51 protein-coding genes and 1 pseudogene (1 of these 52 running past the window's edge) are annotated in these 57671 nt (G+C 69.9%); 21 read left to right on the plus strand and 31 right to left on the minus strand.

All coding sequences use genetic code 11. The features are described 5' to 3' along the window. On the minus strand, positions 1–639 hold a 639-nt coding region (locus tag DN771_RS29775), incomplete at its 3' end, for an ABC transporter substrate-binding protein (protein WP_227462454.1). Between the two features lie 76 nt (positions 640–715). Between DN771_RS29775 and DN771_RS22955 the strand changes: the two genes are divergently transcribed. Then, positions 716–1492, plus strand: a complete 777-nt coding sequence (locus DN771_RS22955) for an alpha/beta fold hydrolase (RefSeq protein ID WP_162942299.1) — start codon at positions 716–718, stop codon at positions 1490–1492. Positions 1493–1511: 19 nt separating this feature from the next. Here the strand turns inward: DN771_RS22955 and DN771_RS22960 are convergent, their stop codons facing one another. Next, the gene (locus DN771_RS22960) at positions 1512–1940 is read right to left on the minus strand and encodes a lipocalin-like domain-containing protein (RefSeq protein ID WP_162942300.1); all 429 of its coding nucleotides are present in this window, start codon (positions 1938–1940) and stop codon (positions 1512–1514) included. A gap of 40 nt (positions 1941–1980) precedes the next feature. Then, a complete protein-coding gene (locus DN771_RS22965) occupies positions 1981–3579 on the minus strand; it encodes an ABC transporter substrate-binding protein (protein WP_162942301.1) in 1599 nt (532 codons plus the stop codon). Positions 3580–3749: 170 nt separating this feature from the next. On the opposite strand from DN771_RS22965, the gene DN771_RS22970 reads away from it, so the two are divergent. Then, a complete protein-coding gene (locus tag DN771_RS22970; RefSeq protein ID WP_162942302.1) occupies positions 3750–4232 on the plus strand; it encodes a nuclear transport factor 2 family protein in 483 nt (160 codons plus the stop codon). After that, entirely contained in the window at positions 4229–5137 is a 909-nt protein-coding gene (locus DN771_RS22975; protein WP_116999912.1) for an amidohydrolase family protein, read from the plus strand. The genes DN771_RS22970 and DN771_RS22975 overlap by 4 nt, the downstream gene beginning before the upstream one ends. 61 nt (positions 5138–5198) lie before the next feature. On the opposite strand, the gene DN771_RS22980 is transcribed toward DN771_RS22975, so the two are convergent. The 4 genes from DN771_RS22980 to DN771_RS22995 all read right to left on the minus strand — a co-directional run bounded on the left by DN771_RS22980 (position 5199) and on the right by DN771_RS22995 (position 9905). Continuing rightward, positions 5199–6005 carry an SDR family NAD(P)-dependent oxidoreductase gene (locus DN771_RS22980; protein ID WP_116999913.1) on the minus strand — a complete coding sequence of 269 codons (807 nt, stop codon included), beginning with the start codon at positions 6003–6005 and terminating at the stop codon, positions 5199–5201. Between the two features lie 389 nt (positions 6006–6394). Further along, complete coding sequence (locus tag DN771_RS22985) at positions 6395–7603, minus strand: cobalamin-independent methionine synthase II family protein (protein ID WP_162942303.1); 1209 nt, start codon at positions 7601–7603, stop codon at positions 6395–6397. 8 nt (positions 7604–7611) lie between these two features. Then, positions 7612–8685 carry a peptidyl-alpha-hydroxyglycine alpha-amidating lyase family protein gene (locus DN771_RS22990; protein WP_116999915.1) on the minus strand — a complete coding sequence of 358 codons (1074 nt, stop codon included), beginning with the start codon at positions 8683–8685 and terminating at the stop codon, positions 7612–7614. Next, a complete protein-coding gene (locus tag DN771_RS22995; protein ID WP_162942304.1) occupies positions 8682–9905 on the minus strand; it encodes an amidohydrolase family protein in 1224 nt (407 codons plus the stop codon). Before DN771_RS22995 ends, DN771_RS22990 begins: the two co-directional genes overlap by 4 nt. A 96-nt stretch (positions 9906–10001) precedes the next feature. Here DN771_RS22995 and DN771_RS23000 point away from each other — a divergent pair, with 96 nt between their 5' ends. Beyond that, on the plus strand, positions 10002–10910 hold the full coding sequence (locus DN771_RS23000; RefSeq protein WP_116999917.1) for a cupin domain-containing protein: 909 nt from the start codon (positions 10002–10004) through the stop codon (positions 10908–10910). Between the two features lie 140 nt (positions 10911–11050). Here the strand turns inward: DN771_RS23000 and DN771_RS23005 are convergent, their stop codons facing one another. Next, a complete protein-coding gene (locus tag DN771_RS23005) occupies positions 11051–12487 on the minus strand; it encodes an ABC transporter substrate-binding protein (RefSeq protein ID WP_116999918.1) in 1437 nt (478 codons plus the stop codon). A gap of 283 nt (positions 12488–12770) precedes the next feature. Here DN771_RS23005 and DN771_RS23010 point away from each other — a divergent pair, with 283 nt between their 5' ends. From DN771_RS23010 to DN771_RS30565, 3 genes and pseudogenes are all read left to right on the plus strand, one after another. Next, on the plus strand, positions 12771–13730 hold the full coding sequence (locus DN771_RS23010; protein ID WP_116999919.1) for an alpha/beta hydrolase: 960 nt from the start codon (positions 12771–12773) through the stop codon (positions 13728–13730). Between the two features lie 27 nt (positions 13731–13757). Beyond that, positions 13758–14630, plus strand: a complete 873-nt coding sequence (locus DN771_RS23015; RefSeq protein WP_116999920.1) for an amidohydrolase family protein — start codon at positions 13758–13760, stop codon at positions 14628–14630. Between the two features lie 77 nt (positions 14631–14707). Next, a pseudogene (locus DN771_RS30565) lies at positions 14708–15859 on the plus strand (MFS transporter); the annotation flags it as partial. Positions 15860–15917: 58 nt separating this feature from the next. Here DN771_RS30565 and DN771_RS23025 read toward each other — a convergent pair. The 9 genes from DN771_RS23025 to DN771_RS23065 all read right to left on the minus strand — a co-directional run bounded on the left by DN771_RS23025 (position 15918) and on the right by DN771_RS23065 (position 26270). Next, the gene (locus DN771_RS23025; RefSeq protein WP_116999922.1) at positions 15918–16874 is read right to left on the minus strand and encodes an aldo/keto reductase; all 957 of its coding nucleotides are present in this window, start codon (positions 16872–16874) and stop codon (positions 15918–15920) included. Next, complete coding sequence (locus tag DN771_RS23030; RefSeq protein WP_227462459.1) at positions 16874–17857, minus strand: aldo/keto reductase; 984 nt, start codon at positions 17855–17857, stop codon at positions 16874–16876. The genes DN771_RS23025 and DN771_RS23030 overlap by 1 nt, the downstream gene beginning before the upstream one ends. A 67-nt stretch (positions 17858–17924) precedes the next feature. After that, positions 17925–18689: an SDR family NAD(P)-dependent oxidoreductase gene (locus tag DN771_RS23035; protein ID WP_116999924.1), complete on the minus strand. Its 765-nt coding sequence runs from the start codon at positions 18687–18689 to the stop codon at positions 17925–17927. A gap of 54 nt (positions 18690–18743) precedes the next feature. After that, entirely contained in the window at positions 18744–20369 is a 1626-nt protein-coding gene (locus DN771_RS23040) for an ABC transporter substrate-binding protein (protein WP_116999925.1), read from the minus strand. A gap of 87 nt (positions 20370–20456) precedes the next feature. Then, entirely contained in the window at positions 20457–20861 is a 405-nt protein-coding gene (locus DN771_RS23045) for a Zn-ribbon domain-containing OB-fold protein (RefSeq protein WP_162942305.1), read from the minus strand. A 10-nt stretch (positions 20862–20871) separates the two neighbouring features. Further along, positions 20872–22059 carry a thiolase family protein gene (locus DN771_RS23050; RefSeq protein ID WP_116999927.1) on the minus strand — a complete coding sequence of 396 codons (1188 nt, stop codon included), beginning with the start codon at positions 22057–22059 and terminating at the stop codon, positions 20872–20874. A gap of 28 nt (positions 22060–22087) precedes the next feature. Continuing rightward, positions 22088–24697 (minus strand): CaiB/BaiF CoA transferase family protein, encoded by a 2610-nt coding sequence (locus tag DN771_RS23055; RefSeq protein ID WP_205528734.1) that lies wholly within the window; start codon positions 24695–24697, stop codon positions 22088–22090. A 98-nt stretch (positions 24698–24795) separates the two neighbouring features. Next, a complete protein-coding gene (locus tag DN771_RS23060) occupies positions 24796–25569 on the minus strand; it encodes an enoyl-CoA hydratase/isomerase family protein (RefSeq protein ID WP_116999966.1) in 774 nt (257 codons plus the stop codon). Between the two features lie 77 nt (positions 25570–25646). Continuing rightward, complete coding sequence (locus tag DN771_RS23065) at positions 25647–26270, minus strand: PH domain-containing protein (protein ID WP_162942306.1); 624 nt, start codon at positions 26268–26270, stop codon at positions 25647–25649. Positions 26271–26395: 125 nt separating this feature from the next. Here DN771_RS23065 and DN771_RS23070 point away from each other — a divergent pair, with 125 nt between their 5' ends. Beyond that, entirely contained in the window at positions 26396–28321 is a 1926-nt protein-coding gene (locus tag DN771_RS23070; protein ID WP_162942307.1) for a UvrD-helicase domain-containing protein, read from the plus strand. Between the two features lie 22 nt (positions 28322–28343). Here DN771_RS23070 and DN771_RS23075 read toward each other — a convergent pair whose 3' ends face one another. Next, positions 28344–29126 (minus strand): exodeoxyribonuclease III, encoded by a 783-nt coding sequence (locus tag DN771_RS23075; RefSeq protein WP_116999929.1) that lies wholly within the window; start codon positions 29124–29126, stop codon positions 28344–28346. Next, entirely contained in the window at positions 29123–30745 is a 1623-nt protein-coding gene (locus tag DN771_RS23080) for a S1 RNA-binding domain-containing protein (RefSeq protein ID WP_162942308.1), read from the minus strand. Before DN771_RS23080 ends, DN771_RS23075 begins: the two co-directional genes overlap by 4 nt. Positions 30746–30866: 121 nt before the next feature. Here DN771_RS23080 and DN771_RS23085 point away from each other — a divergent pair, with 121 nt between their 5' ends. Next, complete coding sequence (locus DN771_RS23085) at positions 30867–31496, plus strand: HAD-IA family hydrolase (RefSeq protein ID WP_227462455.1); 630 nt, start codon at positions 30867–30869, stop codon at positions 31494–31496. Between the two features lie 25 nt (positions 31497–31521). On the opposite strand, the gene DN771_RS23090 is transcribed toward DN771_RS23085, so the two are convergent. The 3 genes from DN771_RS23090 to DN771_RS23100 form a co-directional block, all read right to left on the minus strand. After that, entirely contained in the window at positions 31522–31761 is a 240-nt protein-coding gene (locus tag DN771_RS23090) for a hypothetical protein (protein ID WP_116999931.1), read from the minus strand. Positions 31762–31870: 109 nt separating this feature from the next. Then, on the minus strand, positions 31871–32605 hold the full coding sequence (gene dapB / locus DN771_RS23095) for a 4-hydroxy-tetrahydrodipicolinate reductase (protein WP_116999932.1): 735 nt from the start codon (positions 32603–32605) through the stop codon (positions 31871–31873). Beyond that, positions 32602–33129 (minus strand): DinB family protein, encoded by a 528-nt coding sequence (locus DN771_RS23100; RefSeq protein WP_116999933.1) that lies wholly within the window; start codon positions 33127–33129, stop codon positions 32602–32604. The genes dapB and DN771_RS23100 overlap by 4 nt, the downstream gene beginning before the upstream one ends. Positions 33130–33320: 191 nt before the next feature. Between DN771_RS23100 and DN771_RS23105 the strand changes: the two genes are divergently transcribed. The 5 genes from DN771_RS23105 to DN771_RS23120 are packed head-to-tail and all read left to right on the plus strand — an operon-like array spanning position 33321 to position 41466. Then, positions 33321–34937, plus strand: a complete 1617-nt coding sequence (locus DN771_RS23105; protein WP_162942309.1) for an ABC transporter substrate-binding protein — start codon at positions 33321–33323, stop codon at positions 34935–34937. Between the two features lie 13 nt (positions 34938–34950). Then, positions 34951–35901 carry an ABC transporter permease gene (locus DN771_RS30160; protein ID WP_193615404.1) on the plus strand — a complete coding sequence of 317 codons (951 nt, stop codon included), beginning with the start codon at positions 34951–34953 and terminating at the stop codon, positions 35899–35901. 27 nt (positions 35902–35928) lie between these two features. Beyond that, positions 35929–36780 carry an ABC transporter permease gene (locus DN771_RS30165; RefSeq protein ID WP_193615405.1) on the plus strand — a complete coding sequence of 284 codons (852 nt, stop codon included), beginning with the start codon at positions 35929–35931 and terminating at the stop codon, positions 36778–36780. Continuing rightward, positions 36773–38851: an ABC transporter ATP-binding protein gene (locus DN771_RS23115; protein ID WP_116999935.1), complete on the plus strand. Its 2079-nt coding sequence runs from the start codon at positions 36773–36775 to the stop codon at positions 38849–38851. Before DN771_RS30165 ends, DN771_RS23115 begins: the two co-directional genes overlap by 8 nt. Positions 38852–38874: 23 nt before the next feature. Further along, complete coding sequence (locus DN771_RS23120) at positions 38875–41466, plus strand: winged helix-turn-helix domain-containing protein (RefSeq protein ID WP_162942310.1); 2592 nt, start codon at positions 38875–38877, stop codon at positions 41464–41466. 95 nt (positions 41467–41561) lie between these two features. Here the strand turns inward: DN771_RS23120 and DN771_RS23125 are convergent, their stop codons facing one another. From DN771_RS23125 to DN771_RS29780, 6 genes are all read right to left on the minus strand, one after another. Next, entirely contained in the window at positions 41562–42746 is a 1185-nt protein-coding gene (locus DN771_RS23125; protein WP_116999937.1) for a hypothetical protein, read from the minus strand. After that, complete coding sequence (locus DN771_RS23130) at positions 42743–43576, minus strand: YhjD/YihY/BrkB family envelope integrity protein (protein WP_162942311.1); 834 nt, start codon at positions 43574–43576, stop codon at positions 42743–42745. The genes DN771_RS23125 and DN771_RS23130 overlap by 4 nt, the downstream gene beginning before the upstream one ends. A 77-nt stretch (positions 43577–43653) precedes the next feature. After that, positions 43654–43968 carry an SHOCT domain-containing protein gene (locus DN771_RS23135; protein WP_116999939.1) on the minus strand — a complete coding sequence of 105 codons (315 nt, stop codon included), beginning with the start codon at positions 43966–43968 and terminating at the stop codon, positions 43654–43656. Between the two features lie 59 nt (positions 43969–44027). Further along, positions 44028–44456, minus strand: coding sequence for a DUF6325 family protein (locus DN771_RS23140; protein ID WP_205528735.1), 429 nt, complete (start codon positions 44454–44456; stop codon positions 44028–44030). Between the two features lie 79 nt (positions 44457–44535). Beyond that, on the minus strand, positions 44536–45507 hold the full coding sequence (locus DN771_RS23145) for a DUF1214 domain-containing protein (protein ID WP_116999940.1): 972 nt from the start codon (positions 45505–45507) through the stop codon (positions 44536–44538). Positions 45508–45859: 352 nt separating this feature from the next. Beyond that, positions 45860–46003, minus strand: a complete 144-nt coding sequence (locus DN771_RS29780) for a hypothetical protein (protein WP_162942312.1) — start codon at positions 46001–46003, stop codon at positions 45860–45862. Between DN771_RS29780 and DN771_RS23155 the strand changes: the two genes are divergently transcribed. After that, positions 45990–46664, plus strand: coding sequence for a GAP family protein (locus DN771_RS23155; protein WP_116999942.1), 675 nt, complete (start codon positions 45990–45992; stop codon positions 46662–46664). The genes DN771_RS29780 and DN771_RS23155 overlap by 14 nt on opposite strands. Positions 46665–46674: 10 nt before the next feature. Further along, positions 46675–47766, plus strand: coding sequence for an AI-2E family transporter (locus tag DN771_RS23160; RefSeq protein ID WP_162942313.1), 1092 nt, complete (start codon positions 46675–46677; stop codon positions 47764–47766). Positions 47767–47777: 11 nt separating this feature from the next. Here the strand turns inward: DN771_RS23160 and DN771_RS23165 are convergent, their stop codons facing one another. Continuing rightward, complete coding sequence (locus tag DN771_RS23165; RefSeq protein WP_116999944.1) at positions 47778–47993, minus strand: hypothetical protein; 216 nt, start codon at positions 47991–47993, stop codon at positions 47778–47780. After that, a complete protein-coding gene (locus tag DN771_RS23170) occupies positions 47993–48244 on the minus strand; it encodes a hypothetical protein (protein WP_116999945.1) in 252 nt (83 codons plus the stop codon). The genes DN771_RS23165 and DN771_RS23170 overlap by 1 nt, the downstream gene beginning before the upstream one ends. 165 nt (positions 48245–48409) lie before the next feature. Between DN771_RS23170 and DN771_RS23175 the strand changes: the two genes are divergently transcribed. Continuing rightward, the gene (locus tag DN771_RS23175; RefSeq protein WP_162942314.1) at positions 48410–51157 is read left to right on the plus strand and encodes a helix-turn-helix transcriptional regulator; all 2748 of its coding nucleotides are present in this window, start codon (positions 48410–48412) and stop codon (positions 51155–51157) included. A gap of 1 nt (position 51158) precedes the next feature. Here the strand turns inward: DN771_RS23175 and DN771_RS23180 are convergent, their stop codons facing one another. After that, positions 51159–51920 carry a mechanosensitive ion channel domain-containing protein gene (locus DN771_RS23180; protein ID WP_162942315.1) on the minus strand — a complete coding sequence of 254 codons (762 nt, stop codon included), beginning with the start codon at positions 51918–51920 and terminating at the stop codon, positions 51159–51161. A 204-nt stretch (positions 51921–52124) separates the two neighbouring features. On the opposite strand from DN771_RS23180, the gene DN771_RS23185 reads away from it, so the two are divergent. The 4 genes from DN771_RS23185 to DN771_RS23200 all read left to right on the plus strand — a co-directional run. Then, complete coding sequence (locus tag DN771_RS23185) at positions 52125–53840, plus strand: SulP family inorganic anion transporter (protein ID WP_420810936.1); 1716 nt, start codon at positions 52125–52127, stop codon at positions 53838–53840. After that, positions 53837–56623 carry an ATP-binding protein gene (locus DN771_RS23190; protein WP_116999949.1) on the plus strand — a complete coding sequence of 929 codons (2787 nt, stop codon included), beginning with the start codon at positions 53837–53839 and terminating at the stop codon, positions 56621–56623. The genes DN771_RS23185 and DN771_RS23190 overlap by 4 nt, the downstream gene beginning before the upstream one ends. 78 nt (positions 56624–56701) lie before the next feature. Beyond that, entirely contained in the window at positions 56702–57193 is a 492-nt protein-coding gene (locus DN771_RS23195) for a DUF1269 domain-containing protein (protein WP_116999970.1), read from the plus strand. 42 nt (positions 57194–57235) lie between these two features. After that, positions 57236–57671, plus strand: partial view of a SulP family inorganic anion transporter gene (locus DN771_RS23200; RefSeq protein ID WP_116999950.1) — the 5' end (the start) only. It continues 1265 nt past the right edge of the window; the window shows 436 of its 1701 coding nt (coding positions 1–436); its start codon is at positions 57236–57238; the stop codon falls past the right edge of the window.

The following is a 57671-nucleotide window of genomic DNA, read 5'->3' on the forward strand; positions in this document are numbered from 1 at the left end:
ACCCTCGTCGAGCGCCGCTTGGATCGCCGTCGGCGAACCGACACCGGCGAAGTTCGACACCAACACCGTGTCCCAACCCGGATCAGGCGCCGGCAACGTGACCTGCAAGGACAGCTCGTCGATCACCTCCAACACCAGACCCTCGGTCGCCGGCTGGAACCGCGACCCCGTCTCGGGGTCCGCGGCCCGCTCGATGTTGTACTTGATCGCCTCGGCGTTCAACGGCGTGCCGTCGGAGAAGCTGATGTTCGGATGAAGCGTCAGCGTCCACACCGACGCGTCCTCGTTCGGTTCCAACGACTCGAGGAAGTACAACTCCACCGCACCCGTCTCCGTGTTCATGAACGCCAGATGCCCGAACACGGCAGCCGCGGTCGCCGCCTCGCTGTGGGCGAGCGAGACCCGGTGCAGCTGGGGGTCGAGCGTGACCGGCTGCCCACTGAACACCACCGTGGCGCTCCCGCCACGCGTCGGCACACCACCAGGCGACGCAGCCGACGACGGCTCCGGCTCCGTGTTCGACGCGGAGGCTGCGTCGAACACCGTGGCCGACACCGCGACCGTCAACGCCGCCACGACACCGAGACCGCAACGCGACCGCCGACGCGACCGCGCCGACCAGACAGAACTCTCGACCATGGTCACTCCTGCTCCCCCTCGTCGGGACGGTACACGAACCGCCCAGATCTTTTCGAGGATCGTATATGATCAAGTGATGAGCGTCAAGACAGGCCACCTCCGCGTCGGCGAGGACAGGCTGTGGTACGCCGACACCGGCGGAGACGGTCCGGCGGTCGTCCTCCTCCACGCGTATGCAGGCAGCGGTCACTCCTTCGTCCGCCAGCTGGCGGCCCTGCGGCGCCACGGATACAGGGCCGTGACGTACTCGCGTCGCGGACACCCTGGATCCACCGGACCAGCCGCCGGTGCTTCCCCCGCCGCCGACGATCTCCATTCACTCGTCGACGCCGTCGGGCTCGGCGCGGTCCATCTCGTCGGAACGGCGGCCGGCGGATTCGTCGCCACCGACTACGCCCAGAACTGGCCCGACGACGTTCGTTCCCTGACCCTCGCGTGCACGATGATCGGCATCGAGGACGCCGACTACCACGAGCTCTGCGAGCGACATCGACCGCCGGAGTTCGAACGGCTCACCGCCGAGGATCGCGAGCTCAGCAGGAGCTACCGGGCGACGCGGCCCGTCGGCGTCGCACGGTGGCGGAGGAACACGCCCTCGACCCGCCTCCCGCTCCCGCCCCACCGTCGCCCGATCACCTGGGAATCGATCGACGGCCTGACGATGCCGGTCTCGCTGATCACCGGGGCCGAGGACCCGTACTTCCCGCCCCCGGTGATGAGCGCAGTCGCCGCGCGAGTGCGTGACGGCCGCACCGCGGTGATCCCGGGCACCGGCCACTCTGCGTACTGGGAACAGGCGGTCCACTTCAACCGCATCCTGCTCGGCTTCCTCGACGACGTCGAGCGTCGCTGAGCCAACCGGAAGGCGGTGTTCAGCCCGCGCCCACGCGCTCCCACCTCATGGCGATCGACTTGTTCTCGTTGGTGAGGATCAGCGTCGTGCCCTCCAGCGTGACCAGGCGGACCTGGTCGACGCCGATGATGTTCGGGTAGTTCGACTGCTCGACGAAATGGATCACTCGATCTCCGTCCCAGCGGTAGGTCCCCGCGTAGGAGCGGAAGTCCTCGTACGCCTTGAGCTTCTCCTCCGTGGTGCCCACGTAATACGCCGGGTCGGCGAACGGCTCACGGTCGGCGTTGGACATCAACATCGACATCGTGCCCTCGGGCGTGTACATGATCTGGCCCTTCACCCGTTCCCACTGCGGCGGGGAGGTGGTCGGGTCGTCCTTCACCAGGACCTCCCACCCGCTCAGCTTCCACGTCCCTACCAAGGGGCAGTCCCCTGCTGACTCGGTCACGTCACCGTCCTTTCGATCTGTCGCCATGTCAACGGGCCGCTCACTCGTACCCGACCTCCGCCCACAGCGGCAGCGTGCCGAGGTTGATGCCCCGCGGGATCACGATGCCGTCGCTGTAGCCGAGCGTCAGCACGCCCTGGCCGAGCCACACCGCGGGCATGTCCTCCACCAGCGCTCGCTGGACGACGTCCCAGACAGCCTTCTGCTCCTCGATCGTCGACGCCGTGGCGAGCTGCTCCATCGCCTCGGATGCCTCCGGGTTCTCCCAGCCGGTCGAGTTGAGCGTCCCGCCGGGGGCGAAGTAGTCGAGCAGCGAAGGCACTGGATTGATGAAGTAGACGCCCCAGGCGAGTGACTGGAACTCGCCCGCGAGCGGTGCCGCGATGTACTCGGCGTACGTACGGATGTCCGGTTCGAACGTGACGTTGTCGTACTCGGCCAGCTGGGCGATCAGGCCGTCGACGACGGCCGTCTGCTGGGCGCTGGCGAACGTCGTGTAGCTGAACTCGACGGGCTTGCCCTCGGCGGCGAGCTCGTCGAACAGTTGTTGCGCCGCGTCGTGGTCCTGCTCGGGCCAGGAGTACTCGGGGTTGTGGAATGGCGAGGTCTCCGGGAAGAGCGTCGTCGACGGGGCGGTCCCGGGAGCGAACGCATCGGAGAGGATCTGGCGATCGATCGCCAGGGCGAGCGCCTGCCGGGCGCGGATGTCGTCGAACGGCGGGATCGTCGTGTTGAGGAAGATGCTGGCGCCGCCGGCGGTGTAGGTCGGTACCGCGTTCGCCGTCGCCAGGAGCTCGTCGGTCGGCCCGCCGCCCGACGTGCCGACGATCTGCGCGGCGCCCGTCTGGATCGCCGTGACCTGCTGCGAGAAGTCGTCGACGTTCTGGAACTCGAGCTCGTCGAGGTACGGCTGGCCCGGCATGAAGTCCTCGAAGTACGGGTTCCGCTCCAGCACGATCGAGACGCCGGGGTCCCATTCCTTGACCATGAAGGGACCGGCTCCGACGGGCCGCGTGCCCACCTCCACACCGTCGTCGATCGCGGCCTGCATCGCCGTCGGCGAGCCGACGCCGGCGAAGTTCGCCACCAGATCGGCCGCCCACAGCGGATCGGGCCCGGGGAGCGTGACCTGCACCGTGAGCTCGTCGACCACCTCGACCACGAGCCCTTCCGTCGCGGCTTCGAAGCGCGAGCCGGTCGCCGGATCGGCCGCCCGGTCCATGTTGTACTTGATCGCCTCGGCGTCGAGCGGGGTCCCGTCGGAGAACCTGATGCCGGGGTGCAGCGTCATCGTCCACACCGACGCGTCGTCGTTCGGTTCGAGCGACTCGAGGAAGTACAGCTCCACGGCGCCGGTCTCGGTGTCCATGTAGGCCAGGTGACCGAAGATCGCAGCCATCACGGCGGCCTCGGTGAACGCCAGCGACACGCGCTGCAACTGCGGGTCGAGGATCGGGTTGAGCCCGCTCATGACGGCCACCGCCCGGCCGCCACGAGTCGGCTGCGCCGCAACGGAGCTCACCGGCTCGGTCGTCGCCTCGGCGACTCGGGTGGCCGTCGTGGCGACGGCCATCGAGAGCATCAGTGCTGCTGCGCCGAGGCGGCGACGCACCGATGCCGGAGACGCATTGCTCGTCATCTCGCTTCCCCTCCCCCGCGCAGCGCGCCACGCGGGTGCTGTTGGACAGCCTGATCCTATACGATCTATCCTGGTCGTCAAGCGAACGTGCGTCAGAGCGCAAACCGATGGGCACTGCGTCATATACGACACACGACGCGAGAGACGCCTCGAACCAAGGGAGCTCGAACATGAACATCGACGCCGACCGCCTCGCGCTGACCCAGCAGCTCCACGCATTGCTCGTCGACTACTGGCACGACGTGGACACGAACTGGGGCCGGCTGGCCCCCGACTACTTCACGCCCGACGGGCTGTGGGTCGGCGAGAACTCCACGTTCGAGGGCCGCGAAGGAGTGCGCGCCTTCTACCAATGGCGCGAGAAGCGTGGGAACAGGGTGGTCTTCCACTCTGTGCAGAACCTGCGAGCGATCTTCGACGGCGGGCCCGACAAGGCGCTCTGCCAATGGGTGATGGTGCTGCACGGTGGTGACGGAACGCCTCCCATCGCCACCAACCCCCCGATCCTCATCGACTACATGACCGAGCGGTGGGTCCTCACCGACGAGGGCTGGAAGATCAACCACCGCAGCTCGAACGTGCTGTTCAAGGGCGGCGCCCTCCTGCCGCGGCCCGAGCTCGGCGTCCCTCACGACGCCGCTGCGGCGCAATGACGCCCAGCCCTCTCTTCGACACGCACGCCCACGTCATCTCGGACGACACGACCGCCTACCCTCCCAACCCGAAGGCGCGGAATCTGAACGCCGCGCCGTTCACGATCGACCAACTGCTCGCCGGCATGGACGCCGTCGGCGTGGATCGGGCGTGCGTCGTCCAGCGGTTCCACTACTACGGCACCGACAACTCCTATGTGCTCGACGCCTGCGCCGCGCACCCCGACCGGCTCACGCCGGTCGTGATGTTGGACGGCGACGATCCGAACGCTCCGGACGAGCTCCAGCGACTTGTCGACCGCCAGCCGATCGGCGGGATCCGGTATGGCGGGCCGGCGCTCGACAGCTACGACACGGCGTGGCTCAACTCGCCAGGGGTCATGCAGCTCTGGGAGAAGGCCGCCGAGCTGAGCCTGCCGGTGACGCTGATCATGTTCGAGCCACACATCAGCTACGTGCTGCCCGCCCTCGCGATGATCGCCCAGCGGTTTCCCGACACGCCGATCGTCATCGACCACCTCGGCACGCTCCACGGCGCCGTCCCTGCTGTCGCCGAGCTGCGCAAGAGCCCCGGCTACGAGCCCTACATCACCGCCCCGGACTTCGGCGTCACGGCGGCGCTGCGCGACATCGGAACCCGCCCCAACGTCCACTACAAGTTCTCCGGGATCAACCTCGGGTGCCTGAACGCCGACGGTGTCGATCCGGCGGTGTTCCTGCGCCGCTTCGTCGACGAGTTCGGGGCCGACAGGGTGGTGTGCGGCTCGGACATCGGCCAGACGGTCGGGCCCTACGCCCGTCTCGCCGGCGAGTTGCGCGACGCCACCCGTCTCTTGACCGACGCCGAACGGGCCCTCGTCCTCCACGACACCGCCGCCCGCATCTACGACAACTGGCCCAGCTGACCCGACCGGCCGAGACCGCGAGCGTCCTTGCGGACCAACCGGCCTGGCGTCGAAGGGCCTCCTACGCGAGATCGATGCCGTGCTGCTCGACGAACTCGGCGGCGACGATCACCCGTCCCGTGTGGGCCATCGGGTCGCGGGCCAGCATGGCGACGACCTTGGCGGGCTGGACAGCCGAGACCCCGCGCGAGAGATCCATTCCCTCGCGCGGCCGGGACCGCACCCGTTCGGTGAGGATGAAGCCAGGGTGGAGGGCGATCACCGCGATGTTGTCGTGGTACAGCTCGAGCGCCAAGCCCGTGCTGAGCCGATCGAGCGCCGCCTTGGTGACCCCGTAGACCAACGGGGCGCGATCGCGTTCGTTGGTCATCGGGGTTCCTCCCTCGCTCACCGGTGCCGGGTGCCGGCCCGAACCGGACGAGATGTTGATCACCGCACCGCCGCCCGCGGCCAGCATCGCCGCGCAGACGGCGTGGGTCAGGACGTAGGGGGCCCGGACGTTGGCGGCGAACGAGCGCTCGAGGAAGTCGACGTCGCCGTCCATGAACGGCGTGCCGTGGTCCATCAGCGCGGCGTTGTTCACCAGAAGGTCGATGCGTCCGAACTGCTCGATCGCGGTGTCGACGAGCCGTCGATCGTCGTCGTCGACGTTGACGTCCATCCTCACGGCGATGGCCGTGCCACCAGCGCCGCGGATCTCGTCGACGGTCTCGTGGATGGAACCCGGCCACTCGGGAGTCCCCGACTCGCTCCGGCCGGCAACCACCACCCTGGCGCCATCGCGGGCCAGCTCCAAGGAGATCGCCTTGCCGATGCCGCGAGCACCGCCGGTGACGATCGCGACCTTGCCGCCGAGTGGGTCATTCATGATTGGTTTCCTTTCGCTGACGCTCCTGTCGCCGTTCGTGGGTTCTGAACGGTGGAAGTGCGTACGGGGTGGGCCTCGGGGAGCGCGCTGGGTCGGCACTTCGGCGGGTCCGTCGCGCCTCTCTCGTCGTCTGCTCGCCGGAGGTCGGGCCGCTTCGCCGGCGACGGCTGCTGCTCCGACGGCGAGGTGATCGACATCAGTGGCCGGGTGCACGCTGGACACATCGAGAATCTGGGGCTCGATCGTGCCATTCGGTGACCGGGGGCTGGATCGTGACGAAAACCGTCACGATCCAGCCCCCGAAACATCCCCACGAGCCGCGCCGACCTCGAGACCCTGACCCACATGCCCGACAGGAGCGCCCGCTTTCGGTGACATCGCTGTCCAGGTCATCCGCGTCGCCAGAGCTCGGCGCTCGCCAGCGCCGCGCCCTGCGACAACGCGCGGAGCTTCGCCCACACGACCTCGGCGTGACCGACGCGCGAGCCGATGCCGCAGTCGGTGCCAGCCTCGAGGTGCTCCTTGCCGACGACACTCGCAAACCGCAGCAGCCGTTCGGCCACGAGCTCGGGATGCTCGACCAGGTCGGTGGCGTGCCCGACCACTCCGGGCATCAGTTTGGTCCCTTCGGGAAGCTTGACGTCCTCCCACACCCGCCACTCGTGCGCGTGACGGACGTTGCTCGACTCCACGGCGTACACCTGCGCACGGATCTTGACGAACAGGTCGGCGATGTGCCTGAGCTCGATGTCCTGCGTGTGCGGCCGGTGCCCGCTCCCCCAACACGTGTGGATCCGGATCTGGTCGCGCGGGAGACCGTCGGTGCTGTGGTTGATCACCTCGACGCACCGCTCGAGGTAGAACCGGTACTGGTCGACGTCGAACTCGGGATGGAACTGCCAGCCCGTGGTGAACTCTGGCTCGTCGATCTGCAACACGAGGCCGGCGTCGGTGATCGCCCGGTACTCCTCGCGCATCGCTTCGGCGGCCGCGACGAGGTACGACTCCTCGTCCGGGTAGTGCTCGTTGCGACGCCCTGCGGCCAGGCTCAGTGGTCCGAGCGCGGCGATGAAGCCGATCTGGTCCCGGCCGCGCAGCCCGTCCACGATCGCGGCCACGTCGGCAGCGATCGCGTCGTGCCCGGTGTAGGCCAGCGGCCCCGTGCAGACGTACTCCTTCGTCACCGGCGGCGGAGCGCCCGGCGTCGAGAAGCCGGGCCGGATCGGGCCACCCGACCCCGAGTACCAGAGGCCCGACTCGTAGAAGCCGGGGAACTCGTCGCGGTCGCGGGCACCGGAGATGTCGCGCTTGGGCTCCTGCGTGGGATCGACCGGCTCGAGCGAGTAGCCGGCAAGCCGGCCGAAGATGTAGCTGCCGTAGTTGCCGCCGCCGGCCGCCTTGACGTACTCCCCGTCGTTGACGATGTCGAGGCCACAGTCGACCTGCCGGGCGATCACGTCGTCGACCGCGCCCGGCAGCGCCGCGACGATCGCCTCGCGTCGACGCTCACCCTCCATCAGCAGGGCATCGAACGCCTCTGGTCGTGGGAGGTTGCCGCCGTGGGAGGTCGGGATCCGGTCGACGTTCGGTTGCATCATGGTCTCCTTCATCGTGGTCTCGTGGCGACGTGATGGGTGGAGGGTGACGGGCCGGACCGGGGTCCGAACCGCTGGAGTTGGTGCTGTGCGCACGACGGGCCCACCAGGCCGGGTCCGACGGCGAACGTGTAGGTCACCTCGGCCACGTAGACGCGGCCGCCGGCGTCGACGGCGATGTCGTGCGGGGCGATGAACGTGCCCGGCGCGCCGCGTCGCTCGCTCGACGCCCCCCATCTCGTGAGCACGGCGCCATCGGGGTCGAGCACCGTCACGCGGCCCGGCTGGTCGACGGTCGCGACGCCCGAGGTGAACGACGCCTCGCCCGCCGGCCGCCAGAGCTCGGCGACGTAGATGCGGCCGTCGTCACCGACCGCCACGCCGGCCGGACGGCGCAGATCGGTCCACTCCGCGAGGAATGCGCCATCGGGGGCGAAGACCTGGATGCGGTCGTTCTCGCGATCCCCCACGAGCACTCGCCCGTCGTGGGTCAGCGCGATGCAGTGCGGCAGGTGGAACTCGCCGGGACCGGTGCCGGCGTCCCCCCACGAGTGCAAGAGGGACCCCTCGTCGTCGAAGTGGTGGATCCGGCAGTTGCCGTATCCGTCGGCGACGAACAGGTGACCGTCGCCGGTCACGGCAACGTTCGTGCAGCCGTTGAACGGACCAGCCGGCCGAACGACCGTCTCGACGCTGTGGATCGCCGGCACCGTGGTCGGGTCGAACCCGGTGTCCGACGGCTCGTGGGGCGATCCCAGCGTCATGAGCAACCGGCCGTCGGGTGTGAACCGGCGGACCGTGTGGTCGCCGTTGTCCACGCAGTACACCGTGTCGTCGGGCCCGACCGTGAGTCCGTGCGGTGCGGTGAACACGCCCTCGCCCCACGCGCGCAGCAACGTGCCGTCGGGCTCGAAGACCAGGACCCGGTGGTCGTGGCGAGTGAGCAGGTAGATGTTCCCGGCGGAGTCCACGTCGACGCCGGACACGTCCCGGTGAGGACACTGCGGATGCGGCGCCGGCCACCCCGCGTCGAGCTCGAACTCCTCGTCGAGGGGGCGCGGCGAGGGGGCCGCCGGATCGCTCATGACTCCGCGGGCGCCGGGAGCCAGCCCCAGGGATGGGTTCCCCAACGCGGGGCATGCAGCCGGCCGGCGCGCACCGTGTGCACGGGCACCAGACCGTGGCGCCCGAGGAACGTGTCGCCGCGAGTGTCCTCGAACCGGAAGTCTCCCTCGACCACGTCGATGATCGAGACGTCCGCTTCGCGGCCCACGGCGAGCGCCCCGAGCGTGTCGGCGCGCCCGATGGCGTGGGCGGCGCTCGCCGTGGTCATCCGTACGACGTCGGAGAGGGTGTACCCGATCGCCATGAACTTCGCCATGCATTCGAGCAGGCTGTGGAAGTCGTAGCCGTACGCCGTGAGGTCGCTGCTGATCGTGTCGGGGTGGAACCCGCGCTGGGCGAGTTCGGCGGCGACGGCGTAACCGAAGTTGCCGCGACCGAGGGCGGGGTCGAGGACGACGCCTCGGTCGCGTGCCGCCTGCAACGTCGGGAGGACCTGCCCCGCAGCATCGAGGACGCCACCGGGGTTCGGCGTGCACAGGTGCGTCAGGATGTCGCCGGGCCGCATCTGGTCGAGGAGGTGCATGGTCAGCTGCGCCATGCGAACGCGGTGTTCGGGGTCGTCGCGTCCGAAGTCCCCGATGTGCGTCATCAACGGAACGCCGTGCTCGGCGGCCATCGCCACCGAACGACGGATCAGCTCCTCGCCGTGCTCGGCGGCGGGCGTGCCGACCAGCCGTAGCTTGATCCCCTCCACGAGGCCGGGGTTGTGCTCGACGCAGAGGCGCATGGCGTCGATGTCGAGGTCGTCGACGCTTCGCATGTCGGACATGCCGGGCATGGTGTGGGCGAAGCAGGCGGCGTTGGCGAAGCAGATGGTGCGCGTCGCCGCCCGGGGCACGATGTGAACCGGGAAGACGCCGATGTTCGCCACGCCGACGGAGCCGCAGTCGACCACGGTGGTCACGCCCGACTCGACGCCGATGGAGTCCGGATCGCAACACAGCATGCCGAGCCCCGGCGTGGTCGCTCCGTGGGCGACGTGCGTGTGGATGTCGATGAGGCCGGGGACGACGTACCGTCCGGGCCGGCCGGCGTCGAGCACCGTGCCTGCCCCCTCGATCGGCAGGTCGGCTCCGATCGCCGTGATCGTCGATCCCTCGATGCCGATGTCGACCGTGCCGTCGATCCCCTGCCCCGGGTCGAGGACCGACCCTCCCTTGATCACCAGGTCGTACGGCACCACTTCTCCTACAGCGTTCGCAATGTCGTATATGATTCCCTACCTCGTCAAGACGCGCAAGCCCAGGCCTCGTCACTCATTTGATATGATCGTACAATGCCGTACGATCCGTCCGATCCTCGCTCCCGGCTGTCCACCGCGGTCGCCGCCCCGCCCGGCATCCCCCGCCCGGCGACGTACCGCGAGCTCCATCGCGTCCCGGCCGACGAGGGCCATCCGAAGGGGAGCAAGACCTGGTGGACCCGCACCCAGGCGATGGTGATCGCTCACACGGAGGCGGCGCCGGGCGACGTGCTGAGCGTCGACGCCAGCGGCGAGTACGCCGTGCTCGTCACCGAGGGCGCCGGCGTCACCGTCGAGCACGGGCCGTCGGCCGAGAGCGTCGACGAGTTCGCCGTCGTCATCATGCCGTCGGGGACCACCACCGTGCGCGTCACCGCGCCCGGCGTGGTCATCCGGGTGTTCGGCGCCCCCACCGTGCCCGACCTCGCCGCCCGCTGCGCGAACGCGGCCGACTACGAGTCGCCCGACGAGAACGTCGCCGAGTTCGTCCCCTGGCCGGCGCCGCCCGCGGGCGAACGGATCCGCGTCTACCGGGCTGCCGACTACCCCGACGAACCCGGTCGCCTCGGGCGGCTCTTCCGGTGCACGACCGTGATGGTCAACGCCTTCGACGCCCAGACGCAGCCGCGTGACACGACCATCCTGTCGCCGCACCACCACGACGATTTCGAGCAGGTGTCGTTGCAGATCGACGGCGACTTCACGCACCACATGCGGGTCCCGTGGGCGGCGAACCGGTTGCTCTGGCGTGACGACGAGCACCGCCTGACCGAAGCCCCGGCGACTGTCGTCATCCCGCCGCCGCTGCTCCACACCAGCCAACCGAGCGACACGGGCCGCCGGTTCTTGATCGACGTCTTCGCACCGCCCCGTTTCGACTTCTCCGAACAGCCGGGCTGGGTGCTCAACGCCGACGAGTACCCCATGCCCGAGACGACCTGACGTCGATCGACGCCGGGGAGCCCGACGACGTCGGTCCGGGGCGAGACCGCTCCGGACCGACGTGACCGTCAGGCCGTCACCTCAGGGCTTCGTCAGGCCGTCACGTCAGGCCTTCATCAGGCCGTGACGTCAGGCCTTCATCAGGCCTTGTAGCCGACCTCGCCGAACAGCGGGATCGAGCCGATGTTGATGGCCCGGGGCACCACCATGTCATCGGAGAAGCCGACGGTGATCGGCGGCTGGCCGAGCCAGAGGGCCGGCATCTCGGCGATCAGCTGCTCCTGGATGATGTCCCACTGCACGTTCTGCTCCTCGAGCGTCGACGCCGAAGCGAGATCGTCGAACGCCTCGCCGACCGCCTCGTTCACCCAGTTGGAGTAATTGAGCAGGCCGTCGGGATGGAGGCTGTCGTACATGATCGGCATCGGGTTGACGAAGTAGATCCCCGAGCAGAGCGACTGGAAGTCGCCGCGCTGCATCGATGCGATGTACTCGCCGTACACCCGGACATCGGGCGTGAAGGTCACGTTGTCGAACTCGGCCAGCTGCGAGATCAGCACGTTGATCACAGCCTGTTGCTGTGGTGAGTCGAACGTGGTGTAGCTGAATTCGAGCGGCTTGCCCTCGGCGGCCAGCTCGTCGAGGAGCCGCTGCGCCTCTTCCACATCCTGGTCCGGCCACGTGAGGTCGGGGTTGTGATGCGGCGAGTGCTCCGGGAAGAGCCCTGTCGACGCCGCGGTTCCCGTCTGAAACGCGTCCGACAGGATCGAGCGGTCGACCGCCAACGAGAGCGCCATGCGCGCCCGGATGTCGTCGAAGGGCGGCCGGTCGACGTTGAACGTGATGCTCGCCCCGCCGCTTCCGTTCGTGACGACGGCGTCTCCCGCCTCGAGCAGCGCTTCGGTCGCGGCTCCGCCGAACGACAGCGCCAGCTGTGCGGCCCCCGACGCGATGGCCGACGTCTGCTGCGAGTGATCGTCGACGTTCATCAGCGTGAGCTGGTCGAGGTAGGGCTGACCGGGCAGGAAGTCACCGAAGTACGGATTCGGCTCCAATACCATCCTCGCCCGCGGCTCCCACTCGGTCACCATGAACGGTCCGGCCCCGACCGGGACGGTGCCCACCTCCACGCCCTCATCGAGCGCAGCCTGGATCGCTGTCGGCGATCCGACACCGGCGAAGTTCGTGACGAGGACGGCATCCCAGCCGAGGTTCGGCTCGGGCAGGGTCACCTGCAGCGTCAGCTCGTCGAGGACCTCGAGGACGAGGTCGCGCGCCTCGGGCTCGAACCGCGAGCCGGTCGCCGGATCGGCAGACCGTTCGATGTTGTACTTGATCGCCTCGGCGTCGAGTGGCGTGCCGTCGCTGAACTTGATGTCCGGGTGGAGCCTCATCGTCCACACCGCGCCGGTGTCATCGGGCTCGAGGGACTCGAGGAAGTACAGCTCCACCGCACCGTCGACAGCGTTGAAGTAGGCCAGGTGGCCGAAGATCGGCGCCATCGCCGCCGCTTCACCGAACGCCACGGTGACGCGGTGCAGTGCCGGGTCGAGCCCGACCGGCAGGCCGCTGAACACCGCCGTTGCAGTACCGCCTTGCCGCGGCTCTCCCGCTCCAGGAGACTCCGTCGTGTCGGTCGCCGCATGCCCGACCGCGCTCGAACCGGCAAGCAGGACGGCGAGACCGCCCGCGATCCGTAGCCGTCTCCTCCTGGCCCTCACGTGGTCGCGCCGTATCCCCACAGCTCTCACCATCGTTGTCATTCAGTCCCCCTGTCTTCGTCCGGCCGGGTGCCGGAGTCGCGCGATCGTATATGGTTTGCCCGCTCAAGGGAACATCGATTGTATAGGATGTTCGTCCATGGCTCCGATCACCCGACGCGACTTCCACGTGACGACCGACGACGGGGTGTCGATCGCGATCCGCGAGGTTCGCGATCCGGACCGGTCCGACCGGGTGCCGATGATCCTCCTGCACGGGACGCGGATCCCCGGGCTGTCCGAGTTCGATCTCCCCGTGCCCGGCGGGTCACTGGCCGAGGATCTCGCCCGCAAGGGACACGTCTGCTACATCGTCGATGCGCGCGGATTCGGCCGATCCCAGCGCCCCGCCGAGATGGACGAGCCGCCGGTGCCCGGCCGGCGCTCCCTCGTGCGCACGATCGAGATCACCCACGACGTCGACGCAGCCGTCGGTCACCTGCTCGAGACGACCGGCGCGCCGCGCGCGGGCCTGCTCGGATGGGGTGTCGGTGGGACGTGCACCCTCATGTACGCGGCGATCCACCCCAAGAAGGTGTCGCACGTCGTGCTGTACGACACGATCTACGGCGGCTGGGACAACCCCGACAAGCCAGAGCCGCTCGACCTGGCCACGCACCCCAACTACCTCGTGACCTCGCTGGAGCTCCTCGAGTCCCATTGGGACCGTGAGATCCCCATCGACGACAAGGCGGCGTGGCGCGATCCCGAGATGGTCAAGGCCTTCTCCCAGGCGCTGCTGGACGGCGACCCCAAGTCGATGACGTACGACCCCCCGTCGTACCGCAGCCCGAGCGGGATGCTCGAGGACCTCTACAGGATGATGCGTGGCGAGAAGCTCGTCCACGCCAGCCAGGTGTACGCCAAGGTGATGATCGTCAACCCCGAGTACGACCGGCTCTGCCGCGACGAGGACATGGCTGTTCTCGTCGAGGACCTGACCCACGCCGAGGAGGTCATCCACTATCGACCGCGCAACACCACCCACTACCTGCTGCTCGACCGGCCCGAGCGCGGGCGCGACGACCTCCTCGCCCGGCTCGACGAGTTCCTGCACTGATCCGACCGACGATCGAGGCGATCGACGATGACCGACCATTCCGACGATGAGGGCGACCGGGCCGAGCCTCCCCTCGTCGACTCCCACACGCACATCTTCCCTCGCGACGTACCTTTGACCGCGACGGCCTGGACGAGGCCGGACTACGAGTTCACCGTCGAGGAGTACGTGGCCGCGATGGACGCATCGGGCGTGCAGTTCGGGGTGATCGCCGCGATGAGCCTCACAGGTGACTACAACGACTACGTGATCGACGCGGTCCGCGCGACTCCCCGCTTGCGGGGCACGGTCAACGTGACGCCGGCCGTCCGGCGGAGCGAGCTCCGGGAGATGGCCGATGCCGGCATCGTCGGCCTCCGCCTGTTCCGCTCGGCAAGAAGCTTCGGCGACCCCGTCGACCTCACGACCGACGAGTACCGGGTTCTCTTCCGTCGCGTTCGCGACCTCGGCTGGCACGTGCACGTCGTGTGCGACCCGGCTTTGCTCGGCGAGACCCTCGACGTGCTCAACGCGGCCGGTGTCGACATCGTCGTCGATCACTTCGGCAATCCGGACCTCGACCTCGTCGAGGCCTGCCCGACGCTCGACGCCGCCGTCCGCTCGGTCGACGCCGGGCGCACGTGGATCAAGATCTCGGGGGGCTTCCGCCTGACCACGGCCACCGCACCGCGCCCGCCGGAGGCCTACGCCGAAGCGTGGGAGCGCGAGCGCCGCCTCGACACGTACCTACTCGGCAGAGTGGGCACCGACCGCCTGATCTGGGGCACGGACGCGCCCTTCGTCGGCCACGAGGGCACGGTCACCTATCAGGACGTCGTCGACTCCTACACGCGAGCCGTACCGTCGGCGGCCACACGGCGGGCCATCGACCGCACGGCGTTGCGGCTGTTCTTCTCCTGATCGACGCCGAGGCTCTGATCATATATGATCGCCCCATCAGCGAACGATCAGCCTGCACCGATCCCAGTGCGCTAGCCATCGAGACGGGCGGCACGTTCGCGTCGCTCCGGCTGCGCACCTTCCGCCTCTACCTCACGGGGGCGGCGGTCTCGATGACCGGCAGCTGGCTGACGGTCATCGCCCAGAGCCTGCTCGTCTACGAGCTCACTTCCAGCGGGGTCGCGCTCGGCGTCATCGGGGCGTGCCAGTTCCTCCCCGTCATCTTCTTCTCGTCGTGGGCGGGCCTCGTGGCGGACCGCTACGACAAGCGCTACACGCTGTTGCTGCTCCAGGCGGCCGGGCTCGTCCAGTCCGTCGCCCTCGCTCTCGTGGCCACCATGGATCGCCCGCCGGTGGCCGTCCTGTGCGTCTTCGCCGCGCTGCGGGGCACCACCGCCGCGTTCGACCTGCCGATCCGCCGTTCGATGGTGGTCGAGACGGTGCCGCCCCGGCTGGCCAGCAACGCGATCGGCTTGAACAGCGCCGTGATGGCGTCGTCACTCGTGTGCGGATCGGCGATCGGAGGCGCACTGGTGGCGCTCGTCGGCTTCTCGATGGCCTTCCTGACCAACAGCGCGACCTACGTGGTTGCCCTCGTCACGCTCTGGCGCATCAGATCCGCCGACCTCAGAGCTCCCGAGCCGATGCCGCGCCGGCGAGGTCAGATCGGCGACAGCATCTCGTTCATCCGCAAGACCGGGGATCTGCGCATCGCCCTCACCCTCACCGCCCTGACAGGATTCGCCTACAACTTCCCCGTCGTCCTGCCGATCCTCGTGTCGGACGGGTTCGGCCGGTCGACGACGTCGTTCACGTACATCTACTCGGCGCTCAGCGTCGGCTCGGTGTGCGGTGCCCTGACGATCGCTCGCCGGACGGTCGTCGACCTCCGCCTGCTGGCGCGCCTCGCCGCCGCCTTCGGCGTGGCGACCATCGCGCTCGGGCTCAACTCGGCGTTCCTGCTGGCGTTCCCGATCGCCACATCCATGGGGATCACCGGGTACGCGCTGCTCGCCGGTTCGATCAGTGTGATCCAGACCAACAGCGAGCCGAGCATGCGCGGGCGCATCGTGAGCTTTCATTCCATCGCCTCGATCGGCACCTGGGCCGTGACCGCCCCGTTCGTCGGCTGGCTCTGCGAGGCCGCCGGGCCCCGGATCGGCATCAGCGCCACCGGAGCGACGTGCCTGCTCGCGGCCACGTGGACCAGGGCGCAGCTACCTGGAGGCGCACCCGTCGCCGGGTGGCTCAGACCTCGGTCGATTCCGACGTCACGGCTCCGAAGATGGCGCCGAGCCGATCGAGCACCTGGCGAGGGAGTGGGGGCATGTTCAGCGATGCCACGTTCTCGAGCAGATGCTCGCGACTGCCCGTGCCGGTGATCGTCACGTCCATCCCGGGAGCGTGGCGGCAGAACCGGTAGGCCGCTTCGGTGAACGAGGCGGCGACGCCCGGCGCGGTGAGGAAGGCCAACGGCGCGTCGTCGTCGAACGTGCTGGGATCGATCTCCCGCGTGGCCACGAGCTTGCGCACGAGGGCTTCTGCGGTGTCCTGCCGGGCGAGCGGCCCACGCACCGCGAACATGCACAGCGTCCCGATCCCGTTTGCCGACGTGATGGGGAGCACCGACGTCAGGGCGGTCTGATTGACGAAGTTGAGGCCGATCATCAGCACGTCGAAGTAGCCGTCGGCCGCTGCGCGTGGCGCCATGCGGTGCGCCGTGTCGTCGTTGAATCGCTCGGTGAGCCCGGTGAAGCGGATCTTGCCCTTCTCCTGGAGCCGGGTCAGCCGGGGCAGGAGCTCGGTACAGGCGTGATCGTACTGGGACGGGAGCACGGCGTGCAGGTGGAGGATGTCGATGCAGTCGACGCCGAGCCGAGCGAGACAGCCGTCGACGCCCCGCTCTAGCGCATCGGCGTCGATCACGTTGTCGATGTCGGAGAACGCACCCGCGTAGATCGGCACCTTCGTCGAGATGACCACCTCGTCACGCCGGCCCCGTATGGCCTCGCCGACGATCTCCTCGGTCCCGTAGCCGGCCGCCGTGTCGATGAAGGTCACCCCGCTGTCGAGCGCGGTCCGCACGATGTCGACCGAGTGCGCGATGCTCTTGCCCTGCCCCTGGCCGAGCTTGCTCCAACCTCCACATCCCAGCCCGGCCACCGACACCGTGAGTCCGGTACGGCCGAGTGTCGTCGTCTGCATCACAGTGGCGGCCGGCGGCCGGCGAAGACGTGGAAGTTGTGTGGGTAGCCGACGTGCGGCGTACTCACCTCGTCGAGGCGGGCGACGTGCTCCACGTCGAGCTTCCAGCCGCTCGCGCCGAGGCTGTCACGGAGCTGGTCCACCGTCCTCGCCCCGACGATGGGTGACGTCACACCGGGTCGGTGCAGCACCCAGTTCAGCGCCACGCGTGCCGGGCTCTGACCGACCTCTTGGGCGATCTCGACGATGGTTTCGGCGACCGCCATGCCCCGGCCGTCGAGACGATTCCGGACGTTCCGGTTGTCCTGCCCCCGAGTGCCAGACGGCGGATCCTCACCGCGCCGGTACTTGCCCGTGAGCGCACCACCGCCGAGCGGGCTCCACGGCAGCACGGCGAGGCCTTCGTCGACGCAGCACGGGATCAGCTCGAGCTCGACGTCGCGCGACACCAGCGAGTACTCCGGCTGGAGGCTGACGAACGGCTGCCAGCCGTGGAGCGCGGCGACGCCCAGGGACTTGGCGATCTGCCACGCCGCGTAGTTGCTCGCCCCGACGTAGCGAACGTGTCCGCGCCGGACGAGGTCGTCGAGCGCCGCCATCGTCTCGGCGGCCGGCGTGAGCGGGTCGGACATGTGGATCTGGTAGAGGTCGATCCAGTCGGTCCGGAGCCGGCGGAGCGACTCGACCACGGACTTCTCGATGTGCCGGCGCGACGCGCCGGTGTCGTTGGGATGGCCACCGAACGGCAATCCGCATTTCGTCGCCAACACGATGTCGCCGCGTCGCTCGCCGATGATCCTCCCCAGGATCTCCTCCGAGCCACCATCGGAGTAGACATCCGCGGTGTCGACGAAGTTCCCACCCTGGTCGAGGTAGTGGCCGAGGATCTCGGCGCTCTGGGCCTGATCGATCTCCCGTCCGAAGGTCATCGTGCCGAGGGCCAGCTCGGCGACGGTGACCCCTGTGTTGCCGAGTTGGCGCATCTCCACCCGGGTACCTCCTGTCAACCGCGAGCCGTGTCCGGCCAGTGTCGATCGGCGTGTGATCGCATCACTGCGCCGTGAAGCCACCGTCGATGACGAGCGTCGAGCCCAACACGAACGTCGAGCGCTCACTCGCCAGCCAGAGCACGGCGTCGGCGATCTCGCTCGTGTGGGCATTGCGTCCGATGGGCTGACCCTGGCGAACCAGCGCGTCGGCGAACGGGTCCTCCCCGGCGAACAACTGGGTGTTCAGCTTGGTGTCCACCGTGCCGGGGGCGACGGCATTGACCCTCACCCCGGTGGTCGCCAGCTCGAGGGCGACCGTCCGCGTGATGCCGAGGACGCCGTGCTTGGCGGCCGTGTAGGGGGTCGTCCCGGGCGCGCCCACGAGTGCCGCGGCCGATGCCATGTTGACGATCGCACCTGCCCCGCGCGGGCGCATGTGACGGACCTGCGCCCGCACGCACAGCCACACACCCTTGAGGTTGACCCCGACGACCCGGTCCCAGTCGTCCTCGCTCGTGTCTTCGATCGCCTTGCTCGGCGTGATGATGGCGGCGTTGTTGAACCCGACGTCGATGCCGCCGAGCGACTCGATCACCCGCGCATGGGCGGCGTCGACCGACCGGGCATCGGAGACGTCGACGCGCTCGGTGTGCACCTCGGCACCGGTCGCACCGATCGCCGACGCCGTCTCGGCGAGGGCGTCGGCGTCCCAATCGAAGATGGCGAGCCGGGCCCCCTCCGCCGCGAATGCCTCGGCGCATTCACGGCCGATGCCCGCCGCGCCACCGGCGATGACGACGACCTTGCCCTGCAGTCCCAGGTCCATGCGTTACCTCTCTCAGTCGACCCGACGGCCGATGACCTGCCGAACGGACACCCCCTACTCGTAGCCGATCTCGGCCCACAGCGGGAAGGTGCCGTAGTTGATGGTCCGCGGGACGATCATCCCGTCGGCGTAGCCCACCGACACCACACCGACGCCGAGCCAGACGAACGGCATCTCCTCGACGAGCTCGCGCTGGAGGACGTCCCAGATGGCCTTCTGCTCGTCCAGTGTCGACGCCGTCGGCAGATCGGCGAACGCCGCGCCGACCTCGGCATTCTCCCACCGGCCGTAGTTGAGCACGCCATCGGGTGCGACGTAGTCGTAGAGGATCGGCAGGGGGCCCGTGAAGTAGGTCCCGGACGGCACGGACTGGAACTCGCCGGCAGGCATCGCTGCCACGTACTCGCTGTACGTCTTGATGTCGGCCTCGAACGTCACGTTGTCGAACTCGGCGAGCTGAGCGATCAGCGTGTTGACGACGTTGGTCTGTTCGGCGTTGGCATAGGTGGTGTAGCTGAAGTCGACGGGCTTGCCCTCGGCGGCGAGCTCGTCGAAGAGCCGCTGGGCCTCGGCCACGTCCTGCTCGGGCCAGGTGTACTCCGGGTTGTGGAACGGCGACGTCTCGGGGAAGAGCCCCGCCGAGGGTGGTGTGCCCGGTGCGAACGCCTCGGAGGTCAGATCACGGTCGAGAGCGAGGGCCAGGGCAAGCCGGGCCCGCACGTCATCGAACGGCGGTATCGCCGTGTTCAACGTGATGGCCGCCCCGCCGCCCGTCATCGTGACGACGGCATTCGCCGCCTCCACCAGCTCGTCGGTCGCGCCCCCACCAGACGTCAGGACGATCTGCGCCGCGCCGCTCGTCAACGCCGTCGTCATCTGCGAGCGGTCGGCGACGTTCTCCATCGTGATCTCGTCGAGATAGGGCTGGCCCGGCTTGAAGTCCTCGAAGTACGGGTTTCGCTCGAGCACCAATCGCTGGCCGGGGTCCCAGTCGGCGACCATGAAGGGGCCGGCCCCGACCGGCCTCGATCCCACCTCGACGCCCTCGTCGATCGCGGCCTGGATCGCCGTGGGCGACCCGACACCTGCGAAGTTGGACACCAGGTCGGCGTCCCACGACGGATCCGGCCCCGGGAGGGTCACTTCGAGCGTCAGCTCGTCGATCACCTCGAGCTCGAGACCCTCCGTGGCCGGCTGGAAGCGCGAGCCAGTCTCGGGGTCGGCTGCCCGCTCGATGTTGAACTTGATCGCCTCGGCGTCCAGTGGCGTCCCGTCGCTGAACTTGATGCTCGGGTGCAAGCGCATCGTCCACACCGACGCATCCTCGTTGGGCTCGAGCGACTCGAGGAAGTACAGCTCGACCTCGCCCGAGATCGGGTTCATGTAGGCCAGGCTGGCGAACACGGCCGACGACGCGGAGCACTCGGCAAAGCAGAACGAGACGCGCTGCAGCTGCGGATCGAGCGAGGCCGGCTGCCCGCTGAAGACGACGACCGCTTTGCCACCACGTTGCGGCTCGGCAGTCGCCGCCGGCTCGGAACCCGCGGGAGGTTCCGTCGTGGCGCTGGCAACGCCACCGGCGATGGCGCCGGTGATGCTCGCAGCCGCCAGGACTGCGGCTCCTCGGCGCAGGATGGGCCGACCACGCGTGAGCGATCGGACGACAGTTCGGTGGGTCATGACAGATCCTTTCGACACAGCTCGCTGTCCCCCGACACGAGAGTGGGTCGAATCGTATATGATTTCCCGCCGTCGGTCAATCGTCGTTCAGGCCGGGCCGAATGACGGGATCGTCTCGCCCCCGTCGGTCGGGACGAATCCGACACGAAGCGCAAGCCCGACCCGTAGTTCGAGATCGGACGGCACATCGAGGAGGGCATACATCCAGGGACCTTCCTCGAGTTCCACCAAACCCGCGCGGCGCGTCTCGCCACCACCGTCGCGGGGATGGAGCACGATCCAGCTCACCAACGTGGCCATCCCCGACGCGGGATGCCAGTCCACGCGTCCACTCTGGCACTCGTGACACCGCAGCGAGTTGCCGTGCGATGACCCGCTGCTCGGGGCGAGGAAGTGGCCGTTCTCGCAGCGCCGCACGAGCAGGATCCCCTGGGCGGCCGCGTCGAAGAACGGTGCGGAGAAGTCGTCGCGTTGAACAGCGGGCAAGAGCACGGTGGCACCTTCAGTCACGTGGATGGGCACCCAGGATCAGGGTGGCGTGGTGTTCGAGGATTCCGCCTTGGCCGCTGCACAACGCGAAGTCGTGCCGCGCGACCTGACGATCGCCGCCGTCGCCGCGAACCTGCACGACGGACTCGTACAGCGGCTGCGTCCCGACGAGGTAGAAGGCCGACAGCTGGCCGCCGCCGGTGTTGGTGGGCATCGACCCTCCCGGACCCAGCTCGCCGGTCGCGGCGAACGGCCCCCCGTCACCCTTGGGCACGAAGCCATAGTCCTCGAGCGTGAGCAGGACCGTGAAGGTGTAGCAGTCGTAGAACTCGCGGACGTCGATGTCGTCGAGACCGATCCCTGCCATCGCGAAGGCCTGGCGGCCGGCGAGACCGGCCCCGGAGACCAGACCGAGCTCGCTGCCCCGCGCACGCGGGTGACCGAGATGCCCCTGGCCCCAACCCCAGATGTACACCGGCGGGCGCTGGAGGTCGGGAGCGCGTTCGGCCGCGGTGATCACCACAGCGACGGCACCGTTGGAGACGAGGCAACAGTCGAGCAGGTGCAGCGGCTCGGCGATCCACCTGGAGTTCTGATGGTCCTCGATCGTGATCGGCGTCCGCATCTGCGCCATCGGGTTCATCGTGGCCCACTCGCGCTGCGCGACGGCGATCGCCCCGAGTTGTTCACTCGTCGTGCCGTACTTCTCCATGTGCCGACGCGTGAACAAGGCGTACTGCTCGTTCGCTCCCCGCAACCCGATCGCCGTGTCCAGGGCCGGGAAGCCCGCCGGCGAGCGGTTCATGGCATAGGACCCGTAGGCCGCCCCGCCGGAGGCGCCGGGTTCCTTCAGCGGCGCGTCGGCGTGGACGTACACGACGTTGCGCGCCATCCCGGCCTGGATGGCCATCGCCGCGTACTGCACCGCGGCCGCCGTGGACGCGCCGAACATCTCCAGATTGACCATCTCGAGCGTCAGGTCGCGCAGCCCGAGGGTCGCGGCGACGGAGACGCCGCTGGGCGCGATCCGGCCCTGGGTGGTCAACACCCCGTCGATGTCGTCCATCGACAGGCCGGCGTCGGCAACCGCCGCCGCCACGGCGTCCGCGGCGAACTCCGCCGAGGACTTGCCGTAGACGCGACCGATGGCGGACGTTCCCAATCCGACGATCGCCGCCCTCGCACTGAATTCGTTGGTCATTGCTCGCCCTCCTGCTCGCTGGTCGCCACTAGATGACATCCGCGTCGGCGAGGGCCGCTCGCTCGGCGGCCGACAGCCCGAGCAGCGTCCCGTACACGTAGTCGTTGTCCTCGCCATAGTTGGGCGCGTGTCGGTCCACCGGGCCGCCGATGTAGCTGGGTGTCTCGCTGAAACGGGTGGGAAGCTCGCGGGCGGGCCACGAACCGCACTCGGTCTGCTCGAGGTCCACCATCCACCCCAGGTGCGCCAGCTGCGGATCGGATGTGTAGCGGTCCTGTGCGGTCTGGCAGACGCCGGCGGGAACGCCCTCGGCCTGCAGGGCCTGCATCAGCACGAACGGGTCCCACTCGACGGTGACCGACTCGATCCGCTCGTCGAGGTAGTCCTGGTCGGCGAGACGCAGCTGGAGCGTGGCCAACCTCGGGTCGTCCGCGAGGTGAGGGGCATCGAGCACGCGAACCAGGGCGCGCCACTCGCTGTCGCTGTGGGCGCAGATCGCGATCCAGCGATCCGTTCCTGCGCAGCGGTAGGCGCCGGCGGGCGCCGCCACCTTGTACGGCGACCGGTTGCCGTACCGTCGCCATGACCTCCCGTTCGCCGACCAATCGAGCACCGCGGTCCCCGTGAGGTACAGACCGGACTCGACCTGCGAGGAGTCGATCCAGCAGCCCATCCCGGTCGCACGCTGTCGATAGAGGCCGGCGAGCACGGCGACCGCCATCTGGTAGGCGCCCCACCAGTCGAGGTACGAGTATCCGATGCCCGCAGGCGGATGCGGCTCGGGGAGACCCGTCATGTCGGTGAGCCCGGCGAAGGCCTGGGCGGGCGGGCCGAAGCTGCGGACCCGTCCGTACGTCCCCTGCTGCCCGAGTCCGGATTGGGACACGTAGACCAGTCGGGGATTGATGCGGCGCAGCTCCTCGTACCCGAAGCCCATCCGTTCCATGGTCCCCGAGCTGAAGCCCTCGATGACGATGTCGGCGTTCTCCAGCAGCCGGCGGAGGAGTTCCTTGCCCTGCTCGGTCTTGAGGTTGAGGCTGATCGCCCGCTTGCCGGGGTTGGCCTCCAGGAACCCACCACTCCGGTTGGGACTGCCGTTCGAGGAGAAATCGGGCATCGGCCCGTCTGCGGCCTCGCACGCTTCCCGCCCCAGCGGATGCGGACCCGTGCGGCCGAACCGCATCATGTCGAGCCGGGTGTGGTGTTCCACCTTGATCACCTCGGCACCCTGCGCGGCGAGGTAGCGCCCGGCGCCGGCACTGGCCAGCATCCAGGTGAGGTCGACCACGCGAACCCCGGTGAGCGCGAACTTCCGGCTCGGAGGTCGATGCTCGGGATCGATGCGCACCGGTCGCAGCGGCGGCCGCTCGCGCGGCGGCAGCCTGGCCCACTCCTCGCGGACCGCAGCGGTGTGCTCTCCCATCAGCGGTGCCCGAGGGCCGGAGCGCCAGGGGATGCCCGGTGCGACCCATTTGGCGCGGATCTGGGTGAACGTCTCACCGAGCTCGGGGTACTCGAGATCGATGAACGTCTCCCGTGTGCGCCAATGCGGATCGACTGCGTTCTCCTCGGGCCGGCGCACCGGCGCCCACGCGAACCCGGCGTCGAGACCGTCTCGGAACAGGTCGCGGTCGAACGTGTGGCTCGCCACGAGGTTGGCGAGCAGCCGGTCGATGTGGGCCACGACCTCCGGGCGTTGGATGTAGTCGGAATCGTCGTACCTGGGATCGTCGATGTCTCCGGCGCGGAACGAACGGAGGAGAGCGATGAGGTTCTCGACGGACCCGTGACCGGAGTCGTTGGGGAGATAGGTGCGGTAGGGCAGCACCCAGCGGCCATCTTTCGTCATGACGATCCGTGACGACGCCGATCCCTTCTGGTCGACCCCCTCCCGCGGGAAGGCGTGGCGACCGGTCTGGCGGTACAGGAGGCGGCGCATGTAGATCCACTCGGGCACGTCGACCTCGGTGTTGGCCGCCACCGCCTGGTGGACCGACGTTGTCAGCAGCTGCCCGACTCCGGTCTCGAGCACGTGGTTGAGTGCACCGAGGATCCCGATGGTCGCCAACTCCCCCGCGATGGCGTACGCCTGCCACATCTGCGGCGCGACCGGCGGGAGCTCGTAGTGACCGGACGGATCCGCGTCGTAGCCACAGTTCATCATCAACCCGCCGAGCGCGAGATGGACGAGGTCGCTCGCTTTCCAGTCTGCCCACGGTCCGTCGTCGCCGAACGGGGTGATCCGCGAGTAGACCAGCCCCGGGTTCAGGCGACGCAGATCCTCGAAGCCCAGTCCGCGATCTGACAGGTACGACCGGTGACGCGTGTCCAGCACCACATCGGCCGTGCCGGCCAGATCGAGGAACGCCTCTCGGCCGCCGGGGGTGTCGAGATCGAGCGACACGCTGCGCTTGCCGAAGTTGTAGTGCCAGAAGTACAGGCTCCGGTTGGGATGCGGGTCGTCGCGGTAGAACGGTCCGTAGCCGCGGGTCACCTCCCCACCCGGAGGTTCGACCTTGACGACATCGGCGCCGAGGCCGGCGAGCAGCTTGCCGCAGTACTCGCCCACCTCGTCGGCCAGCTCGAGCACTCGCACCCCCGCGAGGAATCCGGAAGCGACATCGCTGTCGGCGCTCACGTCGACACCCGCCTGCGACACCTTCCGGCCTCGTACTCCAGCCTCATACCCATCGCTGCATCATATACGATATGAGGACGATAGCGAGAGCCGGGGAGTCAGCGTGCCCGGTACACCGGATCGCGCTTGTCCGCGAACGCCGCCCGGCCCTCGGCGGCATCGTCGGTGGCCGCCAGCACCTTGGCCATGGCGTACTCCAGCCGGAGCCCGTCGTCGATGTGGAGGTACTGGGACCGGACCGCCAGCTCCTTCGTCGCGCGCACCGCGAGTGGGCCGTTGGCGCAGATCCGCCGGGCGTACTCGTAGGCCGTCGGCATCAGTTCCTCAGAGGACACCACGCGATTGATCAGCCCCAACCGAAGCGCCTCGGCGGCATCGATCTGGTCTCCCGTGAGCAAGAGCTCCATGGCGATCGGATACGGCAGCTGGCGGACCGCCCGCTGGGTGCCACCGTTGCCCGGGAGCAGACCTCGTTTGACCTCGGAGATGCCGAATCTGGCGTGCGTGGCGGCGATGCGGATGTCGGTGGCGAACAGGAGCGTCATGCCTCCGGCGAGGCAGTAGCCGTTGACCGCGGCGATCACCGGCTTCCACACCTCGAGCCCGCGATTGAGCAACTGCTCACGCTGGGTCTGCCAATGCATCCACGTCTCGACGACCGCCGACTGCGGCTGCTTGAGGTCGGCCCCGGCGGTGAATGCCCGGTCGCCCGCCCCGGTGATCACCGCGGCCCAGATCTCGGGGTCGTCGCGCACGGCCAGCCACGCCTCGGAGAGCTCGGAGTACGTGGCCGGATCCATCGCGTTCATCACCTCGGGGCGATTCAACGTGATCGTCGCGATCCGATCGGACACCTCAAAGAGCAGCGACATGGCAACGACCTCCCATCCGTTCATCATATACGATGAGAGGAGGCGTCTGCTGTTGCCGGACGCCCCCGGCCGCGTCGCTACTCGCCGCTGAGCAGGCGTTGCTTCTGCGCCTCGAACTCGTCGTCGGTCAGCGTGCCGCGATCGCGGAGCGCCTCGAGCCGTTCGAGGCGCTCGGTCACGTCGGGGGCGCCGGCGGCAGCCCGTTGCTGGCTCCCCTGGAACATCCGGTTCTCGTTGAGCTCCATCTGCGAGTGGATGAGGTTCTGGATCTTGTCGGGGTTCTTGACGTCCGTGAAGCGCTGCTGGCCCCCTTCGGCTCCCGACTCGATGAGCAGGTCCCCCGCCCCGATGAAGCGCTCGAAGATCGACTGGTTGAAATGCACGCTGTTGACGCGTTCGAGCGGGATCTCGATGCCGCTCTTGGCGATCACGCCGTGGCGGAAGATCACCCGGTCGCTGGTGATGACGAAGTTCGTGGTCGCCCAGCGTAGGTACCGCAGCAGCAGCCAGAGCGCGCTGACGACGATGAGGGCGAGCACCAGCCACTTCAGCGGGTTGCTGTCGGTCGCCACGATCACGATGATGCCGAGAACGATCGAGCCGACGAGGGCGGCCACCGCTTCGGCGAAGTACCACCAGTGCGGGTGCAGGTCGACGGCGAGCTCTTCGTAGTCGTTGAGCAGCTTCTTCGGATACGGCATGGGCCAACAGTACTGCCGGGATCGCCGCCGACCGGAGGATGTCGGGTCCGCGGCCGGCGCCGTGCCGAGCCTTGGCACGGCCGACGTGCGCACAACTGTTCGTGCCACCCCATTAGCCTGATCCGGTGGACGCCGCCGACCTGCTGGCCGACCTCGACGAGCAGCAACGGATGGCGGTCGCCACGCCATCGACGCTCGTCGCCGTCATCGCCGCGGCCGGCTCGGGCAAGACCCGGGTGCTCACGCGGCGGATTGCCTACCGCATCGCCGACGGATCCGCCGATGCTCGCCACACGCTGGCCCTCACGTTCACCCGGGAGGCGGCCGGCGAGCTGCGCCGGCGCCTGCGCCGATCGGGCCTTCGCGAACCGGTCGAGGCCGGCACGTTCCACTCGGTCGCCCTGTCCGTGCTCCGTCAACGGTGGATGGATTCGAATCGGCCGCCACCCAACATCGTCAACGACCCCGACCGGCTTCTCGGCGAGGTGGCGGAGGGCGTGCCGCTCGAGACCTTGCGGGCCGAGCAGGCATGGAGCGCGGCGCTCGGCGTCGGCGCCGCCGGCTACACGGGCGCCGCTCGGGCGACCGGACGACGCACGGGCACCAGCCACGAGCGGGTGGCGGCGGCGCTCGAGCGCTACGAGTTGCTCAAGCGGCGGCGCGGCGTGATCGATCTCGACGACCTCCTCACGATGCTGACGGCGGACATCGAGAGCGACCCCGAGTTAGCGTCGGTCGTGCGGTGGCGGTTCCGGCATCTCCTCGTCGACGAGGCCCAGGACCTCAACCCCGCTCAGTACCGACTGCTTCGAGCCGTGCTCGGCGACTCGCGTGACCTGTTCCTGGTCGGCGATCCGACCCAGTCGATCTATGGCTTCAACGGCTCCGACTCGAGCCTGCTCGCCGACATCGATCGGCACCTCCCTGGCGTCGAGATCGTCCGCCTTCCGTCCAACCACCGCTGCACCCCCGAGATCGTCACGGCGGGGATGCACGCGCTCCGTGTCGCCGGCCAACCCGCCGACGCCGTGTCGGCACGGGACGGCGGAGGCTCCGTGGAGTTCGTCGTGGCCGCCGACGAGCTCGACGAGGCGGCCCGCGTCGCCGACATCGCCAACCGTTGCGAACGCGGCCTCGTCCGCAACGGCCAGGTCGCCATCCTGGCGAGGACCCACCATCAGCTGGCGGCGTTGCGCACGGCGCTCGAGCGTCTCGGCGTGCCGATGCGGCGCGACGCACTCGCCGCCGGGACACCGCTCGCCGCCGCCGTCCGCACCGCGGCCGTGCTCCGATCGGCATCCCAGCTTCGCGCCTGGGCCCACGACATCGTCGATCTCCCACCGGCGACGCCCGGAGTGCCGGCCGACGCGGCGGCGGTCGCCGAGCGCACGGTCGCCGGGGCAGTCCTCGACTTCCTGCACGACCAACCCCTCGGAGACGGGGCCGCCTTCCGCTCCTGGGTGGCATCGACTCGGCCGTTCGCCCGTCCCGGCGACGCCGACGGGGTGGAGTTGTTGACGTTCCACGCAGCCAAGGGCCGCGAATGGCACACCGTGATCGTCACCGGCGTCGAGACCGGCCTGGTGCCTCACCGGTCGGCGACGACCGTCGATGCCAAGGGCGAAGAGGCGCGTCTGCTGCACGTGGCCTTCACGCGGGCCTCGGACCGCCTGGTCGTCACGAGGGCCCTTCGCCGACGCGGCTATGCACGACACGACAGCCCGTTCGTGGCCGGCCTCGAGGACCTGACCCGATCCGCCCCGGCCGCGGAGGCGCCGCCCGAGATCGTCGCCCTCGGTTCGGGAGCCGCGGCGAGCCCGACCGCCCGACGGATACGCCGGCTCGAACAGTGGCGCGACGACATGGCTCGCGGCATCGCCATGCTGCCGACACAGATCTGCTCGGATGGTGACCTCGCGGCGATCGCTGCGGCTGCGCCGTCGACGATCGACGAGCTCGTGGCGGTCACCGGGTTCGGTCCGGCCACGGCATCCCGGCACTTCGACGGGATCCGCGCCGCGCTCGACGCCGCCGACCTCGTCGATTGCTGAACGCCGGATCGGCGACCGCGGATCAGGCCGCGGCGAAGTCGACGACGACGGGTGCGTGGTCGCTCGGTGACTGCCCCTTGCGGGCGTTGCGGTCGATGACGCACCACTCGACGCGGGACGCCGCCGGCGCCGTGGCGAGCACGAGGTCGATGCGCAGCCCTCGGCCCTGGTGGAAGTCGCCCCGGCGGTAGTCCCACCAGGAGTACACCCGGGGGGTGTCCGGATAGCGCGTCCGGAAGACGTCGACGAAGCCACGATCGATCAGCGCGCCGAGAGCCTGACGCTCGGGCGCACTGACGTGGGTCTGGCCCTCGAAGGCCTTGGGGTCGTAGACGTCGGCGTCGGTGGGCGCGATGTTGAAATCGCCGGCGATCAGCACCGCATCGCCCGGCGCCGTGACCGCGTCGAGATGAGCGTGGAGCCGCTCGAGCCAGCGCAGCTTGTACTGATAGTGGTCGGCGTCGAGCGCCCGGCCGTTGGGGACGTACACGTCGAGCACCGTGAGATCGCCACACCGGGCGGTGATGAGGCGGGCGTCGGAATCGGGATCGCCGCCGTCGGCGAATCCGTGGACGACGTCGGTGAGGCCGACACGCGACAGGATGCCGACCCCGTTCCATCGCCCCTCTCCGTGGTGCGCCGTCTCGTACCCCAACGCGCCGAACGCCAGCGCCGGGAAGGCGTCGTCGCTGAGCTTGGTCTCCTGCATCACCAGGATGTCGGGCGACACGTCGGCCAGCCACTGCTCGACGCGCTCCTGGCGGGCGTTGAGGGAGTTGACGTTCCAGGTGGCGAAGCGCGTCACGACGCCGGCTGCCCCGGCGCCGCAGCCACCGTCTTGGCGGCCGTCGTCTTCCTGGCGGCGGACTTCTTGGCGGCGGGCTTCTTGGCCGCAGTCGTCTTGGCGGCCCCCTGCTTCGCCGAGGTCTTCTTGGCCGCCGCCTTCTTGGCGGCCGGCTCCGTGCTGGCAGCCTTCTTCGTGGCCGCCGCTTTCGTCGCGACCGTCTTGTTGGCTGCCGGCGCCGTGCCGGCCGACTCCTTGGCTGCCGCCTTCTTGGCTGCCGCCTTCTTGGCTGCCGCCTTCTTGGCGGCCGGCCGGTTCGCTGCCGCGGCGGCGCTCGCCGGTTCCGTGGGGACCGCCTTGTTGGCCGACCGCTTTCGCGTCGCCGTCGCGGCCCCAGGGGTGTCAGGCGCCGCCGCAGCGGCCTTCTTCGCCCTCGTCGCCCGCTTCGCCGGCGCCGCACCCTCGGCGACCGGTGCCGGTTCCCGGGGCGTCACGTCGGCAGGAGTCGACACAGACGTCGGTTCCCGATCGGCCGCGCGGCCCTTCTCAGCTGCCGCCGCACTCCGCGTCGACGCCTTCTTGACCGGCGCCGCCGGCTTCTCCCCCGCCGAACGCTTCGCCGCTGAACGTCGGCCGCCCGCCCGCTTCGCCGGTTTGGCTGCTGGCTCCTCGCCCGGCGCTTCGGTGGGCGCCGGATCGCCAGCCGGTGACGCGTCGCCCGAGGCGGCGGCCGCCGGGATGGCGAGATCGACACTGCGGCGGGCCGGGGCGAAGCTCGACACCACGAGCGTCACGTGGTCTCCGAGCTTGAGGACCTCCCGTGCGCTGCGTGGCGGTGGATCGGCCATCAGTCGGAGGGGCACGTAGCCCCGGAGATCGCCGATGGTGACGTAGGCGCCGTGGGACGAGTACGACTCGACCACGCCGCTCACGCTGCTGCCGACGGGATTGAGCTCGACGAACTCGAGAAAGGGCAGCAGATCGTTGACCGGGCCGCCGCTCGGCGCCGGCCGGGACGCGGCCGGCGCAGGCTGCTCGACCTTCGGCGTTGCCGGCTCCGTCCGCTTGGAGCCGGAACCCTCCCCCTGGCGGCTCCGGCGACCGGGAGGCGGCTCTTTCGGCACGGGCATCGGCTGGCTCGCCAACTTGCTCGCCGTACGGCGGCTGGCGTTGGCTCCGGCGCGCGCCTTGCGGCTCACCGGGCCCTTCACCGGCACGCGGTTGACGAACACCCAGCCGATGTTGGGAACGGGCTTGCCGCCGATGAGGCGGCCCTCGTCGAACAGCCAGGGATACTGCCCGTGGAACTCCTGGAACGAGTCGTTGCTCAGGATCGTCGCGCCGACCTTGTGGGCGATGCTGAGGACGAAGGCGTCGCCGCGGCCGATCGCCCCGGCGGGTGGTGCGACGACCTCGTTGTGGGCGACCGCCTCGTCGAAGGCCTTGACCTCCGACTTGTCGATGCGGTGGCCGAAGGTGGCGTCGACCACCACGGTGATCGCCGACTCGGGGTGCTCGTCGCGGAAGCTCAGTACCGCATCGTTCAACTGGGCAAGGCTGGGGCTGGATCGCCCCTCGGTCGCGATGTTCGAACCGTCGACGACCACCAAGGGGTGGCCGTCACGTTGTGCTGTCGTCATACAGATTTCTTCAGTGAGGTTGAGGCGAGCGCTGAATGCGGCGCGCCGGGCGAGCCACGCTCCGGGGATCGTTCCTCTCCGGCAGCGTCGGATCGCGACCGCCATCGTAGAGTGCCCGGTCGTGTACAGCGCGGTTCTCTGGGACTTCGGGGGCGTCATCTTGACGAGCCCGTTCGAAGCATTCGCCCGCTACGAGGGCGACAACGGCCTCCCGGACGGCTTTCTCCGCGGCGTCAACGCCACCAATCCCGACGCCAACGCGTGGGCCCGTCTCGAGCGCAACGAGCTGACCCCCGACGAGTTCGACGTCGCGTTCGCCGACGAGTCCCACGCTCTCGGGCATCGCGTACCGGGTCGCGACGTCCTGGCACGGCTGATGGGCGACGTCCGCCCGGAGATGGTGGAGGCGCTCGACGCCGTGCGCTCGGCCGGATACAAGACCGCGTGCCTCACCAACAACGTCGTCAGCGACGATCCCCGCCCCGACATCGATGTGGTCATGAGCCGCTTCGACGTGGTCGTCGAATCGTCGAAGATCGGCGTCCGCAAGCCCGAGCCCCGCTTCTACCAGACGGCGTGCGAGCTGCTCGGCGTCGAGCCCTCGTCGTGCGTGTTCCTCGACGACCTCGGCATCAACCTCAAGCCCGCCAAAGCGATGGGGATGGCAACCATCAAGGTGGTCGATCCGGCGACCGCGCTCGCCGAGCTCGCCGCCCTCATTGACCTCCCCCTCACGTCGAGCACGAATTGAGGCGTCCCCCGCCGGCCGGACGAGCTCAGGGGGTGAGCAGACGCACCGCCCGCACCGTCTGGATGCGGGAAGCGTCGACGTCGGCACGGAGTTGCGCCCACGCCTCCTCGGGAGTCCCACCGGACGCGGCGACGAACGACAGGTCCCCGTCGAACCGCTCGGCCTCGGCCGTCCAGGTCGGGATCACCTCGAGCAGGCGGCCGTCGCGGGCCCGCACGTGGTTCTCGCGGTAGTCGAGCGTGGTTCGCCACCCGGATCGTTCCATGCTGTGGATCGTCAGTCCCGATTACCTGTGAATTCCTTGGGGACCATTGCCCCGAGGCTGTGCCCAAACCCTCGACCTCAACCTGAGCTGAGGAAGGCACTCGCGTGGGTCAGAGCCCGAGGACCGGGTCGAGACCGCGCGTCAGCCCTGGCAGATCGGCGATGCGCTTGCACGCCAGCACGACGCCGGGCATGAAGCTCTCCCGGCTGTAGCTGTCCTGCCGCAGCGTCAGCGTCTGCCCGGCGGCTCCGAGGATCACCTCTTGGTGGGCGACCATGCCACGCATTCGCACCGAGTGCACATGGATGCCGCCGGGGCCCCGGCCGCCACGCGCGCCCGGCACCGTCTCATGGGTCGTCGGGTCGGCGGGCCACGCATGCTTCGCCGTCGCCATGCGCTCGGCGGTCACCGCCGCCGTCCCCGACGGTGCGTCGAGCTTGGCGTCGTGGTGCAGTTCGATGATCTCGGCGGTGTCGAAGAAGGGCGCAGCCATCTCGGCGAATCGCATCATCAGTACGGCGGAGATGGCGAAGTTGGCGGCGACGAGCACGTTGCCCCCGCCCGCCGCGGAGGCCTCCGTCCAGGCGTCGAAGTCGTCGGCGCCGAGGCCCGTGGTCCCGACGACGCAATGGACCCCGTTGCGTGCCAGCCAGGCGACCGAGGTACGCGCCGCAGCGGCGACCGTGAAGTCGACGACGACGTCGCAGCTGGCGTCGACGAACGTCTCCAGCGAGTCACCGGCGTCGCCACGGGCCACGAGGTTCAGCTCGTCATCGGCCTCGACCGCCTCGCACACTGTCGAGCCCATCCGCCCGGCGGCACCGTTGACGCCGACACGGATCACGGTTGCTCCTCCCCCACGTCCCAGAGATGGTGGATCGGGTCGTGGACGAAGTATTGGGCGAATGTGGCAACGGTGAACTCGGCACCGTCGCTACGGACACCGGATCGACCGTACTGATCCTCGGTGACGGCGGCGAACGACTCGGCCACTGCGGCCGCAGCGGTCGCCAGATCGGCCGAAACCGTCGCCGGATCCTGATCGCCGTACCGCTCACGCTCGGCGGTCTCGTCCTGGTCCCAGTTGGCGAAGCGCGGGCCCTCCTCGTCGAGCATCAGGTGCAGCCGCGTGTCGAACAGGGCGAACACGTCGCGGACGTGGCAGGCGTACTCGAGCGCCGACCAGCGTTGCGGCTGGGGGCGCACGCCGACGTCATCCCGACGGAGCACGGCGGCCCACACCGACGCGTTGTCCCGGACGAGGCGCGGCACGTCGCGAACGGTCACCCCGGCTGCCTCGAACCCGCACTCGGGGCACGGTCGCTGCAGGACCCAGGTCCAATCCTTGGTGTCGGGCTCGATCGCCATGGCCGTGAACCTAGTGCCGCGGCGTCGGCGAGACTCGAGTGAGTTCGTGCGAGCGCATGGCGCCGACCGACTGCGGAGTGACTCCGGCGACAAACATGTCGGCTCGACCACCGTGCGCGTGCGATCATGCGTGCAGGCACCGCTCCACCGCCGACCCTTCGATCCGCCGTTCGTACCTCAGGGGACCGCGCATGCCCTATGAAGATCACCGTCCCGTCAACCAACCGCGTCGCGCCGGCGCGAGCCGACGCGACGCGCTCACCCTGCTCGGGATGGTCGGCATCGGCGCGGCGACCGGCGGCGTCTTCGTCGCCGGTCGCGCCCAGGGAGCACCCCGGTCTCCATCGTGGCTGCCGAGCCCGGCGAGCGCCGAACGGGTCCGGGGAGGCATCCTCCGCCTCGGCGGACTGCCACCGGGCGCCAGGATCGACCCGCCGACGTTCGCCAGCGGCACGGCGCGAGGCGTCCTCGGCCTGGCCACCGAGTACCTGGTACGCACCGCTCCCGACGGCACGGTCGAGCCCCAGTTGGCGATCGACTGGGACGTCAGCGCCGACGGCCTCACGTGGACGTTTGCCCTCCGTCCCGGCGTGGTGTTCACCAACGGCCAGCCCCTGACCGCGCGGGCCGTGGTGGCATCGATCTCGCGGCTGGTTGCCGACGAGTCCACGTCGGCGGCCAAGGGCACGTTCGAAGGGGTTCTGTCGTCCACCGACGCGGTGGACGATGCCACCGTCGAGTTCGTCCTCGCCCGTCCCTTCGCCGACTTCCCGTACCTCGTGTCGTCTGCCAACTTCAACACCATCATCCTCCCCGAGGACTACGACGGCGACTGGCAGTCCAACCCGGTCGGCACCGGACCGCTCCGGGTCACCGAGTTGCAGTTCGATCGGGGTGTGGCCTTCGAACGGTTCGACGCGTCGTGGCGGGCCGACCAGATCTCCATCGACGGTGCGACCTACACCTTCTACTCCGATCCGCAGGCGCTGCTGCTCGCCTTCCAGTCCGGCGAGACCGACACGATCGCGGCGATCGACCACGCGCTCGTCGAACGGCTCGATCCGGAGCGCTTCGGCTACGTGTCAGGTCCGAGCAACGGGTTCTACGCGTTGGCCCTCCGTGTCGACACGCCGCCGTTCGACCGGTTGGAGGTCCGCCAGGCGATCGCTTGGGCTCTCGACCGGCTGGCTCTGCACGACACGTTCGCCGGCGGTCAGGGATCGCTCGGCAACGATCACATCTTCGGTCCCTTGCACCCCGTGCAGCCTGGAGGACTCGCCCAGCGCGAGCGCGATCTCGACAAGGTGGCTGCGCTGCTCGGCGGGGTGCCACTGTCGTTCGAGATCACCACCGTGCAGGGCGGAGCGGAGACGTTCTCCACGCTGCTGCAGCAACAGCTCGCCGAGGCCGGCATGGAGGTCTCGTTGAGGGTCTTGCCCCCCGAGGAGTACTACGCCGACGGGCCGTCACCGCCGTGGCTCGACGCTGCCGCCACCGTCACCTACTGGGCGTCACGTCCCAGCGTGTCGCAGCTCGTCGGCCTCCTCTTGTCCTCCAGCGCGATCTGGAACGCGTCGCACTACGCCAATCCCGAGGTCGACGAGCTGGCGATGGCATACGACGCCGCGTCCGACGTTGCCGAGCAGCAGTCGGCGGCCGACCGGCTGGCGGCCGTCCTCCACGAGGACGTCCCGGTGATCATCCCCCTCTTCGACGGCGTGAGCCGGGCCTACGCCAATCGCCTGCACGGGGTGGTCGCCGATCCCAGTCTGATGCTCGACCTGTCCCAGATCTGGCTCACCGACTGACCGCGAGGTCACCATGCGGCACATCGTCGTCCGGCGCCTGATCACCGCTCCACTGGTCCTCGTCGTGGCGTCCGTGTTGATCTTCCTCCTCGTCCACGTGGCCCCCGGTGATCCGGCGCGGGCGGCCCTCGGTCCGTACGCGACCGCGGAGCAGCTGTCGGTCTGGCGCGGCGAGCGCGGCCTCGACGGCTCGTTGCTCAGCCGTTACGGGGCCTGGCTCGGCGGAGTGGTTCGGGGAAACTGGGGACACAGCGTGATGTTCGGCACCGAGGTTCGGCCGCTCGTGCTCGGCCGACTGGGCAACTCGCTCCTGCTCGGCCTCGCCGCGTTCGTGCTCGCCACACCGGTGGCGATCGGCGTCGGGATCTGGTCAGGGATGCGCCGGGGCCGGCTCGTCGATCGCGCCGTTTCGATCGCCGGGCTGGTGCTTGCTTCGACGCCGGCGTTCGTCATCGGGGCGATCCTGCTGATGGGATTCGCGGTCCATCTACGGTGGTTCCCGGTGAACAGCCAGCCACCGCCCGGCATCGTCCGCGGTGGACGCCTCCGGGCGATGTTCCTCCCTGCGCTCACGGTGTCACTCGGCCTGCTCGGCTACGTCTCGCGCATGGCGAGGGCCGGGACCATCGGGGTCCTCGACTCGGCCTACTACCGGGCTGCGGAGCTGAAGGGGCTGGCGACGGCCAGGCTGGTCCGGCGCCATGTGCTCCGGAACGCGCTCGTTCCGACGATTGCGGTGCTGAGTACCCAGCTCGCCACGATGCTCGGCGGGTTGGTCGTCGTCGAAGCGCTCTTCAACTACCCCGGTGTGGGCTTGCTGATCGTCGACGCCGCTCGCGATCACGACGTCACGGTGCTCGAGGCCGCAACCCTCACCACGGCTGCGGTGTCGATGCTGGTCCTGCTCGTCGCCGATCTGGTCTACGGCGGTCTCGATCCCCGTGTGCGCCACGGAAGGGCCTGACGTGCCGAGCCAACCCATGGATCCGCAGTGATCGGTGCCGTCGGGCCGGCGTCGCCGCGCCGCGCCGGCACCGGCAGGCTGCTGGCGCCGCTGATGGGACGGCCAACGTTCGTGCTCAGCGCAGCCGTCCTCGCGTTCTGGCTCGCCGCGGCGATCGCGTGGCGATGGCTGCCGATCGACCCGTTCGGCCGGGCGGGTCCGCCGTTCGCCTCGCCCTCTCGCACCGAGTGGTTGGGGACCGACCGGCTCGGGCGGAGCGTGTTCGCTCGACTGCTCGCCGGTTCCGAGTCGGTGCTGGTGATCGCACCGCTCGCCACGCTGCTGGCGACGGCGGCCGGGACGACGATCGGCCTCGTGGCCGCCTGGCATCGAGGCGTCGACGAGATGATGATGCGTCTGATCGACGTCGTCGGTGCGCTCCCGGGAATTCTCGTCGTCGTCCTGCTGTCGGCGGCGTTCGGACGCTCGGCCACGACGGTGGTGTGGTCGGTCGCGGTGCTCTTCGCGCCGCTCATCGCCCGCACGGTGCGGGCAGCCGCACTGAGCGAGGTGGAGCGTCCCTACGTCGACGCCGCACGACTGCGCGGCGAGCGGGCTCCGTTCATCCTCATCCGCGAGGTCCTGCCGAACGTGGCTCCGGCGGTCGCCGTGGAGGCGACGGTCCGTCTCGGCTTCACGGTGCTGTTGGTCTCCGGGCTCTCCTTCCTCGGCCTCGGACCACAGCCACCATCCCCGGACTGGGGGCTCTCCGTCACCGAGAACCGCGCCTATCTCGAGGTCGCGCCGTGGACGGTGCTCGTTCCTGCGTTCGCCATCGCCTCACTGGTGGTGGCCGTGAACCTCCTGGCCGACAATCTGCGCGAGGTCTTCGATGTCTAGCGGCGGCCCCGCCCGCACTCCCCTGGTTCAGATCACGCAGCTCACCGTCGCGTACCGCAGTGCCCACCACCGGCGTGCATCCGGATGGGGGAAGAGCGGCCGGGCGCGGCCCGGCCCGGCCCACGTCGTCGACGGAGTCGACCTGCACATCGGCGCGGGCGAGGTCTACGGGTTGGTCGGCGAATCGGGCTGCGGAAAGACGACCACAGCACGGGCGATCACCCGATCGCTCCCGGCGTCGGCGTTCGTCTCGGGCACCGTCGCCGTCGCCGGTCGTGCCGTCTTCGGCCTGCGTCACGGCGCGTTGCGGGAGTATCGGGCACGCGACGTGGCGACCGTCCATCAGGAGCCTGCCAGCGCGCTCAACCCGACCATGCGAGCAGGGCGCCAGATCAGCGAGGTCTTCGAGAACCTCGGCCTCGAGCGTCGTGACGCCGGCGCCGCAACCCTCGACATGCTCGGGCGGACGGGGATGGCCGATCCGGCGGAGATCGCTCGCCGCTACCCGCACGAGCTCTCGGGTGGCCAGCAACAGCGGGTGGTCATCGCCATGGCCCTGGCCGCCCGGCCCCGGCTCCTGATCCTCGACGAGCCCACCGTCGGGCTCGACGCGAGCACCGAGCTGGCCGTGCTCGGCCTCGTCGACTCCCTGCGGAGGGACGTCGGTGCCTCCGTGCTGTTCATCAGCCACCGCTTCGATCTCGTCCGCCGCTGGTGCGATCGCGTCGGGGTGCTGTATTCCGGGCGCATCGTCGAGGAGGGGCCCGCCCACGACCTGATCGACCGGCCGCGCCATCCCTACAGCGACGGATTGCTGCGCTGCGTTCCCAGCCTGTCGGCCCACCAGGGCACCGCGGTGCTCGAGCCGCTCCGCGGGTCGCTGCCGTCGCCCGCCGCTCGCCCGGACGGCTGCGCCTTCTCCGACCGATGCCACGCTGTCAGCGACGCCTGCCGCGATGCCGAACCTCCACTCGCGTACGACGTCACCGGACGACTGGTGCGCTGCTGGCATGCGGGCGCGCGGGCTCCAGAGCCGACCGGGCAGCCCGTGGCCCACCGGGTCGCCGGGCCATCGAGCGATGATCCGATCCTCCGGATCGACGGGGTGACCGTGCACTACGACGATGTCGTCGCATGCGACGACATCGTCCTCGCCGTGCAGCGCGGGGAGGTGATGGCGGTCGTCGGCGAGTCAGGGAGTGGCAAGACCACCCTCGCCCGCTCCGTGGCCGGGCTCGTCCGCTACGGAGGCCGTATCGAGCTCGACGGCCTCGAGCTCTTGCCGGCGGCGGCGCGCCGGCGCCCGGACGTCCGGCAGCGAGTCCAGATGGTGTTCCAGAGCGCCGACACCACGCTGAACCCGCGCCACACGGTGGGCGCGGTGCTCGACCGGGCGATCCGCCGCCTCGGTGGCAAGGGGACGGTCGAGGAGTTGGCCACGTCGGTGCGGCTCGACCACAGTCTGTTGGGGGTACCGACGCGGCTTCTCTCGGGGGGCCAGAAGCAACGCGTCGCGATCGCCCGGGCGTTCGCCGGGCGCCCATCGCTGGTGGTCTGTGACGAGCCCGTCTCGGCGCTCGACGTCTCGGTGCAGGCCGCGATCCTGCAACTGCTGGGCGACCTGCAACGCGAGACCGCCGCGGCGTACTTGTTCATCTCCCACGACCTCGCCGTCGTCCGTCACGTCGCCGATCGCGTCGCTGTGATGTACCGCGGCCAGGTCGTCGAGGTCGGTCCCGGGGAGGCGATCTTCGACGGGCCGCGCCACCCCTATACCGACGACCTCCTGGCATCGGCGGCGATGTCGGCCTCGGGGACCTTCGCCGAGGTCGCTGCACCCTCCGAGCAGCCCGAGGACGTCCCGCGGCCGACCGGGTGCCGCTTCCGACGACGATGCCGCTGGGCGATCACCGATCTCTGTGACACTCAGTCGCCACCGTGGCGCACGATCGGGGACGGACATCAGGTCCGCTGTCACCTCGATTCGATCGGCCTCGCGACTCGACAGGCCGACCAAGCCCGCTCCGTTACCATCTCGGCGGGGTCCTCGCGTCGCAGGAAGCTGGGCTGAGGGCCGAGTTGGGAGGATACGTCGTGGGCGTCCGGTCCATCGCGTCGAACAAGGTGACCGCGCCCGTCGTCATGCGGCCGACGGTGGCGCGACCAGCGCTGCAGGCGAAGCTCGACGCATCGACGTGGCGCGTGGCGACGGTCTGTGCGCCGGCCGGCTTCGGCAAGTCCACGATCCTCGCGGCGTGGGCGGCGACGAACGCCGACGGCTGTGTCTGGCTGTCCTGCGACAGCTCGGATCGTGAACCCACTCGGTTCTGGACCGGTCTCGTCGGCGCCTTGTCCACTCGTTGGCCCGGTCTCGGCGACGAGCTCGTTGCGACCTTTCGGCGAAACGCCACCGACGCACGCGACGGCGCCATGGGCCTGGCCAACGACATCGCCGAGATCGGTCAGCGCATCGACATCGTGATCGACGACCTGCACCTCGCCAAGCCGACGCCTGAGGCTCTGGCCGCGTTCGTCCACGCCCTCCCACCCAACGCCAGGCTCCTCATCGGCAGTCGCCGGGCGCCCCCGTTCTCGCTGGCGCGACGACGACTCGCCGGCGATCTCCTCGAGCTGCGCACCGACGACCTGCGGTTCACCGGCGCCGAGACCGCGATGGTGCTCGACATCAACGGCGTCGAGCTGGACCCGGCCGACCTGGAGCGCGTGCACACGATCACCGAAGGCTGGCCGGCCGCTGTGCAGCTGGCCGCCATGTCGTTGAGCCGGAGTGCCGATCGTGCGGAGTTCCTCGACGCCCTCGGAACGACCGACCTGACGCTGACCGACTTCCTCGTCAACGAGGTCATCGGCGAGCTACCTGAGCACTGGGTCGACTTCCTGCTGTCGACGTGCCTGCTCGACGAGTTCGACGCCGACCTGTGTGCGCGGCTCAGCGGGCGGGACGATGCAGGTGCCCTTCTCGAGAATCTGCGCACGGCCGGCCTCTTCGTCGTTCCGATCGGTGACTCCGGCGAGTGGTTCCGGTATCACCACCTGTTCGGGGCGTTCCTCCGGGCCCGCGTCCGGATGGCGAGCATCAGGAGGTACGACCAGCTCGTCGAGGACACGGCCGCGGCGTTCGAGGACCGGGGCCTGTACGTGGCAGCCATGCGCCTGGCCATCGCCCACCGTGACGCGGCGCGGGCCTGCGACACCGTGAGGCGAGCCTTCGGTCACGGCCTTTCGGCCGTCGACCTGGAGGTCAGCGACGCGGCGGCGCGGCTCTGGCTCCACGAGTACGGCGAGCGTTCGGTGACCGACGACCCCATCAGGCTGCTCGCCGTGCTGACCAGCCTGATGGTGACATCGCCCACCGACGACTTCTCAGGCTGGCTGGTGCGCACCGCGGCCGAACATCCGACCCCCACGGCCGAGGTCCGCCGCTACCTCCATGCCGATTGGGCTGCCCACCACCTCCTGCGCGGCCAAGCCGACGAGGCCGTACATCACGCGGAGGCAGGCGTCGCGGCGCTGGACGGGCTCGACTCGAATCGGGTCTCCGGACTCCACTCGCTCCGTGTCCGGGCGCACCTCGATGCCGACGACGTCGACGGTGCACGCGAGGCCGTTGATTGGGGGCTGCGCGTGATGTCCGGCAATCCCGTGGTCGATCACGTGCGCCTTCCCGCTCTGCGCTCGTGGATCGCGTTCCTCGACGGCGACCTGGCCCGCGCCGACGAGCTCGCCTCGATGGCGTTGCGCACGGCCGACGAGATGGGACTGGGAGACCTCGAACCGGGACGCGTGTACGCCTGGTTGGCCATCGGCGGGGTGAGCTCGGAGCGTCTGGACGACGACGCGGCGCGAGCCGCGCTCTCCGAGGCCGGCCGTTGTGCCCACAGTCTCGGCCAGCCTCCGGTCCGGTGCGCCGTCGCCCTGCAGGAAGCGGCGACGGCTCGAGAGCAGGGAGACGCGGAGACGGCGGCTGAGTGGCTCGCCCGCGCCCGGGCGTTGGTGCCCGAGGCATCGGGAGCATTCCTCGCCCGCCTCGAGCGCGAGGCCGATCGCCAGCGGCTCGAGTTGACGACCGTGCCCACCGGATCCACGCACAGCCCAGAGCGCCGCGTCCCGACCGACCGGATCGACCAGGCGCGTTGGCATCTCCGTCAAGGGGACGTCGCCGCCGCTGCAGCACTCGTCGACGACCTCCCCGAAGCCGCCACCACGCGGCAGCGGCTCGACCGGGCGGTGCTGCGTGCACTCGTGGCCCCCCACCTCGCCGAGGCGGCCGACGCCCTCCGCGAGGCACTCGTCATCGGCGCCCCCGACCGCTTCGTGCGGAGCATCGTTCGAGCCGGCCCGGCGGTACTGCGGATCCTCGACGCCGTTCCCACCGGTCCGTGGGATGGGTACGGGCGTGAGCTGGCCAGGCACGGTGCCGCGGCGCTCTCATCGATGCACACCGGTCCGCACGGTGTGCCCGGTCGACCGGTCGAAGCGCTCAGCCCGGCCGAGCTCGTCGTCCTGCGGCACCTGTCGACCCGGCTGAGCAATCGAGAGATCGCCGACGCCCTGTTCATCTCGATCAACACGCTGAAGACCCACGTCAAGAGCGTCTATCGCAAGCTGGACGTGACCTCCCGCTCCGAGGCCGTCTCCGCCGGACGCCGTCTCCACCTGACCTGAGGGCGACCGAGCGGGTCCGCCCGCCGTCGACGCGCGCGGGAGGGTGCCAGGCACCATCCCGCGAGCGCATTCCTGGTCCGCGGCCGGCGGCTGGGTCAGGAGGAGCGAAGTCGACGAGACACCGGGATCACCAGAAGCGCCGCGGCGAGTCCGGCGAGCAGCGTCCACACGGAGAACCCGAGCAGGGCCACGACAGCGAGCCCGGTCCCGGCCGTCACGACGAGGACGAGGTCCTCGTGAGGCCAGCCGCGCCGCGATGACGCCACCGCGACGGCGACGGCCGCGACGAGCAGGACGACCCCGGAGATGCGCACGAGGCCAGGGGTCACGCTCTCCAGGACCGCTTCGACCACCGCCCGGCCCGACGGGCGGTGGGCCAGCTCGGGACCGTCGTCCACCACGTCTCCGACAGCGGCACGGGCGACCACCGACACCGCGGCGATCCCCACGCCCAAGCGCACCGCGGCCGCCAACCGGTTGCGGGCGAGCACGATCGTGGCGGCGAGCAGGACGATCGCCGCGGCGACGAGCAGGAAGAGGCCGCGCCGGGCCACCACGGTGAGCTGCTGCGCGGCCCCCACCGTGCCGCCGCCGTCGCCGACCTGGTCGGTCCGGTAGATCACGAGCTGACCGAAGTCGTCGGGAAGGTCACGGCCGGTCGCCGCCTCGAGGGCGGCGACCTGTTCGTCGGGGTCGCCGTCGACGGCCAGCTCAGGGATCTCGCCGACGGCACTGACGCCGCGCCGTTCGAGCTCGATGAGACCCCGCGACAGAAGCGGGAGCAGGTTCAGGGAGACCTCACCGTCCGCGACCGACACGCCGTCGACGATGCCGTCGCCCGACAACAGCCGCAGTGCAGCATCGTGGGCCCGCATGGCCATGCGGGCGACCACGTCGGGCACCAGAGGATCGTCGAGCACGGCGCGGAACACCCGCTCGACGAGCTCGTCGACTCCGGCGCGCAACGCCGGCCGCAGCTCGTCGAGAGCGGGGGGCAGCTCGGCGACGACGTCGTCGGGGAGGCGGAGGTGGTCGACGACGAGCTCGGACAAGGTCGTCGCGAGCGCTGCCTGCACCTCGGGCTCCTCGGCGATGTCGTGGGCGATCGAGCCCGTCGTCGAGGTGTCGAGGATCGTCGCTCGGGCCCACGTTCCGAACACCGCCCCTTCCAGGACGACGACCGCGAGCACGCCGCACACAGCCGCGGTGAGCGTTCGGACGCGACCGCGCAGCGACGGCGCAACGTCCGAGCCAGCTTCGCCGGCAGGCTCGGGCGTCACCCGCGATCCTCGTCGAGCTGGAACACCCGTCCGATCTGCGGCCAACGGCTTGGCAGCCGGCGCAGGACCGGCAGCGCGAAGACGACACGCGATACGCTGCCGAAGCGCTCGTAGACGACGGCATCGACGACGAACGACATGACCATGGCGCGAGCTGCGATGAAGAACCAGCCGAGGGTCACGACCGTGATGCCGAGCGCGCCGTACAGCTGCGAGGCGCTGGCGAATCGGCGGGGCAGGTAGAGCTGGCTCACCGCCTGCATCCCGGCGAGAGCGATGCCGACGATGAGCCCTCCGGGCACGAGCACACCCGGGTCGGATGTGGGGTGCGGCAGCAGGCCCGACAGCACCATCCAGGCGCCGGCGTAGAGCGCTGCGGCCACGGCGAACGACGCACTTGCTGCGCCGACGCCGAAGTGAAGGCGCAGCGAGTTGACGACGACAGCGACGAGGCCGACCCCGATGAACAGTCCGATCATCGTGCCGATCAGGCGGGCCGACGGGCGAGCCCGGACGGGTACCCGCCACGCCAGGCAGCTCGACTGCGCCAGCACCTTGCTCAAGGTCCGTCCGGTACTCACCATGCCGACGAGACCGAGTCCGATGGCGAGCCATCGTGCGCTGTCCGGTTGGGTGACAGCGGCGTCGATCTGGGCGGCGATGGTGCCGGCGATGCCGGCCGACTCGAGTTGCTCCTCGTCGAGCTGTCGCTCCATGAAGCCCGCCAGTCCGACGAGGAGCAGCACGAAGGGAACGACGAAGAGAAAGAGCCGGAAGGCGATCGCGCCTCCGAGGACGGAGCCGGCGGCCTCGCGGTCGCGCGCGAGCACGAGCGCTCCACGTTCCCTCGCACTCTCTGCGAGGAACCGCACACGGGCGGAGAGCGATCCGTCATGCAAGTCGGCCTCTACAGACCGAGCAACCGCGACTTCGCCGCGGCGAACTCGTCATCGGTGAGGAGGCCCTGGCTGTGCATGTCCGCCAGGCGCTGGAGCTCGGCGATGTCGCCGGTGCCGGCGCTCGGCGCTGGGGGCCCGGAGCGAGCCGCTGCCTGCTGCTGCTCGTAGGCCTGGGCCTCGGCAGCCTGGGTCGCGTGGGCCTGCTGGCGCTGCGCCACCCTCCCGGCCACGGCGGTGGCCGTCCCGGCGACGACCGCGGTCCGTGCGGCCGTGCCGATCAGGCCTGGCCTCCCGGCACGCACGAATGGACGTCGTACGAACATCCGATCTCCTCTCTCTCTCTCTCTCTTGAACTGGGGTGTGAGCTGGCCGGCGAACGGGTTCAGCCGGCCAGCAGGGCGAGGGAGGAACGGACCGTCTCGGCATCGAGGCGATCGTGGGCGACCACCTGACCGCCGGCGCCGGCGACGGCCTCGACGAGCCGGCGGGCCCACGTGTTCTCCCAGACGACGACGGCGGCCGTGCTGCCGAGGCTGAGCGCGTCGCCGATCATCTCGATGTCCTCGTCACTCAGCAAGCCGTGGATCTCGCCGTCGAGCTGGTCGAAGATCGCCGTTTCCTCATCGGCGAGCTCTCCCACCTCGATCGCTGCGACTGCCCCATTGGCGCCCTTCGAGACGAGGACCAGGTCGAGGATCGCCACGGTGCCTGCATCCACCAGCTCGGCGAGGGCGGGGACGATCTCGCCGTTGAACCGGCTGCCTGGGAACTCGATGACCGCGAGCTCGATCGGGGCCTCGGTCGGATTCATCGGTGTCTCCTGTCGTCGTCGTGTGGTGTCCGGATCGGGGGCCGTGGCGTTCGGTCGACGCCGCCTGCTCGGTCGGTGCTCACGACGCCGCCGTGCCGGCCTGTTGGCGATCGCCGGTCTGGAGCGACGGGAACCGCCACGTCCCGTCGAGGATCTCCGGGCGCGGCCGGTAGAGACGGACGAGGTAGTTCCAGCCCTCGCTGATCGGGATCACGTTGGCGGCGGACGGTCCGTGATCGCCGAATCGAACGGTGATCGATCCGTCCTGCTCACGCACGCCGGTCACGCTGTTCACGCTGTAGGCCCCGGCGGGGTTCGGTTCGAAGTATCCGGCGGCGTTGTAGACGGAGATCGACCAGAACGCGTCGACCGGTACGTCGCCGACGTTCAGCTCGTACGCGCCGACCGGCAGTCGCGGGTCCACACCGACGTAGGTGGCCTCGCTGGTGGGCAGGCCGCCCCAACCCGCGGCCGTGCCGATGAGGTGGCGAACCGGATCCACCTCCGACCGCGTCCCGAACATCCTGTCGAACGCGTCCAACCCACGCGCCAGGCCCAGCAGGCCGCTACGCGTCTCGTCGAAGCTCGTCGGGTCGTAGGCGGGCATCTCGAACGGGACGGCGGACGGCGCCACGATGCCGAAGCGGTCCTGCAAGGCGGCCACCTCGGCCACGTCGGCGCTGTCGCTGGGGTCCACGAGGGTGCGCACGGCGACGACCACGTAGCGGGTCCCGAACTCCTCGCTGGTGAGATGGTGCTCACCCGCTTCGTGCAGGATCCGGTTGACGTAGTGGTCCTGGTTGACGATCATCACCGACACGTATCGATCGCCGTGTTCGGGGACCGTGACCGTGGCGCCCCCGGCGAGGTCGACGACGCCGAAGCTGTACAGCGTGTCCCGGTTCAGCCGGATCACCGTCTGCTCGTCGACCGAAGCCGGCTCGCGGTTGTGCCGGAGGCGGTTCACGCCGCCGGCGTCCCGCTGGAGATCAGCGAACATGCGCTCGGTTTCGGCGCGAGCGAAGTTGTCGACGTTGACGTGGATCGGCATGGCAGTGCTCCTGGGGACGTGAGGTACGGCGGGGTCCGACGTTTCGGTGGGACCACGTCGACCGTTGGACGCCGGTCGACCTGGTCTGCCGATGGAGTTCGGTTGGCCCGTCCATGGCATCAACGGCGTCGAACGGCGGCTCGTCACGCAAGTAGGGGTTTCCCGACGCCCACGGACCGCCGTCGGCACGGCGGATCTGTAGTGGTTCACCTACTTTCACGAGCGCGGGTGCCACCCCGACGATCGCGCCGTGCGATCCGAACTCGACGTCGTCATTCGTCTCGATCTCGCGACGCGTCCTGCTCGAGGCGTCCGCGGTGCCGTCGAGTCTCGGTATGGAACCCGGTCGTTCTCAGGGTGGCTCGACCTGCTCGGTCACCTCGAAGGACTCGTCGACCGCGCCCACGAGGACGCCGGCCGTGCTCGTGGGGCCGCGACGGCCGACCCTGCGGAGGGCCGAACTCGCGATGAGGAGGCGAGCGGTGGGTGAGGCCATCGGCGCACTGCTGCCGTTGGCGGTGGGTGTCGCTCTGAGCCCAGTGCCCATCATCGCGGTGATCCTGATGCTCGGGACCCCACGAGCGGGCACGACCGGCACGTCGTTCGCCGCCGGATGGATGTTCGGGTTGTCAGCTGTCGCGGCGGTGATCGCGCTCGCTGCCTCGGGGGCCGACGATCCGGACTCGGGACCGTCGACCGCGGTCGGCATCGTCAAGCTCGCCCTCGGCGTCGTGTTCCTCGCGTTGGCGATCGTCCAGTGGCGCAAGCGTCCGGCACCGGGTGAGGCACCTGAGATGCCCCGATGGATGCAGTCCATCGACCGGCTCACGCCGCTCAGGGCGGCGGGCTTCGGGGCGTTGCTCTCGGGAGCCAACCCGAAGAACCTCGCGCTCACCGTGGCCGCGGCGGCGTCAGTCGCCGAGGGAGGGCTCGGAGGCGGGAGAACGGTCGCGGCACTGGCGATCTTCGTGATCGTCGGGTCGTTGACGGTCCTGGGGCCTGTGACGCTCTACCTGGTCGCTCCCACGAGCGCGGCGGCAAAGCTCGAGGCGGTCAAGCAGTTCCTGTCGGCGCACAACGCCACCATCATGATGGTCGTGCTCGTCATCCTCGCGGCGAAGTTGATCGGCGACGGCATCGGTGGACTCAGCGGCTGAGGTGGATCCGATGATCGAGCCGAACGTGCCGCCGTGGTTCGATCGCGTCGGCGGGGTCGCCTGGCGCATCGTCGCCATCGCCGTCGCCGTGACCATCGTGGTCGCCGGCACGGTCGCGCTGACCTCGATCATCGTACCGGTCGTGCTCGGACTGCTGTTCGCCTGCGGCCTGCATCCACTGTCGGAACGACTGCGCCGTCGCGGGGTCAGTCGCGGCCTCGCCGCCGGGCTCCCGGTCCTCGCCCTGATGTTCGCAGCCGCCATGGTCGCGTGGCTGGTCGTCCTCACCGTCGTCGACCAATGGGACGAGATCACGGCGCTCGTGTCGCGGGGCCGGACGACGTTGGAGGATGCGGCGACCGACGCCGGGCTCGAGCCGTCGACGAGCAGCGATCTCTCCGCCGACATCGGCGCCGCCACAGCCTCCGCCCTCCGCTCCTTGCTCGAGGGACTCGTGCATCTCGTGCCCACCGTGGCTTCGGTCGGGACCTCCTTGCTACTCGGCTTCATCGCCGGCTTCTTCTTCCTGCGCGACGGCGCGGCGATGTGGGAGTGGTTCGTGTCGCGCGTGGGAGGAGCGAGTGCCCTGACCGATCGCATCGGCCGACGGGCGTGGTCGACGCTCAGCGGATACCTGCGTGCCCAGACGGTGATCGCGGCCATCGACGCTGCGGGGATCCTCGCCGGCGCGCTCGTGGTCGGTGCGCCACAACCGGCGGCGATCTTCCTGATCACGTTCCTCGCCGCCTTCATCCCCTTCATCGGGGCGTTCCTGTCCGGCCTCGTCGCGGTGCTTCTCGTGCTGGGGGACTCCGGGCTCGGACCCGGCCTCGTGATGCTGGCTGTCGTCCTGGTCGTGCAGGTCGTGGAGGGCAACGTCCTCCAGCCGTGGATTCAAGGTCGGGCGGTGACGCTCCACCCGTTGGTGATCGCGCTGTCGGTGACGGCCGGCGGAGCGATCGCCGGCTTCCTCGGCGTGCTGCTCGCGGTCCCCGTCACCGCCGCCGGTGTCGTCGCGATCTCCCAGCTCCGGACGGCCGGAGTGCTCGGTTCGGGACCCGTTGCGGTCACGGAGCCGGCCGACGCGTCGGCTCGACGCTGAGGCCACGAGATCTACCCATCGCGGGCGCGGGCGACGAGACGGACGTCGAGGAGCTCGAGCCCGAACGTCTGGAGCCGGTCCAGCACGTCGTGCAGCCGCGCCTGCGGGCACGCCACGATCGTACGCCCCGGCGCGATCGTCACGCCGCAATCGTCGAACGCGCTGCACAGCGTGTCGCTCGCCGCTCCCTTGAACGACACTTCGTAGTCGATCTCGACGCGGCCCATCACGTGATGGGCGTGCCGGGGATCGCCGCATCGGGCCGGGTCGGGGCCCGGATACCGCCGCGAAGATCGAGCAGTTCCAATCCCAGGTCGTCGAGCCGATCCAGCAACCCGTCCACGGTCGTGGGGTCACGGGCGTCCGCCCGCAGGCGGGTGACCCCGCCACCGACCGCGACGGTGGGCAGACCCAGCATCGCGACGAGTTCGCCGCTCGCCTCGCCCTTGATCGTGATGTCGACGTGTCTGGCGCTCATCCGCCCAGCGTCGCGCCGCTCGCTTCAGCGCGCCTCACCCCGGTTGGGGCGATTCGCCATCCGCGGCGCGTTCACCCCGGCCGGGGTGACGACGGCTCACCCCGCCGGCTGGTTCGCTCCTACCGTCCCACTCCGGGACGGGAAGAGAGCGACGAGGTGCTGGACGTGGCCGCCAACGCGTACCACCGCTGCGTGTCGGCCGACGATCGGATCGTCGGCCGACGAACCGAGCGGGCACGACTGACCGAGCTGGTCGAGCGCGCCGTGGACGGGCACCCTTGCCACGGCGTGGTGCACGGTGTGGCCGGGAGCGGAAAGACCACGATGCTCTCCTGGACGGTCTCGCTCGCACGGGAGCGGGGTTTCGACGTCGTCGACGTCCACGTCCGCGGTGAAGGTCTCCCACTCGGAGACCTGCGCGCGGCGTTTCCGGATGTCACCGGCGTCAGAACACACCTCGAGCTGCTCGAGAGCGTTCGCGATCGTCTCGAGTCGTCGGCCGCCGAACGTCCCGTGTTGGTCGCCGTCGACAACCTCGACTCCGCCGATCGGGCAACCGCACACGCCGTGCTCTATCTCGTCCGCCACCTCCGGCACCATCGGGTCCTCGTCGTGGCCACCTGTCGGGACGAGCGCATGGCTGACGATCTGGCCGACCACGTTCGTCGCCTCACCGACGGCGGACGAGCCAGAGACGTGCACCTCGACATGTTCGGTGAGGACGATGTGGCCGAGCTGGTGGGCGTGCGCTCTGGGATCATGCCGCACACCGGCTTCGTGTCCATGATCCGAGACCGGACCGGCGGACTGCCGTTCTACGCGGTGGAGCTGCTCGACGTGCTCCTCGCCGCCGGTGTGGACCCCGCGTCCACCTTGGTCGCGGCCCGGGCGAGGGACCTCGCGCTGCCTCGACGGGTCACGACGGCAGTCCTCCATCGGGTGTTCGAGCAAGGCGCGGACGCACGACTGGTTGCGGCCGCCGCGTCCGTACTCGGGTCGACGACGCTCGATCGGCTCGGTCTGCTGGGCGAGCTGACGGGTCTCGACGTCGCCCGAACAGGCGAGGCCTTCGACGCCCTGGTCCGCTCGCTCATCCTGGTTCCCGACGAGGCCACGTTCCGGTTCGCTCACGCGATCGTGCGCGAAGCGCTGTACGCCGACTTGGACCCGGCAGTCCGCCGCCGCTGGCACTCACGTGCCGCCGATCTGCTCGCCCGGCAGCGCTCGGCCTCCCGACCGGACGCCGTCCTCGAAATCGCCGGGCATCTCCGTCGCGGCAGCGGTGGCCGCGATCCAGACGCCGCCCGGCTCTTGCGCGACGCCGGCGACGCGGTCGTCTACGACGATCCGCGCGCCGCAGCCGACTGGTATCGGGACGCGCTCGGCCGCCTGGCCCCGAGCAACCCGTCGGTCCCGTCCCTCCAGCTCTCGCTCGGCCACGCGCTCGACCTCAGCGGCCACCACGACGAGGCCGCACGAGTGACCGTCGCCGCGCTCCGAGCACTCGGCCCCGGGCCGGAACGGGAACGGGGAGCGTTGATCGCTTCTCGGGCGGCCGCCGCATCGGCTCGCTTCGAGCTGGCCGCGATGTTCGTCGATGCCGCGCTCAGCGGTGGGAACGAACGAGGCGTGTCGCCGAGCAGGCTGCTCGTCCAGCGCGGCTGGGTGCGGTTCTGGCAGGGCCAACTCGTCGCCGCAGCACAGGACCTTGCCGACGCGAGGAGCCTGGCCGTCGGGGATGCCGACCCCGAAGCCGACGCGCTCGACATGCAGCTGTGCTTTCAGCGCGGTGACGCCCTCCGCGGATCGGAGATCGCCGGGCGGCTCCGTGCCCGTCTCGACGGCCTCGCGGCACCGGCGCGACATTGCGTCCAGTCCAATCTGCGCGTGGTCGCCGCCTTCGAACTCGATCCGGCAGCCGCGCTGGTGGATGCCGATGGGATCGCGCCCCGATCAGCGATGGCGGATTGGCATCACGCGTGCCTCGCCGTCGCCCTGTGGCGACAGGGTCGGCTGGCCGATGCTCAGCGGACGATCGAGCAGGCGGCCGCGGCGTCCCGCGATGCCCCGAGCGGTTTCGCGGCGAGCGTGATCCACGCCGTCCAGATCGGGACGCGTGCCGAGCTCGGTGACCACGACGGCGCCGAGCGCTTCCGCCAACGGGCTCGAAGCAGCAGCCGGCTCGTGCTGCCGTCGCTCGTCGACTGCGCCGTTGCCCGTCTGCACGTGGTGCGCGGCGAGCCCGGCCTCGCCCTCACGGTGCTCGACGGGGCGGCTCGGCGAGAGCGTGACGTCGGTCGCGTCAACCTCTTGACCGCCGTCCTGGCTGAGGTCGTCGACGCGGCGGTGGCCGCAGGGCGCCGCTCTGAGGCGATCGCGGCCAACGCAGAGATGCAGAAACTCCCCGACGACGGGGCAAACCTCGCTGCCACCGTCCGGCGAGCCATCAGCGCCGCCGTGGCCGAACGCGATCCCGAGGCCGCCCGCAGGGCGCGCGTCTGCGCGGTCCGCCATCAGTTGGCGTCGGACGCCGCGCGCGCCGCGCTCCTCCTCGGCCAGATCGAGGGGGACCCCGAGCAGATCCTTCTCGCTCACGACGAGTTCGCGGTCATCGGCGCGGTGGAGCGACAGCGCGACGCCGCGCGGCTGATCCGCCAGCACCGCGGCGGTCCGCGACGCCGTCGGCTCCAGGACGGAGAGCTCAGCGACGACGACCACGCCATCGCTCGGCTCGTGGCCGACGGGCTGTCGAATCGCCAGATCGCCCGGCGCATGAGCTTCAGTCCCAAGACGATCGAGGTCTACCTCTCCCGCATCTACGCGAAGACGGGCTGTCGATCTCGAGTGGAGCTCGCGGTCGCCGTCCAGCGCGACGAGCTCGTCGGCGCCCGACGGGGGCGAGATGGAACGTGAGCTACGCCGGCACCTCCCTACCCGCCGGAGGCGGCGAGCTGACCGTCGCCGCGATCCCCGCATCGAACAGGGCGGCGGCGACGGCCCTCACGGTCTCCGACGCGGTGTCGCCCACGTCGTGCCACACCCCGATGTGCAGGACGAAGGAGCCGGTTCCGATCGACCTGATCGTGATCCGTGGCTGCTCGTGCCCGGCGCCGAGCGGGTCCAGGGCAGCAGCGAGCGCATCGAGCACCGCGTCGAGGCCGGCCCGGGCGTCGGCCCGTACCTCCACCTCTGCCTTTTGCCGTCTCGTCGCCGTCACGTTCACGATGGGGTGCTGCAGTACCTCGGCGTTGGGCAGGTGCACGGTCCGGCCGTCGCCGGTCTCGAGGACCACCGTGCGTCCGTTCACGTCGACCACGGTGCCGACGTGGCCGAGCGCCTCGATCCGGTCGCCCCGCTGGAACGGGTGCCGGGTCTGGATCACCAAGCCGGCGACGAAGTTCTCGCCGATCCCCTTGAGCGCCAACACCCCGGTGACGGCGACGACTGCGGCCACGGCCAAGAGCGGCTGAACCTGGGCCCCGAGAAACCCCAGCGCGACCCCGACCCCGACGACCCACACGAGGTATTTGGCGAGTCGAGCGACGAACTGGCGAAGGTCCTCCCCCACCCCCTCGATCCGGCCGGCGAGCCGCAGGACGGTACGGCGCACTCCGCGCCCGGCGATCCAGGAGAACGCCACTGCGATCGTTGCGAGGGCGACGTCCCATCCCGTCACCTGACCGCTCGTCAGCAGGTCGTCTATGTCCGATGCAGCCGAGATCACCCGCCCGAGTCGACCACGATGCGGGGTGCAGGGCGAGTAGGGAACGCCCTACGTGACAGCGACGCAAGCGCGTCCCTACGGTCGGACCGGCCGGCCGGGCGGCTCGTCGCCGCCGGCGGGCCGAAAGGAGCCTTGACCGATGTCCCTCTCCGAGTCGTGACGACAGCCAGACGATCACGTGTCCGATCTCGGTGGGGGTCGGTCGGGCCGTGGCTCCGATCGCGGGCCCTCCGGCGCGCGACGCTCAGATCCGACCTGCTGGCCGGTCTCCCGGTGGCGGTGAGCAGCGTCCCCGACGGAATGGCCGCTGGCGTGCTGGCGGGGGTCATTCCCGTTGCCGGGCTGTATGCCAGCTTCGCCGGCCCGGTAGCCGGCGGCCTGGCCAGCAGCACCCGGCGGATGGTGATCACGACGACGTCCGCGGCGGCCCTGGCCGCCGGCTCGGCACTCGGTTCGGTTGACCAGGCAGAGCGCGCCGATGCGTTGGTCCTGCTGACGCTGCTGGCCGGCGGATTCATGCTCTTGGCGGGCCTGCTCCGGCTCGGCCGGTATGCGCGATTCGTGTCGCACTCGGTGATGATCGGCTTCCTCACCGGGATCGCCGTCAACATCGTCTGCGGCCAGCTCGCCGACCTGACCGGCTCGCCGAGCCGCGGCAGCACCAACGTCGCCAAGGCACTGCACATCCTCGTCCATCCCGGTCAGGTCCACCTCCCGTCGCTGCTCGTCGGCATCGGCGCGATCGCGGCGCTCGTCGGCGTTGCCCGGACGAGGCTCGCCGTGATCAGCACGCTCGTCGCCCTGATCGTTCCGACAGCGGTGGTGCTCGTCGCCGGCGTCGAGATCGCCCGCGTCGACGACGCCGGACCGATCCCGTCGGGATTTCCGAGCTTGGCGTGGCCTCGTCTCGGCCTGCTCGACGGCACGCTGATCGGCAGTGCGATGGCCATCGCGGCGATCGTGCTCGTGCAGGGCGCAGGGGTGGCCGAGTCTGCTCCGAACGGCGACGGACCCGCCAGGACGAATCAGGACTTCGTCGCCCAGGGGGTCGGCAACGTGGCCTCGGCACTGTTTCGGGGACTCCCGGTGGGAGGCTCGGTCGGGACCACGGCGCTCAACGTCAGCGCCGGGGGGCGTTCCCGTTGGTCGGTGATCTTCGCGGGGATCTGGGTCTTGATCATCCTCGTTGCGTTTGCGCCGGCGGTGGGAGTCGTGGCCATGCCGACGCTCGCCGCGGTGCTCGTCGTGGCGGCGACCGCCTCGATCCGTCCCGGAGAGATGACGACGATCTGGCGCGCCGGGCCCAACTCCCGAATCGCCCTGGTGAGTACCTTCGTCGCCACGTTGCTGCTGCCCGTTCCGGCGGCCGTCGGACTCGGCGTCGTGGTGTCGCTGCTGCTCCAGCTCAACCAGGAGGCGATCGACCTGGCGGTGGTGGAGCTCGTGCCGTCCGGCGGGCGCATCGCCGAACGCCCCGCCCCCGCACTCGCGCGCAGCGACGGCGTCACCGTCTTGGCCGTCTACGGGAGTCTGTTCTACGCCGGCGCCCGCACCCTGCAGTCGCAGCTCCCCGACCCGAGCGGTACTCGGCACGCCGCCGTGGTGCTCAGGCTGCGGGGCCGCACGACACTGGGGGCGACGTTCTTCCTCGTCGTCGCGGCCTATGCCCGGCAGCTCGCCGAAGGCGGCGGCCGGCTCTATCTCTCCGGCCTGAGCTCCGAGATCAACGAAGGTCTGCGCTCCGGACGAGGTCTGGCGACCGCGGGTTCCGTGCACTTGTTCCCGGCAACGGAGCTCGTCGGTGACTCGACGAGGGCGGCGATCGTCGACGCCGAGGCGTGGCTGGTGACGGCATCGGATGAGGAGGCATGACCGTGGTGGAGCACCGTTGCACGCCGCCGTTCATCGGGCGCGCTGCCGTCCTGGAGCGCGCCGGCGCGCTGCTGCGGCGCGCCAGTGCCGGTTCGCAGCAATCGCTGCTGATCACAGGCGACGCCGGGACGGGCAAGTCCGCGTTCCTGTGTCAGCTCCGCGAGGTCGCCAGAGCCAGCGGGTTCGGCGAGGTCGTCGTCGATGGCGACGTGCTCGACGGTGCCGTTCCGTACGCCCCCCTCCGGCTCTCCCTGGAGGCACTGCACACCGGCTCGTCCGGCGTGGAGACAGCCCCTGCCCTGGCCGCGATCGCCGCCGCCCCGGCCGGGTGGTCGGGCGGCGACCGTGGCTGCGACGGCCCCGTGATCGACGCCTTCACGGGACTGCTCGAGGCGATGGCCTTCCGCCGCCCGGTCATCGTGGCGATCGACGACGTGCACGCGCTCGATCCGGCCTCGGCCGAGCTGATCCGCGAGCTGATGAGGCGACGGCGAGACGGGCGGGTGCTCGTCGTGGCGACCAGCCGGCGGTCGCCCGGCCGCGCCGGGATCCCCGCCGGCAGGACCTCCTCGTCGACGGACGGCCGGCTCGATTCCGTCGAGCTGGGCGGCTTGTCGAGAACGGAGTTCGACGAGCTCGCCGCCGCGGTCACCACCGAACCACTCGGCCGACCCGACGCCGATCTGCTGTACGACATCACCGGCGGAGTGCCGTTCTTCGCAGTCGAGCTTCTCCGCGCCATGGCGGAGTCCCCGTCCGTCATGCACGCGGTAACGGCCCGAGACCTGCCGGCCGACGGCGAGGTGTCGCTGCCCCGGCGCGTCGCGACGGCGGTGCTGCACAACGTCGAACGTCTCGGACCCGACTGCCGGCGGGTCGCCGCAGCGGTTGCCGTGCTCGGCGACGCCGAGCACGGCAGTCTCCGTCTCGTATCGGCGCTGACGGAGCTGTCGGCCGAGCGGGTGACCGCCGCGCTCGATCGCCTCGTCGACGGCCGGGTGCTGAGCTCTCGGCACGGTAGGTACCGGTTCCGCCACGCCCTGGTGCGCACCGCGGTCTACTGCTCCATCGGTCCGGCCACACGGCAACGGTGGCACGGCGATGTCGCCGATCGGCTCAGGCGACGCGTCGACAGCGGCGACGCCCACACGCTCGTCGAGGTCGCTGGTCACGTACGCAGATCCCGACAGCCCGGACCTGCCGCCGCCCGGCTGCTCACCGCCGCCGGCGACCTCGTCGCCGACCGTGATGCCCGCTCCGCTGCCTGCTGGTACGACGCGGCGCTGGCCCGACTCGCCCCCGACGACCCCGCCGTCGTCGACTCCCAGCTCCGCCTCAGCAGCGCGCTCGGTCTCTGCGCTCGCCACGACGAGGCGGAGCGACTCGCCAACGCCGTGCTCCGCGTGGCGCCTCCCGGCGCCGTCCGAGCGCGGGCCGCAGTTCTGGCCGCACGACCCCGCGTCGCCGGGGCCGACCTCGAACGGGCGGGAGCCGTCCTCGACGACGCGCTCGGCGACCCGGCGACCCGGTGCAGCGCCCTGTTCCTCCACCGTGCCGTCGTCCACATCTGGGACGGCGGACTGGCAGCCGCGGGAGCGTGCCTCGACGAGGCCCGAGCGCGTGGGCCGGCGGAGCATGCTTGGTTGGCCGACCTCGTCGAGATGCACCTCGCCGTCGGCGCCGGCCGGTTTCATCGCGGCGCAGCATTCGGCAGACGGGTCCAGGCGCAGCTCTCCCGCTGCGACCCGGCCGACCGCGCCGTGGCCCTGCTGCACGTCGCTCTCGTGAATGCCCTCGATCTCGACCCCGCCGTCGCGATCGATCTCGTCGTCCGGGCGGGTGACCAGGGGCCACTCACCCCGTCCTTCGACGCCGTCGTGGCATATGCACGTTTCCGGCAGGGGCACTTCGGAGACTCGCTGCGGCACGCCGACTCGGCGAGGACCGCCTACGGGGCCGACCTGCTGCACGCCCTGTCGGTCGCGCCAGCCATCGCCAGCAACGCCGAGCGAGGCGAACTGGCCGCGGCCGACGCCATCGCTGTCGACCTCGACGCCGCCCGGCCGCATCCGCTTCGCCAGCTCGTCGACGCGGCCGTCGCGCAGCTCCATCTGGTGCGCGGTGACCATCGGACGGCCGGCGCGGTTCTGGCGGCGGGGGGCACGGCCTCCTCCGACCGAGTCGGCGTGCTGGCCGTCACGCTCGCTCGGACCGTCGACGTGCTCCTCGCGGCCGACGACCTGCCGGGCGCCCGGGCCGCCAACGATCGCCTGCAGGCGCTGCCGACAGACGAGACGGCCACCGCCATGAACATGCTCCAGCTCCGCGCCAGCGCGGTCGTCGACGGGGACCTGGAGGCGGCGCGGCACGCCCGTGAACTCTCCGTCGAGCGGGGGCTCGAGTTCGATGCCGCTCGATCACTGGCCACGATCGGCTCGATGACCGCTGACGCGGCGATTCTGCTCGAGGCGTACCGCGATCTCGGCGGGCTCGGAGCGACGTACCAGCAGCGGGCGGTGGCGAACGAGCTGCGGCGTCTCGGACGCCGGGTCCCAGCCGGTCCCAGTGGCGCCGGGACGTTGACCGCGGTCGAGCAGGACGTCGCGGCCCTCGTCGCTCAGGGGCTGACCAACCGTCAGGTGGCCCTGCGCACCAGCTTGAGTTCGAAGACGGTCGAGGTCTATCTCTCGCGCATCTACGGCAAGACCGGGTTCCGGTCCCGGGTGGAGCTCGCCGTGGCCGTGAACGACGGACGCCTCGCCGAACCACCGGGCCACTCGTAGGGGACTGCCTACTACCACGCCCTCGCCGACATCGATGCAATGGCCGGCAGTCCAGTCAGATCGCTACAGGAGGTCACGATGGCAACACTCACGGCATGGAAGTTCGACTCCCCGACCGGGGCGGCGCAAGCTGAGAACACGCTGATCGAGCTGGCCAAGGAACAGCTCATCAACATCTACGACGCGGCCATCGTGGAGTGGCAACCCGGCAAACGCAAGCCCAAGACCCGGCAGGCCAACGACCTCACCGGTTCGGGGGCGGTCGGCGGCGCCTTCTGGGGCTTGCTGTTCGGGATCTTGTTCTTCGTCCCGTTGCTCGGGGCGGCGATCGGCGCCGCTGCCGGGGCCATCGGCGGGTCGATGGCCGACGTGGGCATCGACGACGACTTCATCGAGTCGGTCAAGGCGAAGGTGACACCTGGGACCTCCGCCCTGTTCCTGTTGTCGAGCGACGCGGTCATCGACAAGGTGCGGGAGGCATTCGCGGGTGTGGAGGCGGAGCTGATCCACACGAACCTGTCGAACGAGGACGAGGCCAAGCTTCGTGACGTGTTCGCGGACGAGGCCTGACACGAACCGGGCGCCCGAGGATCGGCGGCCGGGGTCGACCTCATGAGCGCTCCCCCGGCCGCCCCACTCTTCGCATCGCTTCGCGGATACCGGCGGCGCTGGCTCCGTGCCGACGTCGTCGCCGGTCTCACGGTGTGGGCCGTGCTCGTCCCGGAGTCTCTCGCCTACGCGTCGATCGCCGGGGTCTCTCCCGTGGTCGGGCTCTATGCCGCGCCACCGGCGCTCGTGCTGTACGCGGCCTTCGGGAGCTCTCGGCATCTCGTCGTCGGCCCGATGTCGGCGACAGCGGCGATGTCGGCAGCAGCGGTTGCCGATCTGACGACTGGCGGACCCGGAGAGGTGCTGGCGTTCACCGCGGTGTTGGCGCTCGTCACCGGAGTGCTCGCGCTCGCCGCCGGCGTGTTGCGGCTCGGGTTCGTGGCCAACTTCATCTCCGAACCGGTGCTCAAGGGCTTCGTCATCGGCCTGGCCTTGACCA

This window comes from Desertimonas flava (assembly GCF_003426815.1).
GTDB lineage: Bacteria > Actinomycetota > Acidimicrobiia > Acidimicrobiales > Ilumatobacteraceae > Desertimonas > Desertimonas flava.

What these genes read in the sequence shown, in the direction of transcription:
- DN771_RS22955 (WP_162942299.1), top strand. Translation starts at nt 716, where the DNA reads ATGAGCGTCAAGACAGGCCACCTCCGCGTCGGCGAGGACAGGCTGTGG.
- DN771_RS22965 (WP_162942301.1), bottom strand. Translation starts at nt 3,579, where the DNA reads ATGACGAGCAATGCGTCTCCGGCATCGGTGCGTCGCCGCCTCGGCGCA.
- DN771_RS22970 (WP_162942302.1), top strand. Translation starts at nt 3,750, where the DNA reads ATGAACATCGACGCCGACCGCCTCGCGCTGACCCAGCAGCTCCACGCA.
- DN771_RS22975 (WP_116999912.1), top strand. Translation starts at nt 4,229, where the DNA reads ATGACGCCCAGCCCTCTCTTCGACACGCACGCCCACGTCATCTCGGAC.
- DN771_RS22980 (WP_116999913.1), bottom strand. Translation starts at nt 6,005, where the DNA reads ATGAATGACCCACTCGGCGGCAAGGTCGCGATCGTCACCGGCGGTGCT.
- DN771_RS22985 (WP_162942303.1), bottom strand. Translation starts at nt 7,603, where the DNA reads ATGATGCAACCGAACGTCGACCGGATCCCGACCTCCCACGGCGGCAAC.
- DN771_RS22990 (WP_116999915.1), bottom strand. Translation starts at nt 8,685, where the DNA reads ATGAGCGATCCGGCGGCCCCCTCGCCGCGCCCCCTCGACGAGGAGTTC.
- DN771_RS23000 (WP_116999917.1), top strand. Translation starts at nt 10,002, where the DNA reads ATGCCGTACGATCCGTCCGATCCTCGCTCCCGGCTGTCCACCGCGGTC.
- DN771_RS23010 (WP_116999919.1), top strand. Translation starts at nt 12,771, where the DNA reads ATGGCTCCGATCACCCGACGCGACTTCCACGTGACGACCGACGACGGG.
- DN771_RS23015 (WP_116999920.1), top strand. Translation starts at nt 13,758, where the DNA reads ATGACCGACCATTCCGACGATGAGGGCGACCGGGCCGAGCCTCCCCTC.
- DN771_RS23025 (WP_116999922.1), bottom strand. Translation starts at nt 16,874, where the DNA reads ATGCAGACGACGACACTCGGCCGTACCGGACTCACGGTGTCGGTGGCC.
- DN771_RS23030 (WP_227462459.1), bottom strand. Translation starts at nt 17,857, where the DNA reads ATGCGCCAACTCGGCAACACAGGGGTCACCGTCGCCGAGCTGGCCCTC.
- DN771_RS23035 (WP_116999924.1), bottom strand. Translation starts at nt 18,689, where the DNA reads ATGGACCTGGGACTGCAGGGCAAGGTCGTCGTCATCGCCGGTGGCGCG.
- DN771_RS23040 (WP_116999925.1), bottom strand. Translation starts at nt 20,369, where the DNA reads ATGACCCACCGAACTGTCGTCCGATCGCTCACGCGTGGTCGGCCCATC.
- DN771_RS23050 (WP_116999927.1), bottom strand. Translation starts at nt 22,059, where the DNA reads ATGACCAACGAATTCAGTGCGAGGGCGGCGATCGTCGGATTGGGAACG.
- DN771_RS23060 (WP_116999966.1), bottom strand. Translation starts at nt 25,569, where the DNA reads ATGTCGCTGCTCTTTGAGGTGTCCGATCGGATCGCGACGATCACGTTG.
- DN771_RS23065 (WP_162942306.1), bottom strand. Translation starts at nt 26,270, where the DNA reads ATGCCGTATCCGAAGAAGCTGCTCAACGACTACGAAGAGCTCGCCGTC.
- DN771_RS23080 (WP_162942308.1), bottom strand. Translation starts at nt 30,745, where the DNA reads ATGACGACAGCACAACGTGACGGCCACCCCTTGGTGGTCGTCGACGGT.
- DN771_RS23090 (WP_116999931.1), bottom strand. Translation starts at nt 31,761, where the DNA reads ATGGAACGATCCGGGTGGCGAACCACGCTCGACTACCGCGAGAACCAC.
- DN771_RS23100 (WP_116999933.1), bottom strand. Translation starts at nt 33,129, where the DNA reads ATGGCGATCGAGCCCGACACCAAGGATTGGACCTGGGTCCTGCAGCGA.
- DN771_RS23105 (WP_162942309.1), top strand. Translation starts at nt 33,321, where the DNA reads ATGCCCTATGAAGATCACCGTCCCGTCAACCAACCGCGTCGCGCCGGC.
- DN771_RS30160 (WP_193615404.1), top strand. Translation starts at nt 34,951, where the DNA reads ATGCGGCACATCGTCGTCCGGCGCCTGATCACCGCTCCACTGGTCCTC.
- DN771_RS23115 (WP_116999935.1), top strand. Translation starts at nt 36,773, where the DNA reads ATGTCTAGCGGCGGCCCCGCCCGCACTCCCCTGGTTCAGATCACGCAG.
- DN771_RS23135 (WP_116999939.1), bottom strand. Translation starts at nt 43,968, where the DNA reads ATGTTCGTACGACGTCCATTCGTGCGTGCCGGGAGGCCAGGCCTGATC.
- DN771_RS23140 (WP_205528735.1), bottom strand. Translation starts at nt 44,456, where the DNA reads ATGAATCCGACCGAGGCCCCGATCGAGCTCGCGGTCATCGAGTTCCCA.
- DN771_RS23145 (WP_116999940.1), bottom strand. Translation starts at nt 45,507, where the DNA reads ATGCCGATCCACGTCAACGTCGACAACTTCGCTCGCGCCGAAACCGAG.
- DN771_RS29780 (WP_162942312.1), bottom strand. Translation starts at nt 46,003, where the DNA reads ATGGCCTCACCCACCGCTCGCCTCCTCATCGCGAGTTCGGCCCTCCGC.
- DN771_RS23160 (WP_162942313.1), top strand. Translation starts at nt 46,675, where the DNA reads ATGATCGAGCCGAACGTGCCGCCGTGGTTCGATCGCGTCGGCGGGGTC.
- DN771_RS23165 (WP_116999944.1), bottom strand. Translation starts at nt 47,993, where the DNA reads ATGGGCCGCGTCGAGATCGACTACGAAGTGTCGTTCAAGGGAGCGGCG.
- DN771_RS23170 (WP_116999945.1), bottom strand. Translation starts at nt 48,244, where the DNA reads ATGAGCGCCAGACACGTCGACATCACGATCAAGGGCGAGGCGAGCGGC.
- DN771_RS23190 (WP_116999949.1), top strand. Translation starts at nt 53,837, where the DNA reads ATGACCGTGGTGGAGCACCGTTGCACGCCGCCGTTCATCGGGCGCGCT.
- DN771_RS23195 (WP_116999970.1), top strand. Translation starts at nt 56,702, where the DNA reads ATGGCAACACTCACGGCATGGAAGTTCGACTCCCCGACCGGGGCGGCG.